Annotated in this window: 48 protein-coding genes, 3 tRNA genes and 1 pseudogene (1 of these 52 only partly in view); 20 read left to right on the top strand and 32 right to left on the bottom strand. The window is 66.2% G+C overall.

Annotation, left to right across the window (positions count from 1 at the left end; translation table 11 throughout):
• Positions 1-10: 10 nt before the first annotated feature.
• The 5 genes from clpX to GOAMR_RS07605 all read right to left on the bottom strand — a co-directional run bounded on the left by clpX (position 11) and on the right by GOAMR_RS07605 (position 4,456).
• Entirely contained in the window at positions 11-1,291 is a 1,281-nt protein-coding gene (clpX, locus tag GOAMR_RS07625) for an ATP-dependent Clp protease ATP-binding subunit ClpX (protein WP_005185025.1), read from the bottom strand.
• 120 nt (positions 1,292-1,411) lie between these two features.
• Positions 1,412-2,101 (bottom strand): ATP-dependent Clp protease proteolytic subunit, encoded by a 690-nt coding sequence (locus GOAMR_RS07620; RefSeq protein WP_005185023.1) that lies wholly within the window; start codon positions 2,099-2,101, stop codon positions 1,412-1,414.
• A 58-nt stretch (positions 2,102-2,159) separates the two neighbouring features.
• Positions 2,160-2,756: an ATP-dependent Clp protease proteolytic subunit gene (locus GOAMR_RS07615; RefSeq protein ID WP_005185020.1), complete on the bottom strand. Its 597-nt coding sequence runs from the start codon at positions 2,754-2,756 to the stop codon at positions 2,160-2,162.
• Positions 2,757-2,927: 171 nt separating this feature from the next.
• Positions 2,928-4,277 (bottom strand): trigger factor, encoded by a 1,350-nt coding sequence (gene tig, locus GOAMR_RS07610; RefSeq protein WP_005185014.1) that lies wholly within the window; start codon positions 4,275-4,277, stop codon positions 2,928-2,930.
• 105 nt (positions 4,278-4,382) lie between these two features.
• Positions 4,383-4,456: transfer RNA gene (locus GOAMR_RS07605), tRNA-Pro, on the bottom strand.
• Between the two features lie 227 nt (positions 4,457-4,683).
• Between GOAMR_RS07605 and GOAMR_RS07600 the strand changes: the two genes are divergently transcribed.
• From GOAMR_RS07600 to GOAMR_RS07590, 3 genes are all read left to right on the top strand, one after another.
• A tRNA-Gly gene (locus GOAMR_RS07600) sits at positions 4,684-4,757 on the top strand.
• 170 nt (positions 4,758-4,927) lie between these two features.
• Entirely contained in the window at positions 4,928-5,110 is a 183-nt protein-coding gene (locus GOAMR_RS07595; protein ID WP_005185012.1) for a hypothetical protein, read from the top strand.
• 330 nt (positions 5,111-5,440) lie between these two features.
• The gene (locus tag GOAMR_RS07590; protein ID WP_005185011.1) at positions 5,441-6,163 is read left to right on the top strand and encodes a L,D-transpeptidase; all 723 of its coding nucleotides are present in this window, start codon (positions 5,441-5,443) and stop codon (positions 6,161-6,163) included.
• Positions 6,164-6,255: 92 nt separating this feature from the next.
• On the opposite strand, the gene sthA is transcribed toward GOAMR_RS07590, so the two are convergent.
• Positions 6,256-7,707 carry a Si-specific NAD(P)(+) transhydrogenase gene (gene sthA / locus GOAMR_RS07585; RefSeq protein WP_005185009.1) on the bottom strand — a complete coding sequence of 484 codons (1,452 nt, stop codon included), beginning with the start codon at positions 7,705-7,707 and terminating at the stop codon, positions 6,256-6,258.
• A gap of 294 nt (positions 7,708-8,001) precedes the next feature.
• On the opposite strand from sthA, the gene GOAMR_RS25740 reads away from it, so the two are divergent.
• Positions 8,002-8,136: a hypothetical protein gene (locus GOAMR_RS25740; protein ID WP_259063101.1), complete on the top strand. Its 135-nt coding sequence runs from the start codon at positions 8,002-8,004 to the stop codon at positions 8,134-8,136.
• Between the two features lie 61 nt (positions 8,137-8,197).
• On the opposite strand, the gene GOAMR_RS07580 is transcribed toward GOAMR_RS25740, so the two are convergent.
• From GOAMR_RS07580 to GOAMR_RS07570, 3 genes are all read right to left on the bottom strand, one after another.
• Entirely contained in the window at positions 8,198-9,016 is an 819-nt protein-coding gene (locus tag GOAMR_RS07580) for an Fpg/Nei family DNA glycosylase (RefSeq protein WP_005185006.1), read from the bottom strand.
• 35 nt (positions 9,017-9,051) lie between these two features.
• A complete protein-coding gene (locus GOAMR_RS07575) occupies positions 9,052-9,525 on the bottom strand; it encodes a ribose-5-phosphate isomerase (RefSeq protein ID WP_005185003.1) in 474 nt (157 codons plus the stop codon).
• 104 nt (positions 9,526-9,629) lie between these two features.
• Positions 9,630-10,238, bottom strand: a complete 609-nt coding sequence (locus GOAMR_RS07570) for a mycothiol-dependent nitroreductase Rv2466c family protein (protein WP_005185000.1) — start codon at positions 10,236-10,238, stop codon at positions 9,630-9,632.
• Positions 10,239-10,367: 129 nt separating this feature from the next.
• Between GOAMR_RS07570 and pepN the strand changes: the two genes are divergently transcribed.
• Positions 10,368-12,941: an aminopeptidase N gene (gene pepN, locus GOAMR_RS07565; RefSeq protein WP_005184997.1), complete on the top strand. Its 2,574-nt coding sequence runs from the start codon at positions 10,368-10,370 to the stop codon at positions 12,939-12,941.
• A gap of 137 nt (positions 12,942-13,078) precedes the next feature.
• Entirely contained in the window at positions 13,079-13,636 is a 558-nt protein-coding gene (locus GOAMR_RS07560; RefSeq protein ID WP_005184994.1) for a mycothiol transferase, read from the top strand.
• A 16-nt stretch (positions 13,637-13,652) separates the two neighbouring features.
• Here GOAMR_RS07560 and GOAMR_RS07555 read toward each other — a convergent pair whose 3' ends face one another.
• Together GOAMR_RS07555 and GOAMR_RS07550 are read right to left on the bottom strand one after the other, a co-directional pair.
• The gene (locus GOAMR_RS07555; protein WP_005184991.1) at positions 13,653-14,345 is read right to left on the bottom strand and encodes a response regulator; all 693 of its coding nucleotides are present in this window, start codon (positions 14,343-14,345) and stop codon (positions 13,653-13,655) included.
• On the bottom strand, positions 14,342-15,889 hold the full coding sequence (locus tag GOAMR_RS07550; RefSeq protein ID WP_050942628.1) for a sensor histidine kinase: 1,548 nt from the start codon (positions 15,887-15,889) through the stop codon (positions 14,342-14,344). The genes GOAMR_RS07555 and GOAMR_RS07550 overlap by 4 nt, the downstream gene beginning before the upstream one ends.
• A 185-nt stretch (positions 15,890-16,074) precedes the next feature.
• On the opposite strand from GOAMR_RS07550, the gene GOAMR_RS07545 reads away from it, so the two are divergent.
• On the top strand, positions 16,075-17,496 hold the full coding sequence (locus tag GOAMR_RS07545) for a cation:dicarboxylate symporter family transporter (protein ID WP_050942625.1): 1,422 nt from the start codon (positions 16,075-16,077) through the stop codon (positions 17,494-17,496).
• A gap of 132 nt (positions 17,497-17,628) precedes the next feature.
• Here GOAMR_RS07545 and GOAMR_RS07540 read toward each other — a convergent pair whose 3' ends face one another.
• The 3 genes from GOAMR_RS07540 to GOAMR_RS07530 all read right to left on the bottom strand — a co-directional run bounded on the left by GOAMR_RS07540 (position 17,629) and on the right by GOAMR_RS07530 (position 19,107).
• A complete protein-coding gene (locus GOAMR_RS07540; protein ID WP_005184981.1) occupies positions 17,629-18,114 on the bottom strand; it encodes a DUF5130 domain-containing protein in 486 nt (161 codons plus the stop codon).
• Positions 18,101-18,349: an aa3-type cytochrome oxidase subunit CtaJ gene (gene ctaJ / locus GOAMR_RS07535; protein ID WP_005184978.1), complete on the bottom strand. Its 249-nt coding sequence runs from the start codon at positions 18,347-18,349 to the stop codon at positions 18,101-18,103. The genes GOAMR_RS07540 and ctaJ overlap by 14 nt, the downstream gene beginning before the upstream one ends.
• Before the next feature lie 122 nt (positions 18,350-18,471).
• Positions 18,472-19,107: an HNH endonuclease gene (locus GOAMR_RS07530; RefSeq protein ID WP_083836886.1), complete on the bottom strand. Its 636-nt coding sequence runs from the start codon at positions 19,105-19,107 to the stop codon at positions 18,472-18,474.
• A 203-nt stretch (positions 19,108-19,310) separates the two neighbouring features.
• On the opposite strand from GOAMR_RS07530, the gene GOAMR_RS07525 reads away from it, so the two are divergent.
• Positions 19,311-19,736: a globin gene (locus tag GOAMR_RS07525; protein ID WP_005184973.1), complete on the top strand. Its 426-nt coding sequence runs from the start codon at positions 19,311-19,313 to the stop codon at positions 19,734-19,736.
• A gap of 188 nt (positions 19,737-19,924) precedes the next feature.
• Positions 19,925-22,165 carry an alpha-amylase family glycosyl hydrolase gene (locus tag GOAMR_RS07520; RefSeq protein ID WP_005184970.1) on the top strand — a complete coding sequence of 747 codons (2,241 nt, stop codon included), beginning with the start codon at positions 19,925-19,927 and terminating at the stop codon, positions 22,163-22,165.
• On the opposite strand, the gene GOAMR_RS07515 is transcribed toward GOAMR_RS07520, so the two are convergent.
• From GOAMR_RS07515 to ettA, 4 genes are all read right to left on the bottom strand, one after another.
• Positions 22,152-22,856: a DUF8185 domain-containing protein gene (locus tag GOAMR_RS07515; RefSeq protein ID WP_005184967.1), complete on the bottom strand. Its 705-nt coding sequence runs from the start codon at positions 22,854-22,856 to the stop codon at positions 22,152-22,154. The two genes, GOAMR_RS07520 and GOAMR_RS07515, sit on opposite strands and share 14 nt — an antisense overlap.
• Complete coding sequence (locus GOAMR_RS07510; protein WP_005184964.1) at positions 22,853-23,299, bottom strand: acyl-CoA thioesterase; 447 nt, start codon at positions 23,297-23,299, stop codon at positions 22,853-22,855. The genes GOAMR_RS07515 and GOAMR_RS07510 overlap by 4 nt, the downstream gene beginning before the upstream one ends.
• A gap of 113 nt (positions 23,300-23,412) precedes the next feature.
• Positions 23,413-28,074: an NAD-glutamate dehydrogenase gene (locus tag GOAMR_RS07505; protein ID WP_005184961.1), complete on the bottom strand. Its 4,662-nt coding sequence runs from the start codon at positions 28,072-28,074 to the stop codon at positions 23,413-23,415.
• A gap of 237 nt (positions 28,075-28,311) precedes the next feature.
• Positions 28,312-29,988, bottom strand: coding sequence for an energy-dependent translational throttle protein EttA (gene ettA, locus GOAMR_RS07500; RefSeq protein WP_005184958.1), 1,677 nt, complete (start codon positions 29,986-29,988; stop codon positions 28,312-28,314).
• Positions 29,989-30,379: 391 nt separating this feature from the next.
• On the opposite strand from ettA, the gene GOAMR_RS07495 reads away from it, so the two are divergent.
• Complete coding sequence (locus tag GOAMR_RS07495) at positions 30,380-31,720, top strand: cation:proton antiporter (protein ID WP_005184955.1); 1,341 nt, start codon at positions 30,380-30,382, stop codon at positions 31,718-31,720.
• Positions 31,721-31,739: 19 nt separating this feature from the next.
• On the opposite strand, the gene GOAMR_RS07490 is transcribed toward GOAMR_RS07495, so the two are convergent.
• Complete coding sequence (locus GOAMR_RS07490) at positions 31,740-33,791, bottom strand: bifunctional copper resistance protein CopD/cytochrome c oxidase assembly protein (RefSeq protein WP_005184954.1); 2,052 nt, start codon at positions 33,789-33,791, stop codon at positions 31,740-31,742.
• A gap of 69 nt (positions 33,792-33,860) precedes the next feature.
• On the opposite strand from GOAMR_RS07490, the gene GOAMR_RS07485 reads away from it, so the two are divergent.
• Positions 33,861-33,934 (top strand) — tRNA-Arg (locus GOAMR_RS07485).
• Positions 33,935-33,971: 37 nt separating this feature from the next.
• On the opposite strand, the gene GOAMR_RS07480 is transcribed toward GOAMR_RS07485, so the two are convergent.
• Complete coding sequence (locus GOAMR_RS07480) at positions 33,972-35,255, bottom strand: uracil-xanthine permease family protein (RefSeq protein ID WP_005184951.1); 1,284 nt, start codon at positions 35,253-35,255, stop codon at positions 33,972-33,974.
• Positions 35,256-35,479: 224 nt separating this feature from the next.
• Here GOAMR_RS07480 and GOAMR_RS07475 point away from each other — a divergent pair, with 224 nt between their 5' ends.
• The 4 genes and pseudogenes from GOAMR_RS07475 to GOAMR_RS24735 all read left to right on the top strand — a co-directional run.
• A complete protein-coding gene (locus GOAMR_RS07475) occupies positions 35,480-36,085 on the top strand; it encodes a TetR/AcrR family transcriptional regulator (RefSeq protein WP_005184948.1) in 606 nt (201 codons plus the stop codon).
• A 46-nt stretch (positions 36,086-36,131) separates the two neighbouring features.
• Positions 36,132-37,334, top strand: coding sequence for a CaiB/BaiF CoA transferase family protein (locus tag GOAMR_RS07470; RefSeq protein ID WP_005184946.1), 1,203 nt, complete (start codon positions 36,132-36,134; stop codon positions 37,332-37,334).
• Positions 37,331-38,245: a hydroxymethylglutaryl-CoA lyase gene (locus GOAMR_RS07465; protein ID WP_005184945.1), complete on the top strand. Its 915-nt coding sequence runs from the start codon at positions 37,331-37,333 to the stop codon at positions 38,243-38,245. Before GOAMR_RS07470 ends, GOAMR_RS07465 begins: the two co-directional genes overlap by 4 nt.
• Positions 38,246-38,279: 34 nt before the next feature.
• Positions 38,280-38,357: pseudogene (locus GOAMR_RS24735) on the top strand (hypothetical protein); the annotation flags it as partial.
• A gap of 103 nt (positions 38,358-38,460) precedes the next feature.
• Here GOAMR_RS24735 and GOAMR_RS07460 read toward each other — a convergent pair.
• The 5 genes from GOAMR_RS07460 to GOAMR_RS07440 form a co-directional block, all read right to left on the bottom strand.
• Positions 38,461-39,183: a nitroreductase gene (locus GOAMR_RS07460; RefSeq protein ID WP_005184944.1), complete on the bottom strand. Its 723-nt coding sequence runs from the start codon at positions 39,181-39,183 to the stop codon at positions 38,461-38,463.
• 31 nt (positions 39,184-39,214) lie between these two features.
• Positions 39,215-39,442 carry a zinc-binding dehydrogenase gene (locus GOAMR_RS07455; protein WP_138943634.1) on the bottom strand — a complete coding sequence of 76 codons (228 nt, stop codon included), beginning with the start codon at positions 39,440-39,442 and terminating at the stop codon, positions 39,215-39,217.
• On the bottom strand, positions 39,439-40,563 hold the full coding sequence (locus GOAMR_RS07450) for a porin PorA family protein (protein WP_005184942.1): 1,125 nt from the start codon (positions 40,561-40,563) through the stop codon (positions 39,439-39,441). The genes GOAMR_RS07455 and GOAMR_RS07450 overlap by 4 nt, the downstream gene beginning before the upstream one ends.
• Positions 40,564-40,698: 135 nt before the next feature.
• Positions 40,699-42,237, bottom strand: a complete 1,539-nt coding sequence (locus GOAMR_RS07445) for an AMP-binding protein (RefSeq protein ID WP_040514654.1) — start codon at positions 42,235-42,237, stop codon at positions 40,699-40,701.
• A 30-nt stretch (positions 42,238-42,267) separates the two neighbouring features.
• Positions 42,268-43,599 carry an oxygenase MpaB family protein gene (locus GOAMR_RS07440; protein ID WP_005184939.1) on the bottom strand — a complete coding sequence of 444 codons (1,332 nt, stop codon included), beginning with the start codon at positions 43,597-43,599 and terminating at the stop codon, positions 42,268-42,270.
• A gap of 161 nt (positions 43,600-43,760) precedes the next feature.
• On the opposite strand from GOAMR_RS07440, the gene GOAMR_RS23555 reads away from it, so the two are divergent.
• Complete coding sequence (locus GOAMR_RS23555; RefSeq protein WP_083836883.1) at positions 43,761-44,381, top strand: TetR/AcrR family transcriptional regulator; 621 nt, start codon at positions 43,761-43,763, stop codon at positions 44,379-44,381.
• Between the two features lie 101 nt (positions 44,382-44,482).
• On the opposite strand, the gene GOAMR_RS07430 is transcribed toward GOAMR_RS23555, so the two are convergent.
• Positions 44,483-45,679 carry a porin PorA family protein gene (locus GOAMR_RS07430; protein ID WP_170319125.1) on the bottom strand — a complete coding sequence of 399 codons (1,197 nt, stop codon included), beginning with the start codon at positions 45,677-45,679 and terminating at the stop codon, positions 44,483-44,485.
• Between the two features lie 325 nt (positions 45,680-46,004).
• Here GOAMR_RS07430 and GOAMR_RS07425 point away from each other — a divergent pair, with 325 nt between their 5' ends.
• The 4 genes from GOAMR_RS07425 to GOAMR_RS07410 all read left to right on the top strand — a co-directional run bounded on the left by GOAMR_RS07425 (position 46,005) and on the right by GOAMR_RS07410 (position 50,321).
• On the top strand, positions 46,005-46,481 hold the full coding sequence (locus tag GOAMR_RS07425; protein WP_005184920.1) for an RrF2 family transcriptional regulator: 477 nt from the start codon (positions 46,005-46,007) through the stop codon (positions 46,479-46,481).
• 77 nt (positions 46,482-46,558) lie between these two features.
• Positions 46,559-47,743, top strand: a complete 1,185-nt coding sequence (locus GOAMR_RS07420; protein WP_005184918.1) for a globin domain-containing protein — start codon at positions 46,559-46,561, stop codon at positions 47,741-47,743.
• Positions 47,743-48,174 carry a hypothetical protein gene (locus GOAMR_RS07415; RefSeq protein ID WP_005184915.1) on the top strand — a complete coding sequence of 144 codons (432 nt, stop codon included), beginning with the start codon at positions 47,743-47,745 and terminating at the stop codon, positions 48,172-48,174. Before GOAMR_RS07420 ends, GOAMR_RS07415 begins: the two co-directional genes overlap by 1 nt.
• Positions 48,175-48,563: 389 nt before the next feature.
• The gene (locus GOAMR_RS07410; protein WP_005184913.1) at positions 48,564-50,321 is read left to right on the top strand and encodes an ABC transporter ATP-binding protein; all 1,758 of its coding nucleotides are present in this window, start codon (positions 48,564-48,566) and stop codon (positions 50,319-50,321) included.
• Here the strand turns inward: GOAMR_RS07410 and GOAMR_RS07405 are convergent.
• From GOAMR_RS07405 to GOAMR_RS07380, 6 genes are all read right to left on the bottom strand, one after another.
• On the bottom strand, positions 50,308-51,711 hold the full coding sequence (locus GOAMR_RS07405; protein ID WP_005184910.1) for a WS/DGAT/MGAT family O-acyltransferase: 1,404 nt from the start codon (positions 51,709-51,711) through the stop codon (positions 50,308-50,310). The two genes, GOAMR_RS07410 and GOAMR_RS07405, sit on opposite strands and share 14 nt — an antisense overlap.
• A 57-nt stretch (positions 51,712-51,768) precedes the next feature.
• Entirely contained in the window at positions 51,769-53,301 is a 1,533-nt protein-coding gene (locus tag GOAMR_RS07400; RefSeq protein WP_005184906.1) for an AMP-binding protein, read from the bottom strand.
• Positions 53,302-53,445: 144 nt separating this feature from the next.
• Positions 53,446-54,426 (bottom strand): phosphotriesterase family protein, encoded by a 981-nt coding sequence (locus GOAMR_RS07395; protein ID WP_005184903.1) that lies wholly within the window; start codon positions 54,424-54,426, stop codon positions 53,446-53,448.
• 116 nt (positions 54,427-54,542) lie between these two features.
• Positions 54,543-55,952 (bottom strand): WS/DGAT/MGAT family O-acyltransferase, encoded by a 1,410-nt coding sequence (locus GOAMR_RS23550; protein ID WP_005184900.1) that lies wholly within the window; start codon positions 55,950-55,952, stop codon positions 54,543-54,545.
• Positions 55,953-56,011: 59 nt separating this feature from the next.
• Positions 56,012-57,544: an AMP-binding protein gene (locus tag GOAMR_RS07385; RefSeq protein ID WP_005184897.1), complete on the bottom strand. Its 1,533-nt coding sequence runs from the start codon at positions 57,542-57,544 to the stop codon at positions 56,012-56,014.
• A 96-nt stretch (positions 57,545-57,640) separates the two neighbouring features.
• Positions 57,641-57,671, bottom strand: the 3' portion of a protein-coding gene (locus tag GOAMR_RS07380; RefSeq protein ID WP_005184894.1) for a hypothetical protein. The gene runs 287 nt beyond the window's last position; only the last 31 of its 318 coding nucleotides appear in the window; the start codon falls outside the window, past its right edge; the stop codon is at positions 57,641-57,643.

Raw genomic sequence — 57,671 nt, 5'->3', positions numbered from 1 at the left:
GGACCTGAGATCAGGCGGTCTTGTCCTGACGCTCCTCCGGGTTGTCCTTGCGCGGGACGATGGTCGGAAGAACGTTGTCGCGCACCGTTTCTCCGGTCACCACAACCTTCTCGACGTCGTCCCGGCTCGGGATGTCGTACATCACCGGCAGCAGGACCTCTTCCATGATGGCGCGCAGGCCACGGGCACCGGTGCCACGGTGGATGGCCTGATCGGCCACCGCTTCGAGGGCGTCCTTGGTGAACTCCAACTGGACGTTGTCCATCTCGAACAGCCGGGTGTACTGCTTGACCAGGGCGTTCTTGGGTTCAGACAGGATGGTGACCAGCGATTCCTTGTCGAGGTTGGTCACCGACGCGACGATCGGCAGACGGCCGATGAACTCGGGGATCAGACCGAACTTGATCAGATCCTCGGGCAGCACCTCCGCGAAGTGATCGGTGGTGTCGATGGCGTCCTTGCTGGTGACCTCGTTGCCGAAACCGATGCCACGCTTGCCGATCCGCTCGGACACCACCTTCTCGAGTCCGGCGAAGGCACCGGCCACGATGAACAGCACGTTGGTGGTGTCGATCTGGATGAACTCCTGGTGCGGGTGCTTGCGACCGCCCTGCGGCGGCACCGACGCCTGCGTGCCCTCCAGGATCTTCAGCAGCGCCTGCTGCACACCCTCGCCCGATACGTCGCGGGTGATCGACGGGTTCTCGCTCTTGCGGGCGATCTTGTCGACCTCGTCGATGTAGATGATGCCGGTCTCGGCCCGCTTGACGTCGTAGTCGGCGGCCTGGATGAGCTTGAGCAGGATGTTCTCGACGTCCTCACCCACGTACCCGGCCTCAGTGAGCGCCGTGGCGTCGGCGATGGCGAAGGGAACGTTGAGCATCTTGGCCAGCGTCTGCGCCAGGTAGGTCTTGCCGCAGCCGGTGGGGCCGAGCATCAGGATGTTCGACTTGGCGATCTCCACGGTCTCACCACCGCGCGCGTCCTTCTTCTCCCCCGCCTGGATGCGCTTGTAGTGGTTGTAGACCGCGACCGCGAGCGTCCGCTTGGCCGTGTCCTGACCGATGACGTAGTTCTCGAGGAAGTCACGGATCTCGGCGGGCTTGGGCAACTCGTCGAGTTTCACGTCACCGTTCTCGGCGAGTTCCTCTTCGATGATCTCGTTGCACAGATCGATGCACTCATCGCAGATGTAGACCCCGGGCCCGGCGATCAGCTTCTTGACCTGCTTCTGACTCTTTCCACAGAAAGAGCACTTGAGCAGGTCCCCACCGTCTCCGATACGCGCCATCTCGTGCTCTACCTACTTCCTGTCGGGTCGGTACCCCGACGGTACCCGTGAACAGCCCGAACTTCGACCGTTACCGGCAAATGTCGCGGGCATTCGTGAATGAGAAAGATCCGGTCCGGCCTACGTCGTGGGGGTCTTCATCGACTTTTTGCGGTACTCGAAGACCTCGTCCACGATGCCGTACTCCTTGGCCTGCGCGGCGGTCAGGATGTTGTCACGGTCGGTGTCGCGGCGGATCTTGTCCGCGGGCTGTCCGGTGTGGCCCGCCAGGATCTCGTCGAGCCGGTTGCGGATGCGCTCGATCTCGGCGGCCTGGATCTCCAGATCCGACACCTGGCCCTGGAAGGCACCGCCGGTGCGCGGCTGGTGGATCAGGATCGTGGCGTTGGGCAGCGCGGCGCGCTTGCCCGGGGTACCGCCGGCGAGCAGGATGGCCGCCGCCGACGCAGCCTCACCGAGGCACACGGTGACGATGTCGCAGTGCACGTACTGCATGGTGTCGTAGATGGCGAGCATGTCGGGCACGCTGCCGCCGGGCGAGTTGATGTACATCGTGATGTCGCGGTCGGGGTCCTGGGACTCCAGCACCAGCAGCTGCGCCATCACGTCGTTGGCGACGGTCTGGTCGATCGGGGTGCCGACGAACACGATGCGCTCTTCGAAGAGCTTGGCGTACGGGTCGTACTGCCGCTGACCGTTGGGGGTGTGCTCGATGAACTGCGGCAGGATGTAGCGGGCCTGGATGCTGCGCACAAAGTCGACTGATGCCGGGATTCCGGCTGCGACCTCTGGCGAGTAGGTGTTGGTCATCTTCTCTGCTCCGTGGATGAGTGGCCGATGTATGGGAAGAATCGAGGGCCCGAGGTGCTCAGGCACGCTCGATGACGCGGTCGACGATGCCGTACTCCTTGGCCTCGGCCGCGGTGAACCACTTGTCGCGGTCGGCGTCGGCCTCGATCTTCTCCAGCGGCTGACCGGTGAACTCGGAGTTGAGCCGGTTCATCTCGCGTTTGGTGGCCGCGAACTGCTCGGCCTGGATGGCGATGTCGGCCGCGGTACCGCCGATGCCCGCCGACGGCTGGTGCATCATGATCCGCGCGTGCGGCAGTGCGTGCCGCTTGCCCTTGGCGCCGGCCGCGAGCAGGAACTGCCCCATCGAGGCGGCCATGCCCATCGCGTAGGTTGCCACGTCGCACTTGGCGAGCTGCATGGTGTCGAAGATGGCCATGCCCGCGGTCACCGATCCGCCCGGCGAGTTGATGTACAGGTTGATGTCGCGCTCCGGATCCTCCGCCGCGAGCAGCAGGATCTGTGCGCACAGCCGGTTGGCGATGTCGTCGTCGACCTGGGTGCCGAGGAAGATGATGCGCTCGCGCAGAAGTCGCTCGAAGACCGAGTCGGTCAGGTTCAGCCCGGCCACGCCCGAGCTCATGCGCGCGGGTGTGTGGATGGTCGGCTCACTCACAGTTCCTACCTTTACCTGTCGTGATGTGACTGTCATGCATGTGTTCCCCAACGACACTAGCCAATTCGGGGGCCTCGTCAGTGCCGCGCGGGCAGTACTTCGCTCAGAGCAGAACAGCCGGTGCCGGGGATGCCCCGGCACCGGCTGTCACAGCTGTGACGACCGTCGCGGTCAGCTCTCGTCCGCCGCGCCCTCGGCGTCGTCGGGGCCGAAGAACTCAGAGGTGTCCACGGCGGCACCGGTGGTGTCGGTGACCGTGACATCGCCGACGATCGCGGCCAGCGCCTTGCCACGGCGCACGTCGGCGTACACGGCGCCGACCTGGTTGGCCTGGGTCAGCTGCTGGATGAAGTCCTGCGGGGCCAGGCCGTAACGCTGCGCCTGGAACACGATCTGCTGGGTGAGCTCGTCCTGGCCGACCTCGGTCTCCTGCTGGTCGGCGATGGCGTCGAGCAGCAGCTGGGTCCGCACCGACTTCTCGGCCGACTCGCGGGCCTCGGCGTCCCACTCCTCGCGGGTGGTGCCCTGCGCCTCGAGGAAGCGGGCGAGCTGCTCGTCGTCGTGCCCGAGCGCGTGGATCACCTGGTGCTGCTGACCCTCGACCTCGTCCTCGACGACCTTCTCCGGAAGCGGGATCTCGACGGTCTCCAGCAGCAGCTCGAGCACCTTGTCGCGGATCTGGGTGGCCTGCTCGGCCTTCTTCGAGTTCTCGACCCGCTCGCGGAGGCTGGTCTTGAGTTCGTCGACGGTGTCGAACTCGCTGGCCAGCTGCGCGAAGTCATCGTCGAGCTCGGGGAGCTCGCGTACCTTGACGGAGTTGACTGTCACGGTGATGTCGGCATCCTCACCGGTGTGGTCGCCGGCCACCAGCTTGCTGGTGAACACCTTGGACTCGCCGGCCTTGAGACCGGTGACGGCCTCGTCGAGGCCGTCGATCAGTTCGCCGGAGCCGACCTCGTGCGACAGGCCCTCGGTCGAGGCCTCCTCGACGGCCTCGCCGTCGATGGTGGCGGACAGGTCGATGGAGATGAAGTCGCCGCTCTCGACACCGCGGTCGACACCGACCAGGGTGCCGAAGCGGGCGCGCAGGCCCTCGAGCTGCTCGTCGACGTCGGAGTCGGCGATTTCGATCGGATCGACCTCGACGGCGAGCGCCGAGTAGTCGGGCAACTCGATCTCGGGGCGCACGTCGACCTCGGCGGTGAAGGTGATGGTCTCGCCGTACACCAGCTCGGCCAGGTCGATCTCGGGCTGGCCGATGGCCTTGGTCTCTGTCTCCGCGACTGCCTCGGAGTACTTGGCCGGCAGCGCGTCGTTGACCACCTGGGCCAGGATCGAGTCACGGCCGACGCGGGCCTCGATCAGCTTCACCGGGGCCTTGCCGGGACGGAAGCCCGGGATGCGGATCTGCGAGGCCAAGGTGCGGTAGGTCCGGTCGAACTCTGCGGACAGCTCGTCGAACGGAACCTCGACGTTGAGCTTCACACGGGTGGGGCTCAACTGCTCGACGGTGCTCTTCACTCGGATGCTCCTTGGTCTGCGCCGGATCTGTTCCGTGCGTCTTGGTGTGAGTGGGTCGTTTACTTGGAGTTTGGGTGGTACTTGAGGTCTGGCTGATGAAATGAGTCGGGATGACAGGATTTGAACCTGCGACCCTCCGCTCCCAAAGCGGATGCGCTACCAAGCTGCGCCACATCCCGATCGCCCCACCGTCCGGCCACGCGTCGAACTCATCCGACACAGGGCATCGTGCAGGGCCAACCGCATATAGTACGGGGCCGCCGTACACCCCCCTACACCGGTGCCCCCAACACGGGACGACCGCGGACACGGGGACCGATTTCAGGTTTGCCGGACCCACCCGGTACAGTCGGCAGCGCACAAGCGGCAGACGGAGATCGACGGATCCCGGCGGCGGCTCGCGCACGCGGGTGTAGCTCAATGGTAGAGCCCTAGTCTTCCAAACTAGCTACGCGGGTTCGATTCCCGTCACCCGCTCCATCGGCGAAATACCCCCGGAAACCGTGACGGCACCGGGGGTATTTCCTTATATCCGACGCTCAACGAACGGCCCATCTCCACGCCGGGTATTAAGGCCCCAATTGCGAGGCACTACGTCACCCCCTCCCCGCGAACTGTGATGTACACCACATCGCGCGTACCCTGGGACCATGTCCACCACGCACACCAAAACCCAGCGTCGCTGCCCCACCTGCGGGGAGCTGCTGTTCCTGCGCCATGACATGACACACGCGCCCGGCGGCCAGGACCGGACCGACGTGATGCTCGTGTGCCGCAACGAGGCCTGCGCCCAGCCGGCCCGGCATCTGAGCACCGAGTACCAGTCGGCCTGACCCTCGCAAGGCAGTCGCCGCCCGGACACCCGGGCGGCGACCCGGTGCGGCCCCGACACGGACACGCGCCAGAAGTATGCGGAATTGCCCCAGATGCTGAATTCACATGCGCCACACCGGCATCACGCATTCCCGACATTCGCCCCATGGTCAAAACTCTGTGACGAGTATCACACATGGGAGTTCACCGCGCCCACCACGCTTTTTTGGTTCGGCGAAGTGCGTTACCGCACAAGCCTTTGGCCGATCGACAACGGTTATGTAACGATGTATTCCGCGCGTCGGGGGATGCGCAACCACTGATACACAAAAGCAAAGGTTTCTATCCCAGTGCTGACAACGAAACGACGTACGCATCACCGCTCCGGTCGCCGGATCACCGGTGTGGCCGTCGGCGCGCTTGCTGTGGTTCTCGCATTCCCGGGTCTGGCCAGTGCCGCACCCGTCACTGTGATCCCCGGGCTGCCCCCCGTCGAGATCCCCGGTCTGACGACGCCGAAGGTCACCCCCAAGACCACGCCGAAGCCGCCGACGCTCACTCAGACGCCGACGCCCACCAAGACCACACCGAAGCCCACCACCCCGCCGCCGGCGCCCAAGCCGTGGGTCCCCGCCATCCCGAATGTGCAGACCTCGACCGGCTACGTGGCGCTTGCGATCGATTCCAAGCATCAGATCTACTGGTGGCACAACGGCAAGCTGGTCAAGCAGATGCCGATCTCGATGGGCTCGAACAAGCACCCCACTCCCAACGGCGTGTACCACACCAAGGAGAAGTACCGGGACATGTACATGGATTCGTCCACGTACGGTGTGCCGATCAACTCCCCTGAGGGCTACCGCACCTACGTCGAGTACGCGACCCGCATGTCGTGGGACGGCATCTTCATCCACGGTGCTCCGTGGTCGGTGGCGCAGCAGGGCAACAGCAATGTGAGCCACGGCTGCATCAACGTCACCAACGCCTACGCCAAGTGGGTGTATGACAACGTCCCCCAGGGCACCCCGATCGTCGTCCGCGGCACCGTCGGCGGCCAGTACACCGGCGACTAGCAGTATCCGCGCCGCCGCATGTCGGCGGTGCCCACACGAGAGCCCGATCCACTCGGACCGGGCTCTCGTCTCTATGTGAGCGGGTGCACGAATCAGGGCAGCGGACTCTCCCCCGCGTCGAGGTCTCCTGTCAGGCCCTTGGTTCGCACACGCTCGATCGCCCGCATCTTGTTCACCGCGTCGAGGGCTGCCACCTTGTACCCCTCGGCGAGGGTCGGATAGTTGAACACCGCGTCGACGAGGTAGTCGATGGTCCCGCCCAGACCCATCACCGTCTGACCGATGTGGACGAGTTCGGCGGCGTTGCTGCCGAAGGCGTGCACCCCGAGCAGAGTCCGTTCCTCCGCGTGCACGAGCAACTTGAGCAGGCCGTACGAGTCGCCTATGATCGCGCCCCGGGCCAGCTCCCGGTAGCGGGCGACCCCGACCTCGAACGGCACGTTGGCCGCGGTGAGCTGGTCCTCTGTCCGTCCGACGAAGCTCAGTTCGGGGATGGCGTAGATGCCGATCGGCTGCAGGTCGTCGTTTACCACGCCCACCGGCTCGCCGAAGGCATGGTAGGTGGCTCGGCGCCCCTGTTCCATGGAGGTGGCGGCCAGCGCCGGGAAGCCGATGATGTCGCCGACCGCGTAGATGTGCTCCACCTCGGTGCGGTAGTTCTCGTCGACCTTCAGCCGGCCGCGTGAGTCGGCGGTCAGACCCGCGGCCTCGACATCGAGTTCGTCGCTCACCCCCTGCCTGCCGGCCGAGTACAACACGGTGTCCGCCGGAATGACTTTCCCGGATTCGAGTATCGTCAGCGTTCCCGACGGATGCCGTTCAACGGTCTTCACGGATTCCCCGAAACGGAAGGTCACCCCGCGGTCTCGGAGCTGATACTGCAGTGATTCCACGATTTCCCGGTCACAGAAATCCAGCATCGTCGGCCGTTTCTCGATCACTGTCACCTTGCTGCCGAGGGCCGCGAACATCGACGCGTATTCGATTCCGATGACACCCGCACCGACCACCACCATCGACGAGGGCACCCGGTCCAGTCCGAGGATCTGATCGGAGTCGACGACGGTCTCGCTGTCGAAGTCGACGCTCGGTGGTCGTGCGGGACGTGTTCCCACGGCGACGACGAAGTAATCACCGCGGACGTGCTTGAGGTCACCGGTCGCGTCCTCGACCGTGATCTCGTTGGGACCGACAAAGCGCGCGCTACCGACGAACATCATCACCGAGTTCCGGGCGAGCTGATGCCGAATCACGTCGATCTCGCGGGAGACGACGTGATTGGTGCGGGCCGCCAGATCGGTAACGGTGATATCGGATTTGAGTCGGTACGAATCCCCGTACAGCTCACGCTGATTGAGGCCGGTCAGGTAAAGCACGGCCTCCCGCAGTGTCTTTGACGGAATGGTGCCGGTGTTGATGCAGACGCCGCCCATCATGTGTTTACGTTCGACGATCGCCGCCCTCTTGCCGAGCTTGGCGGCCGCGATCGCCGCCTTCTGCCCGGCCGGGCCCGATCCGATCACTACCACGTCAAAATGGTCCACTGTGGTTTCTCCGCCTCACCGATGGGACTTTTGTCCCGACGATCCTAGGGTCAGGACGAATGCGTCCGCATGTCGAGAAGGCTAATTTCATTAGACATCCGGTGAACAGATTCATATTTTCTGTCATCCACGGTCACCCGGTAGACAGTGACTCCCGCAACACAATCCGGTGCCGGGGTGTGCTTGGACACGTTCGGGATCATCCGCGCCGGATAGCGCGTTTACACATATGTAACGTTCGGGAAGCCTCGCCCGAAACATATGACGGCCAACAAATCAAAGGAGACACTCGTCATGGCATTCGCACGTCTTCGTGCTCATTTCCAGTCCACCGCTCACCGGAGCCTTTACAGCAAGATCGCGCGCATTCCCAGCCAGTCGCAGCGCGACGAACTGCTGATCATGGCTCAGCGCGCCGAAAGTCGCTGATTCCCCGTCCGATGCCCGGTGAGCCCCGACCCGATCGCCGCCGATCGTGTTACGGCGCGACTCACCGCTGGCATGCGGGACACCAGAACAGATTCCGACCGTCGAGCACCGCATGCGCGACGGTCGTCCCGCAGATCCGGCAGTCCTCGCCGGCCCGCCTGTACACATAGGTGCGCGGCCGGTCCGCCGCATACGACGGCGCTCCGTGGTCATCTGCCGGGCGCACCACATGAATCCGGCCCTTCCGGACACCCACCCGCATCAGCGTCACGAGATCGGCCCACAGGGCCTCGAAATCGTCATGGCTGATGCGGGTGCCTTGTCTGTACGGGTCGATACCGGCCCGGAAGAGAACCTCGGCGCGGTAGACATTCCCGACTCCCGCCATCACCTTCTGGTCCATGAGCAGCGCGCCGATCGGCCGCGTGGATCTGGCGATCGCCGCGAACGCGCGCTCGGGCCGGGCATCGCGCCGCAGCGGATCCGGTCCGAGCCGGGCCACCAGGGCGTCGAGGTCGGCCGGGGTATAGAGCTGACAGGCGCTGGGTCCGCGCAGGTCCACACCGACATCGGTGGCCTCGATCCGGAGGCGAACCTGCCCGACGGGCGGCGCCATCGGCGCGGTCTGCTCGCTGAAGGCACCGTACAGGCCGAGATGAATATGAATGAGCCGTTCACCGGAGCGACGTGCCCCGGCGAACGGCCGGTACCGCTGAATCAGGTGTTTACCCCAGGCCTCCGCGGTGTGGAAGACCATGCCGTCGACGACGGCGGCACCCTCGGCGAACCGTCCCTGCGGGCTGGTCACCGCCACCGTCTTGCCGCCGAGCAGCTTGCGCTGCCTACCGGCGAGACGGTGCAGCGTATGACCTTCGGGCACAGATCGGTCCTACGTCGGGGGCGCTAAGGGCGCGGTCAGGCCTGCGGGACCTCGGGGGCCTCACCGGTGCGCTCGTACTCGGCGAGGATGTCGATGCGCCGCTGGTGGCGCGGTTCCTCCGACCACGGCGTCGCGAGGAACGCGTCGACGATGGCGAAGGCCTCCTCCACCGAGTGCATACGGCCGCCGATGCCGATCAGCTGGGCGTTGTTGTGCTGACGCGCGAGCTGCGCGGTCTCGACGCTCCACGCCAGCGCACAGCGGGCGCCGGGCACCTTGTTGGCCGCGATCTGCTCACCGTTGCCGCTGCCGCCGAGCACAATGCCCAGGCTGCCCGGGTCGGCGACGGTCTTGGCGGCGGCGTCGATGCAGAAGGCGGGATAGTCGTCGAGAGCGTCGTAGACGTGCGCCCCACAGTCGACGACCTCGTGGCCCGTGGCCTTGAGGTGGTCGGCGATCTGGTTCTTGAGTTCGAATCCGGCATGGTCGGCACCGAGGTAGACACGCATGGCGTCGACTATAGAGCGCAACCCTGCCCGGACCGAAAAGCCCCGGACCCCAAACCGCCCCGGCGCTGAGCGGGCGGGGCGGTCGCGGTCGGTCGAGCCCGGGATCAGTCGAATTCGGGTGCCTCGTCGCGGGTCCGCTTGAGCTCATAGAAGTGCGGGTAGGAAGAGAGTGCGACGGCACCGTCCCACACCACACCCGCGGTCTCTCCGCGCGGGATCCGCGAGAGCACCGGCCCGAAGAACGCCACCCCGTTGATGTGGATGGTCGGGGTGCCTACGTCGTCGCCCACCTTGTCCATACCCTCGTGGTGGCTGGTGCGGATCACGTCATCGAACTCGGTGCTGTCGGCGGCGTCGGCGAGCGCCGGGTCGAGTCCGAGCGCGGCGAGCGATTCGGGGATCACCACGTCGAAGTCCTTGTTGCCCTGGTTGTGCAGGCGGGTGCCGAGCTCGGCGTACAGCGGGGCGAGGATCTCGTCGCCGCGCTGTGCGGCGGCAGCGGCCAGTACCCGGACGGGCCGCCACGCGTGTTTGAGGCCTTCGCGGTACTCGTCGGGGATGTCCTTGCCCTCGTTGAGCACGGCCAGGCTCATGATGTGGAAGTTCACGTCGATGGGCCGCACCTTCTCGGCCTCCAGGATCCAGCGCGAGGTGATCCAGCACCAAGGGCAGAGCGGGTCGAACCAGAAATCCACACGGTCTCGTGACGACATAGAAGCTACGGTCCTTTCGGCGTTGCGGTACCAGCACTGCGGTACAACTACGCCGCCTGCGTTCTGATTCCGCCCGTGGCGGAATCTATTGCCCTACCGGCGCCGGGAACGGCCACTAAGCTGGCCAGGGTGACCGCTCCTAATCTGACCAGAGACCAGGCCCGTGCCCGCGCGGCGATCATCGATGTCGCCCATTACGCCATCGACCTCGACCTGACCGACGGCGCCGGCGCGCCGGGTGAGAAGACGTTCGCCTCCACCACCACGGTGCGCTTCTCCGCGACACCGGGTGCGAGCACGTTCATCGACCTGGTGGCCCCGGAGCTGGTGTCGGCAACACTCAACGGCGCGCCGGTCGACGTCAGCGGTTTCGACGAGTCCGTGGGCCTGACACTCGATAACCTGGCCGCGGAGAACGAACTGACCGTGGTCGCCAACTGCGCCTACTCCAACACCGGTGAAGGTCTGCACCGCTTCGTCGACCCCACCGACAACGCGGTGTACCTGTACTCGCAATTCGAGACCGCCGACGCCAAGCGCATGTTCGCCTGCTTCGACCAGCCCGATCTGAAGGCCACGTACTCGGTGACGGTGAATGCCCCCGCCGACTGGAAGGTGATCTCCAACGGCGCCACCGAGGAGGTCACCGACGGTAAGCACGTGTTCGCCGAGACCGCCCCGATGAGCACCTACCTGGTGGCGCTCATCGCCGGCCCGTACGCGCAGTGGTCCGACATCTACTCCGACGAGCACGGCACCATCCCGCTGGGCATCTACTGCCGCGCCTCGCTGGCCGAGTTCATGGACGCCGACCGCCTGTTCACCGAGACCAAGCAGGGATTCGCGTTCTACCACAAGAACTTCGGTATTCCGTACGCCTTCGGCAAGTACGATCAGCTCTTCGTTCCCGAGTTCAACGCGGGCGCGATGGAGAACGCCGGCGCGGTGACCTTCCTGGAGGACTACGTGTTCCGCTCGCGCGTCACCAAGTACCTGTACGAACGTCGCGCCGAGACGGTGCTGCACGAGATGGCGCACATGTGGTTCGGCGACCTGGTGACCATGGACTGGTGGGATGACCTGTGGCTCAACGAGTCCTTCGCCACCTTCGCCTCGGTGCTGTGCCAGGCCGAGGCCACCGAGTACACCAGCGCCTGGACCACCTTCGCCAATGTCGAGAAGTCGTGGGCGTACCGCCAGGATCAGCTCCCGTCCACGCATCCGGTGGCCGCCGACATCCCCGATATCGCGGCCGTGGAGGTCAACTTCGACGGCATCACCTACGCCAAGGGCGCCTCGGTGCTCAAACAGCTCGTCGCCTATGTCGGCCTGGAGCCCTTCCTGGCCGGACTGCGCGACTACTTCGCCGCCCACAAGTTCGGCAACGCCACCTTCTCCGACCTCCTTGCCGCACTGGAACGTTCGTCGGGCCGGGACCTTTCGGACTGGGGCAGCCAGTGGCTCAAGACCACCGGCATCAACGTGATGCGCCCCGATTTCGACGTCGACGCCGACGGTAGATTCACCCGCTTCGTGATCGTGCAGGAGGGCGCTCAGCCCGGCGCCGGTGAGACCCGCGTGCACCGGTTGCGGGTGGGCATCTACGACGACAACGGTTCGGGCAAGCTGGAGCAGACCCACAGCGTCGAACTCGACGTGGAGGGCGCCACCACCGAGGTCCCCGACCTGGTCGGGGTGTCTCGTGGCGCGCTGGTGCTGCTCAACGACGGCGACCTCACCTACGCCTCGGTACGCCTGGATCCCGACTCCCTGGCCACGGCCACCTCCCGGGTCGCCGACATCGCTGATTCGATGCCCCGCACGCTGATCTGGTCGGCCGCCTGGGAGATGACGCGGCAGGCGGAGATGAAGGCCCGCGACTTTGTGGCGCTGGTATCCGCCGGTATCGCCGCGGAGTCGGAAATCGGTGTGGTGCAGCGGGTTCTGCTGCAGACCACCACCGCGCTCGATTCCTATGCCGATCCCGCGTGGGCCGATGCCACCGGCTGGCCGGAGTTCTCGGCCCGGCTGTTCGAGCTCGCCCAGGCGTCGGAGGCCGGTTCCGATCATCAGCTCGCCTTCGTCAACACGCTGCTCGCCGGCCGCCTCAACGACGACCAGATCCCGGTTGTCCGGGGTCTTCTCGACGGCGACGACCCGGCCGCGCACGGCCTGCCCGGGCTGACGGTCGACACCGACCTGCGCTGGAAGCTGGTGCGTGCCCTGGCCACAGCCGGCGCCATCGACACCGATCCGGACTCGACCCCGGTCATCGACGCCGAGGAACAGCGCGACAACACCGCCGCGGGCACCCGTCAGGCGGCCGCGGCCCGGGCTTCGCGTCCGCTGGCAGAGGCCAAGGCGCACACGTGGACTCAGGCCACCGAGAACGACGAGCTGGCCAACATCTACACCCGCACCCTCATCGAGGGCTTCGCCCGCTCGGGTCAGGGCGGTCTGCTCGGCGACTATGTCGCCAAGTATTTCGCCGCGATCCCCGGCATCTGGGAGCGTCGCTCCAGCGAGGTCGCGCAGACCGTGGTGCTCGGCCTGTACCCGAGTTGGGCGATCAACGAGGAAGGCATCGCCGCCGCCGACACCTTCCTCGCCGAGGAGCACCCGTCGGCCCTGCGCCGGCTGATCTCCGAGGGCCGTGACGGTGTCGCCCGCTCACTGCGCAACCAGGTGTTCGACGCGAGCTGATCGCACACCACAATCTCGGTGGCCTGGGTACGCGTGCCCAGGCCACCGAGATCTTTTGCCGAACGCGGACCGGAGGTGTCCGCTATCGCTCGTAGCGTCGGAGAGGTCACAATCCGAACCAGAGAAGCGAGAATCCGATGGGCCTCTACACCGCAGTCACCGTTCCCGATGTCACCGGCGAAAAGCTGGAATTGCTGACCATTCTGGCCGATCAGCGCAACCTGTTCCGTGTCACCGTGCGCAATCTGACCGAGGAACAGGCACGCAGGCGCACCACCGTCAGCGAGCTGACGCTTGGCGGCTTGGTGAAGCACCTCGCCTCCGGCGACCGGAGCACCGCCAAGGTGATCACCGAACGCGATGAGGACGCCGAAGTGGACATGGTGGCGCTGGCGCACAACTACGAACTGCTCCCAGACGAGACGCTCGCCGACTGGCTGACCGAATTCGATGCGGCGACAGAGGCTTTCGACCAGGTGATCGTCCTTGTTGACAGTCTTGACGAGGCCATCCCGCAGCCGACCGCGCCCTGGGCGCCAGAGCGGGAGTGGTCGACGGTCCGCACCATGGTGCTCAACAAGATCCGCGAGTACGCCCACCACAACGGGCACGCCGACATCATCCGGGAGGCGCTCGACGGACAGACCACCATGGCCGCGATCTCCGAGGGCCAGGAGTGGGCGGACCAGTTCTGAAGGGCCGCAACCGGAATCAGCGGCGCCACCGGTAACGGATCTGCGGGCGGCCGGTGGTGCCGTATTCGGTGACCCGCTCCACGGTTCCGTCGTCACCGAGCCGCTCCAGATACCGCCATGCGGTGACCCGCGAACTTCCTACCGCCGCAGCCACTTCCGAAGCCGTCAGACCCGCCTCGGAATCCCGGACGGCGCGGCCGACGGCGTCCTCGGTGGCCGGGGCCGCACCCTTGCGGGCGGTGCTGCGATCGTCCGCGGTGCGCAGGACGGCCAGCGCCCGGTCCACGTCGCGCTGACTCACCGCATCGCCGCCGGCGCCGAGCGCGTCCCGGTAGCGCAGGTACTGGCCGATCTTCTCCTGAAAACCGGCGAACGTGAACGGCTTGAGCAGGTACAGCAGCACCCCGTGCGCCATCGCGCTGCGCACGCTGGCCAGGTCCCGCTGGGCGGTGATCGCGATGATGTCGGGTTCGGGCCGCACCCCCGACAGCGCCGCCGCCAGATCCACACCCCGCGCGTCGGGAAGCCCGAGGTCGAGCAACACCAACCCCACCGGGTTGCCGGCGGCCGCCGCCTCCGATGCCCTGCGCAGCCCCAGCTGTGCCGTCGCCACCGCGTCGACGACCTCGAACCCGCCTATGCGGTCCAGGTATTCGCGGTGTGCGGCGGCGATCAGCGGATCGTCCTCGACGATCAGTACCCGGATCATCGCACTCCGCCGCCGGCCGCCGTGCCCGGTGTCACCGGTGTTCCGGAGACCGGCCCCGCCGGATGGGCGGGGATGTCGGCGGTGACCACCGAACCGTAGGTGTTCTCCGCCCTCAGTTCACCGCCGTGTGCCGCGACAACCTGTGCCACCAGTGCCAGTCCCAATCCGCGGCCCAGGTCGTCACCGCCCGACTTGGTGGAGAATCCCCGTTGCCGCGCCGCCGCGAACGTGTCCGGATCCATACCGGGTCCGCTGTCGGCGACCACGATCCTGACCCCCGAGCTGCCGCCGGACACCGACACCTCCACCCACGGATCGTCGGCGGCGGCGTCGAGGGCATTGTCGACGAGGTTACCCACCACGGTGACCAAGTCACGCGGCGTGAGTACCGCCGTCTCGGCATCGTCGAGCTGCGAATCCTCGGTCAGGGTGAAGGCGATACCGCGTTCGGAGGCCTGTGCGCTCTTACCCAGCAGCAACGCCACCAGCGCGGGTTCGTGCACCGCTTCGGTCATCGTGTCGATCAGGTGCTGGGACAGTTCGAGTTCGGTGGTGGCCATCGCCGCGGCGTCGTCGGCACGGCCCAGCTCGATCATCGCGACGATCGTATGCATCCGGTTGGCCGACTCATGCGCCTGCGACCGCAGCGCCTCGGCGAACCGGGTCATCGAGTCGAGTTCACCCATCGCCTCGGACAGTTCAGTGCGGTCACGCACCGTGACCACCGACGACACCGAGCGACCCGGAACCTCGGCCCGGTTCACCACGAGGACCCTGCCCCGGTAGGCGACGAGTTCGTCCTCGAGCACCGGTCCCGCGTCACGCAGAAAGTCCGGGGCGCCCGAGAGATCGGGTGCCAGGTCTCCGAGGAGCCGGCTCGCCTCGTCGTTGATCAGGACGATGCGCCCGTCCTCGATGACCAGCAAACCTTCTCGCACCGCGTGCAGGACGGCGTCGTGATGTTCGTACATGATCCGCAGATCCCGGGGCGGCAGTCCGCCTGTCGCCCGCAACAGCCTGCGGCGCACCAGCCACAGTCCGACGAATGCCGCGATCAGCGCGGCCAGGGCGATCTCGACGATCAACGGCAGCTGTGAGCGCCAGCCCTGGGCAAGGGTCCGCTGCGTGATACCGACCGCCACCATCCCGACAACCCGCTCATCGTCGACGACCGGGGCGATGGTGCGGATCGACGGCCCGAGAGTTCCCGTGTAGGTCTCGGTGTATACGTGCCCGGCCAGCGCCTGCGCGGTGCTGCCCAGATACTTCTCCCCGATCCGCTCGGGGTTGGTATGGGTGTACCGGGTGCCGTCAGGGCCCATGATGGTGATGAACGCGACGCCGGTCTTGCTCCGGACCCGTTCACTGATGGCCTGCAGCACCTCGCTGGGCCGCTCGGAGGCCAGTGCCCGCGCGGTCGCCGGCATCTCGGCCAGGCTGAGCGCCACCGCGGTCACCTCTTTCCGCGCGGTGGAGTCGGCATCCCGCCGGGCGTCGACCGCGGCCAGCGCCACCGCCCCGACAACGATCACGACAACGACCATCAGTGCGGCCGCGATGGACTGCCCGGCCAAGGTCCGCGGCACCAGCCTACGCACACCACTCCTCCCCCTCGTAGCCCGTCGGTGAACGAAATGAACACAACCGTGACCCGAATCACGTCGTTACCAGACAATTCTTACCGGCACCCACGTCAGGGTGCGCGGCGTCACAGGAGAAAGGCAGAACATTGGGGTTCAGAACAGGCGATGAGGACGCGGCTCCCGCGCCGTCACCGGAACGGTTGGTCCAGAAGCGCGATCGTACGCATTGGCTGTACATCGCCGTGATCGTCGCCGTCGTCAGCGGTGTGATCGTCGGCCTGGTGGCGCCGGGCGTCGGCGAGGACATCGCGTTCCTCGGGTCGATGTTCGTCAGTCTCATCAAAATGATGATCGCCCCGGTCATCTTCTGCACCATCGTCCTCGGCATCGGCTCGGTGCGGAAAGCGGCCACCGTCGGCAAAGTGGGTGGCCTGGCGTTTATCTACTTCCTCTGCATGTCGACGCTCGCACTGGCCATCGGCCTGATCGTCGGCAACATCATCCAGCCCGGCACGGGTCTGGACATCACCGCCACGGCAGGCAAGGGCGACGAACTGGCCGAGAAGGCACATGAGGCGGGCGGGACCATCGAGTTCCTCGAATCCATCATCCCGACGTCGATGTTCTCCTCACTCACCGAGGGCAGCGTGCTGCAGGCCCTGTTCGTCGCGCTGCTCGTCGGCTTCGCGATCCAGGGCATGGGCCGCGTCGGAGAACCGATCCTGACGACCATCGCGTACCTGCAGAAGCTCGTCTTCAAGGTGCTGACGATGATCCTGTGGGTCGCCCCGATCGGTGCGTTCGGCGCGATCGCCGGGGTTGTCGGGCAGACAGGCTGGAAGGCAGTCGGCCAGATGCTCGTACTGATGCTCGCGTTCTACCTGACCTGCCTGATCTTCGTCTTCGGTGTGCTCGGCGTGATCCTGCGGACGGTCACAGGCTTCTCGGTGTTCCGTCTCGTGCGCTACCTGGCCCGCGAATACCTGCTGATCTTCGCCACCTCGTCGTCCGAGTCGGCACTGCCGCGCCTGATCGCCAAGATGGAACACCTCGGGGTGGAGAAGACCACCGTCGGTGTCGTGGTGCCCACCGGCTACTCGTTCAATCTCGACGGCACCGCGATCTACCTGACGATGGCCTCGCTGTTCATCGCCGACGCGATGGGTGATCCGCTGTCGATCGGTGAGCAGATCGGTCTGCTGGCCTTCATGATCATCGCCTCCAAGGGCGCGGCCGGCGTCAGCGGCGCCGGGCTGGCCACCCTGGCCGGTGGTCTGCAGGCGCACCGGCCCGAAATGCTCGACGGTGTCGGGCTGATCGTCGGCATCGACCGGTTCATGTCCGAGGCCCGCGCGGTCACCAACTTCTCCGGCAACGCCGTCGCGACGCTGCTGGTCGGTTCGTGGACCGGCACCGTCGACAAGGCCCGCGTCCACTCGGTCCTGCGCGGCGAGGACCCGTTCAACGAGGACACCATGCTCGACGAGGACCAATTGCATCTGCCCGGCGCCGACGAGGACGGCACCGCCGGCAAGACACCCGCGACGGCGGGGACCGCCACCGCCTAGACCCGCACAGCACAACGACTTCGGCCGCCTCTCCCCGAAAGGGAGGGGCGGCCGAAGTCGTTGAATGATGCCAGGATCAGGACGCGGCAGCGGCGGTAGCCATCACGTGCAGCGCGGCAACCAGTCCGTCTGTCAGGACGCGGCAGCGGCGGTAGCCATCACGTGCAGCGCGGCAACCAGTCCGTCGATCAGGTTGCCCTGCCGGATGCTGGTGATCGCCGCAGACACGCCGAGCTGCGCGACCCGGTCGTTGACGCGGTCTGCGACATCCTTGCCAGAGACGACCACGACGTCCTTGGTGTTGGGCGAGACCGCGATGAGCGCGCCGTTGTACGGCTCGGGCGCCTTGCCGAGGATGGCCTTGGCGTCCGACACCGCGTCGGTGCCCAGGTCACCGATGAACACCGAGAAGCGCACTCGTGCGACCTCGCTCGACTCCTTGAGGGCGTCGTCGAGGGCGATCAGCTCGTCACGGCTGAACGGCGGCGTGGTGGGAGCGTCACCCGGGAAACGGGTGGCCGACACCCGGCCGCTGTTGGTGACGACCGTTCCCATAGGCAATGCGCTCGATGCGGCCGCCAGGTCGCCCGTATTGTGGGCCACGTCACCACTTGCCACTTGCCGTACCTCCGTCTACGTCGTCGGACTCCGCGTGCCGTTCAGCGGACATCGGAGCAATGTCGGTAGCGCTGAACAGCAGCGGCTTATGCGTCCACTTCTGGTCAAGGGTGTAGATCTGCACCTTGGGGTACTTGAGCCCACCCGAGAACGTCATCGACACCACGCACGCCGCAACAGCCAGCAGGACGAGGATTGTGATGGGCACTCCGATTGGGACGATCAGGTCTTCCATGTCACCCTTCCGATCAGTGTGGTGCACCTATTGGTGATCAATTTAGACCACGCGGCGACCGGGCGGGCACTTACCCCTACGCAGTGTCGTAGACCCCGCGCGCGGCGCCGCGGTTGCCCTGCTCAGGCGGCGCCGGCGTCGATGTACTGAACCCAGTCGGGGTCGATGACCTTGACGGTGGCGAGCAGCCGCCAGTGCCTGCCCTTGGGGGCCGCGGGTACCACCCGGAGGGTCCACCCGAGTTCGCTGAGCAGCTTGTCGGCCTTGCGGTGGTTGCAGCTCGCGCAGCACGCCACGCAGTTCTCCCAGCTGTGCCCGCCGCCGCGGCTGCGCGGCACGATGTGGTCGATGGTGGTGGCCTTTGTGCCGCAGTAGCCGCAGCGGAAGTGGTCGCGGTGCATCAGCGCGGCGCGGGTCAGCGGGACCGACGCACGGTACGGCACCCGCACATAGGTGCGCAGCCGGATCACGGTGGGCACGGGGATCGCCATCCCGGCCGAGTGCACACTGTTGCCGGCGGCATCGGCGTGCACGACGTCTGCCCGGTCGCGCAGCACCAGCACGATCGCCCGCCGGATGGTGACGGCGGTGAGCGGTTCGAAGGTGGCGTTGAGCAGCAACACCCTGCGCCTGCCCCAGTACGTGCCACCCCGGTTGCCCTCGTCAGACGCCGAATGGGTGTCACCGGCACCGGGCAGCACTGTCATGTGTGCGCGCTCGACGCCGCCTCGTGGGCTGTGGTGCGCGTGTCGCGTCATACTGCCTCCCAGGTCGACATCGGACGAGACCAGTTGACCACGGTTGTCCGGCAGATGCACGGGAAATAAACCCGTCGACGCTGGTCGATCACGTGAACAACAGATGACCGCCGGTATCGGGGCGGGTGAGGACATGATTCGCCGGAACACGGATCGTCGGCATTGTGCGGCCGTGTTTGATGCCTTGCCCATCACCCGGGACAATGGGCGACGTGAGTTCCGACAGCCCCGGACAGGCCCCCGCCGAACAGACCTTCTACGACGCGGTGGGCGGCTCCCGCACGTTTGCCCGCATCGCCGCCCGCTTCTACGAGGAGGTCGCGCGTGACGAGGTGCTGCGGCCGATGTATCCCGAGGAGGATCTCGGACCCGCGCAGGAGCGCCTGCGGATGTTTCTCGAACAGTACTGGGGTGGCCCACGGACGTACTCCGACCAGCGCGGACATCCACGCCTGCGGATGCGGCACAACCCGTACCGGATCGGCCCGATCGAGAAGGACGCCTGGCTGCGGTGCATGCGCACGGCCATCGCCTCGATCGAGGAGTCGACCCTCGACGCGGCCCACCGGCAGGCCCTGACCGAGTATGTGGAGATGGCCGCGCAGATGATGGTCAACTCGGCGTTCTGATCGGCCCACCCGATCGGCCCCCTGCCGGATGTGTTCCGCTTCGACCGATCCGGCGCGTTCCGGCCCGCGATCGACCTCGTACTGTCCCTCCTGCCACAGTGGGCTGCCCTGATATCCAGGCGACACGTCCGCCACCCAACCTGAGGGATGTTTAGGACAGGCGGCGCGATTAGGGCAAAATTGCGGTCGTGAGCGACCAGACAACCCCTGACGCCCCCGCCGAACCCTTCGGCACCTCCGACGAGACGCCCGCGCCGGCCACCGGCGGTGAGTCCGTGCCGGGCGATACCGGCACCCCTGTACGCGCTGACGCAGAGCAGGAGATCGCCGCCCCGGAAGAGTCGGGTCAGGAGAACGTCGAGCACACCGAACCGGAATCGGCGGGCGGATCAGCCCAGGCCGACGATTCAGCCCAGTCGGACGATACAGCCCAGTCGGGCGAGTCGGGGCAGGCCGACGAGGCGGAACAGCCGAGCACCCCGGAACCGACCGATCTCGACGCCGAGCCCGAGGCCGACGAGCAGGTTCCGACCGACGCACCCGACGAGACCGGGACATCTGATACCGCCGACTCACCCGCTGATGCCGACGAGCACGGCGAGGATGCATCGACAGCACCCACGATCACCCCCGGCCCCGACGCGGCAGCGGTCGATAACCCGGTTGATGCCGATGACCCGGTTGATGCCGATGACGCGGTTGATGCCGATGACGCGGTCGCATCGCCGGAGCAGGTCGCACCCGCCCAGCCCCGGGTTGCCACCCAGCTCAGTACCTCTGACACGACGTGGTGGATGAACGCGATCTTCTACCAGATCTATCCGCGGTCGTTCTCCGACGCCAACGGCGACGGTGTCGGCGACCTCATGGGCGTCATCAGCCGCCTCGGATATCTGGAACTGCTGGGCGTGGACGCGATCTGGCTCAGTCCCATCATGCGCTCCCCCATGGCCGACCACGGGTACGACGTGTCCGATCCCCGCGACATCGACCCCGTCTTCGGCAGCCTCGCCCTGTTCGACAATCTGATCGCCGAAGCCCACGCCCGCAACATCCGGGTGACCATGGATCTGGTCCCCAACCACACCAGCGATCAGCACGAGTGGTTCCAGGCCGCGCTGGCAGCGGCGCCGGGCAGTCCCGAACGCGCCCGGTACATCTTCCGCGACGGGCGCGGCGAGAACGGTGACGAGCCGCCCAACAACTGGCACAGCGTGTTCGGCGGACCGGCCTGGCGCCGGATCACCGAGGCCGACGGCTCGCCGGGTCAGTGGTACATGCACATCTTCGCCCCCGAACAGCCGGACCTGAACTGGGAGAATCCGGAGGTCTTCGAGGATCTGGAGAAGACGCTGCGGTTCTGGCTCGATCGCGGGGTCGACGGCTTCCGCATCGACGTGGCGCATGGCATGGCCAAGCCGGAGGACCTGCCCGACATGGACCTGGACTCCACGCGGCTGCTGGAGAACAGCGACGACGATCCGCGCTTCAACAACTATGCGGTGCACGACATTCACCGCAAGATCCGCACAGTCATGGACGACTACCCGGGTGCGGCCAACGTCGGTGAGATCTGGGTGGAGGACAACGAGCGGTTCGCCGAGTATCTGCGGCCCGACGAGCTGCACCTGGGCTTCAATTTCCGGCTCGCCAAGGCGGACTTCACCGCCGAGTCGGTCCGGTCGGCCATCGAGAACTCGCTGGATGCGGTGCTCAGTGTCAACGGCACACCCACCTGGACCCTGTCCAATCACGACGTCGACCGGGAGGTGAGCCGCTACGCACCCGAGGTCGCCGCCGGCACCGATCCGGAGGTGGCGCTCGCCGACGGCATCCTGGCCGCACGGGCGATGGCTCTTGTCGAACTGGCGCTGCCGGGATCGATCTTCATCTACAACGGCGCCGAACTCGGTCTGCCGAACGTCGATCTGCCCGACGAGGCCCTGCAGGATCCCGTGTGGGAGCGGTCGGGTCACACCGAGCGCGGCCGGGACAACTGCCGGGTGCCGATCCCGTGGGAGGGCACCGAACCCCCGTACGGCTTCAGCAGCGCCGCCGGCACCTGGCTGCCGATGCCTGACTCGTGGGGCCCGTTCACTGCGGAAGCCCAGCTCGAGGATGTGGGCTCGACCCTGTCGCTGTACCGCCAGGCCATCGAATTGCGGTATTCCCGAAAGGAATTCACCGGTTCGACGGTCGAATGGTACGGGGCTCCGGAGGGGTGCCTGGCATTCCGCCGGTCCGAGGGACACCTGATCTGCGCGCTCAATACCACCGCCGAGCCGGTGGAGCTTCCGCCGGGTGAGCTGCTGCTGTCGAGCTACCCGCTCACCGACGGTCTGCTGCCGCCCCGGTCGGCGGCGTGGCTCGCCGAATACACCGACACCGCCGCCGACGCCGGACCCGAGGACACCGCTACAGCGGAGTGACCGTCAGGTCCCGGCTGCGGCGCTGGTAGACCGAGCCGAAGCGGGCGTCGATCCTGATCCAGGCCGCCGACGCCCGCACCCGCACCGGTTCGTCGGCGGCGATCCGGGTCAGGTCGGAGGTGTCGGTGACCTCCCGGCCATCGGCATCGCGGATGAATCCCATGGCGGTCAGCGCGAACACCGATCGCAGGATGATCGTCACCGGCTGCTGTCCGTCGGCAGGCGCCACCTCAAGCACACCCTGGTCGAGCAAACCCGTCGCCGGTCCATGCGCGCTGCCCTCGGTGCGGGCGAGCTTGGCACCGCTGCGCGCGAGTTCGACCACCGACCGGGCGGGAACGTCATCGACGTGGGTGTAGCCACCGGCCGGTGGCAGTGCGCCCTTCCAGGCGCTGCCGAAGGTGAACCCCGGATCGACCCGCGTACCGGCGGCGGCACCCGCCAGGACCCCTCGCAATTGCTCCGCGTCGCAGACGATGTCGTCGGGAGCGGACGCCCCGACGATCGACCGGGTCGCGAGCACGTCGAATCCGGTGTGAGTCCAGAGACCGAGCCGGCCGTCCGGCCGTGCGTGCAGCCGGATCACCGCCGCCTCGCTCATCCGGGCCGCCCGCGCTATGAAGGCGAGGGCGTCGGCCCGGTCGGAATCGGTCGCCGCCCGGACCCACCGTTCGGGGGCCTGCCCGCTCATCTCGCGAACTCGAGCAGGTAGGCCTTCTCCTCCGGGGTGAGGCGGCGCAGGCGCTGGGTGTCGACGTCGAAGGCGACGAGCTGTGTGGACGCCACGATCGCCGGTTTGGAGTCGGGGGCGCCACCCTTGGGCCGCACCTCGTAGCCGACGGTGAAGTCGACGGCCCGGACCCGCTCGGTGAACATCGTCACCTCCAGGGGACCTTCCTCATGCCGAAGCTGCAGTTGGTATTTCACGTGCAGGTCGGCGACGACGCAGCCCGAGCGCAGGCCCACCGTGGGCCGTGCGTCGTAGAACAGCCACGGGATGCGCGCCTCCTCCAGGAGGGTGACCATCCGTGCGTGGTTGATGTGCTGGTAGACGTCCATGTCGGACCAGCGCACAGGCACCTTCACCAGGTAGCCACGCTCCGTCTTGGTGCCTTCGTCTTCCACAACCTGCACGTGCGGTCCTCTCCTCGCGATCGTCGCCTTCGGGGCACGCAGGTGACCGGCACCGGATGCCCCATGTCACCCTACGTGCCGGTGCGGGCAACGGCGCGAGGCACGCGGCCGGTTCAGCGCAGCAGGCTGCGCAACTGCCGGGCGGCCACCGACAGCGTCGCGAGGTCCAGCGTTCCCGAGACCTCGATCTCGGTGAGCATCGATCGCACCCGCGCCAGCCGCGACGACTGCGACTGCTCCCATTCGGCGATCATCTCCGCCGGGGACTCCCCCGGCTCTGCCAGTTCTAGGACCTGTAGGGTGACCGCCCGCAGTGTCGCGTGCATGTCGTCGCGTAATGCCAAGCGCGCCAGTGCATGCCACCGATCACCATGATCGAGGACGCTGACCGCGGTCAGCAGTTGTTCGATGCCGAAGTGCTCCATGATCGCGAAGTAGAGCGCACCCACGTCGGCCGGTTCGTTGTCGGAGATCTCGGCGGCGTCGATGATGTCGAGCAGGCAGAAGCGGTGCAGGCTGATCGCCGCCTGATGTGCGGTGGCGTCGGGTACTCCCGCGCCGCGGTAGGCCGCGGTGCGTTCGTCCACGTCGCGGGCCGAATTGGAGCCGAACCAGCCCGACAGCAATGGTGTGAGCCGGGCGACCTGTCCCGAGTAGCGGATGATCTCGGCGGCGACGGCCAGCGGCTGGGGACGTCCGGCCAGGAACCACCGCGATGCCCGGAACACGAGCCGGCGAGCGTAGTTCATCATCTCGTCGACGGTCTTCACATCCACCGGCGCGGCGGCGATGTCCTCGAACACCTCCCGCATCCCGAACACCTTGTTGACCACGACGAAGGCGCGCACACCGTCCTCGGCACCCACACCGGCCCCCTCGGCCAGCCGGAACAAATGGGTGATCCCGACGTGCGCCATGACCTCGTTGACAAGGCTGGTGGCCACGATCTCCCGCCGCAGCCGGTGCGTGCGCAGCTCGCCGGCGTAGGTCCTGCGCAGCGGCTCCGGGAAGTAGCGGGCCAGCCGGTCGTCGAAGACGTCGTTGTCGACGAGATCGCCGGCGAGGAGGTCGGCTTTGGCGAGCAGTTTGACGTGCGCCATCACCGTGGCCAGCTCGGGCGAGGTCAGCGCACGACCGACTTCTCCGTGCAGGCGTTTGCGCAGTGCCGTCGGCGTGGGCAGGGCCTCCAGTCGCAGGTCGACGCCGCGTTCGGCGAGCGCGGCGAGCAGGCGGGCGTGCACCTCGACCCGGTCGAGGGCGTAGTTGCGCGAGAATCCGAGCTCGGCGTTCTGCTCGATGTTGTCGGCCAGTACGAGTTCGGCCACCTCGTCGGTCATCGAACTGAGCAGCGGATCACGTTGTTCGGCTGCGAGTTTGCCCGAGGTGACGGCGGTGTCGAGGAGTACCTTGATGTTCACCTCGTGGTCGGAGCAGTCCACCCCGGCCGAGTTGTCCATGGCGTCGGTGTTGATGCGTCCACCCGCGAGATCGAACTCGATCCGGCCGAGTTCGGTCACGCCGAGGTTGCCGCCCTCGCCGACAACGGTGGCGCGTACCTGATTTCCGTCGACGCGGATGGCGTCGTTGGCCTTGTCGCCGACGTCGGGGTTCGATTCGGTCGAGGCCTTGATGTAGGTGCCGATGCCGCCGTTCCACAGCAGGTCCACCGGGGCAAGCAGGATCGCCCGCATCAGCTCGGGCGGCGACAGCACATCGACGCCGTCGTCGATGCCGAGCGCGGCGGCCATCTGCGGGCTGACCGCGATGGCCTTCTGGTCGCGCGGCCAGACCCCGCCGCCCTCGCCGATCAATGCCGTGTCGTAGTCGGCCCACGACGACCTGGGCAGGTCGAACAGTCGCTTGCGTTCGGTGAAGGACTGGGACGCATCGGGATTCGGGTCGACGAAGATGTGCCGGTGGTCGAAGGCCGCCACCAGCCGGATGTGCCCGGACAGCAGCATCCCGTTGCCGAACACGTCGCCGCTCATGTCGCCGACACCCACGACGGTGAAATCCTGCGTCTGGGTGTCGATGCCCAGCTCCCGGAAATGCCGCTTCACCGATTCCCAGGCGCCGCGGGCGGTGATGCCCATCGCCTTGTGGTCGTAGCCCGCGGAGCCGCCCGAGGCGAATGCGTCGCCGAGCCAGAAACCGTATTGCGCGGCAACGCCGTTGGCGATGTCGGAGAACGCGGCGGTACCCTTGTCTGCGGCCACCACCAGGTAGGTGTCGTCACCGTCGCGGCGCACCACCGACCTCGCGGGCACCACCGCGCCGGTCGCCTTGTCGATGTTGTCGGTGACGTCGAGCAGCCCGGAGATGAACTGCCGATAGCATTCGATTCCCTCCTCGCGCAGGGCATCCCGGTCGGCACCGGGGTCTCCGGTCGACACCGGGTGCCGTTTGAGCACGAACCCCCCCTTCGCGCCCTGCGGCACGATCACCGCGTTCTTCACCGCTTGCGCCTTGACCAGTCCGAGGATCTCGGTCCGGAAGTCCTCGCGGCGATCCGACCAGCGCAGACCACCGCGCGCCACCGCACCGAAACGCAGGTGCACACCCTCGACGCGGGGCGAGTACACAAAAATCTCGTGCACCGGACGCGGCTCCGGCGCCTGCGGAATGTTCTGAGTGTCGAGCTTGAACGCCATCACCCCACCGGGAAGCAGCCTGTCGGTGACGTACACGTTGGTGCGGACCACCGCCAGCACCATCGCGGCGAAGGCGGAGACGATACGGTCGGCGTCGAGTCCGATGACCGCGCCGATGTCGCGGCGCAGCCCGTCCACCGCCACCGTGCGTCGCTCGGCGTCGGCGATCTCCGGATCGAAGGACGCCTCGAACACCGCCACCAGGCCGAGGGTCACGGCTCGTTCATCTCCGAGAACATCAGCCGAATGGGCTGTGCTGTATCCGAAGCCGATCTGCCGGAGGTACCGGTAGCAGGCGCGCAAGATAGCCACGGACCGCCAGTTCAGACCGCACCGCACGATCAGGGCGTTGAAGGCGTCCACCTCGGCCTCGCCATGCCACAACGCCCCGAATGCGTCGGTGAACCGCCGGGTCAGGTCTGCCTCGTCCCTGTCGGGGTCGGTGCTGATCCCCGGCGCCAGACGCACCCCGAATTCGTATGCCCAGCACGGCACCCCGTCGGCCCGGTCGAGTTCGTAGGGATGCTCGTCGAGCACGGCCACCCCGAGGCTCTGCAGCACCGGCAGCACATCGGTCAGGCTCACCGATTCGCCGCACAGGTAGAGGGTGAACGTCCGGCGGGTGGCGTCCACGTCGGACTGCCGCAGCGTCACCGTCATCTCGCCGGGCGCGAGACCGGCGACATGTGCCAGGTCGACGACGGCGTCCTCGGGGTCGCGGCTGTCCTTGTAGTCCTCCGACAGTCCCGGGACCAGCCGCAGCAATGTGTCGGCTCCACCCTCCTCACCCAGCGTGGCCGAGGGCACGCGCTGCAGTTCGGCCACCGCACCGGGGGCCAGCTCCCGCACCCGGTCGTCCCAGCTACGGATCAGGTCGCTCAGCGCTTCCTGGATCTCGGCGTGGGCGGGTGAACCGGGTTCGAGGGAACCGAGTCCGGCGATCGTCGCGTCGTCGACACGGACCAGCAGCTGCAGCAGCGCCAACGGCAGTTCGCTCACGCGGGCGGTGTATTCGAGGTCGGTGGCGTGAAGCCGGGTGGCGATCTCGTTCTGCAGACTCAGCCGGGATGCGGTTGTGTACCGGTCCCGCGGCAGGTACACCAGCGCCGACGCGGTCTGCGCGCCCGGGGTGGCGCGCACGAACCACCGCAGTGTCCGCGAGTCGACGGCGTCGAGCATCTCCTCGCTGCGCAGGGCCAGGTCCTCGGCGCCGAGCCAGAACAGTTCCACCAGTGGGTAGTTCTGCAGCAGTTCGATGATCGCTTGTCCGGCGTAGGAATCCGCGTCCACGCCGGCGTGACTCAGGACATCGGCCACCTTGGGACCGATCACCGGGATGTCGAGGATCGACTGGTGCCGGCCCCAGCTGGTGAAGTTCCCGAGGAAGCGGTGCTCGCCGGCCGGTGCGCCGTCCGGGGTGAACACCGGAACCTGGAGCAGCACAGGGTATGCCGAACGCTGAATCCCGGTGCGCAGGTACACCCGGGAGATCACGGGCACCTGCAACACCGGCCCGTGGGCGGGTGCGGTGATGCCGTCGGCACGCCCGACACCGAGCTTGTCTCCCGAGGGTTCGCCTGTGGCGGAGATGAATTCGTGTCCGAACAGGGAGAAGCGCGGCCCGGCAAACCATTCCAGCAGTCGCACGTACTCGGCGCGCTCGGTGGTGTCGACGGGAGCGTTCGCGTAGCCGCCCGCGCAGTCGGTCAGCTTCGCCAGCGTCGCGTCGAAGTCCCGGTGGACGTCGGCGACCCGATCGATCACCGTCCGCAGGTCGGTCCGGAATCCGGATGCGTCGACACCCGACTTGGCAGCCGCCGCCCGCACGTAGATCCACGACTCCTCGACGGCGCCGGTCGCCTCGCCCACCGCTGTCAGCGCACCGTCTTTGTCGCGCACGACCGGTAGCACCGGATGGTCGATACCGTCGACGGTCAGCGCATGGGACTCCACGGTTGCCAGGACAGCCTCCACCAGCAGCGGCATGTCGTCGGCGACGACGACGATCTCCACACCCCCGTCCGGGGTCGCGGTGACCTCGACCGTCGTCACGCCCGGTTCCCGCCGGGTCGCGACCTCGATATGTCTGCGCACCCGGTCGACGGCGGCCGGGGATGTCTCCATCGCCGGATCGCCCGTTCGCGCTCCGAGATACCTTGGGGCCACCTGGTCCACGTCGACCGTCGTCTGCGGCACGGATATCACCCTCACCGGCGGGGCGTCGGGACCGGGAACCTCCTGATCCGCACCCTGATTCCCGATGCTATCGCCAGAACGGGCGCCGGGCATCAGGTCGGTGAACACCGCCCGAAATCACGAAGGCCGTGCCCACCCGGTGGACACGGCCTTCGGTCGCGATGATCAGTCGCGGGTCAGCTTGCGGTGGGTGACCCGGTGCGGCCGGGCCGCGTCGGCGCCGAGCCGGTCGACCTTGTTGGCCTCGTACGCCTCGAAGTTACCCTCGAACCAGAACCACTGGCCCTCTTCCACATTGCCCTCCCAGGCAAGGATGTGGGTACAGGTGCGGTCGAGGAACCAGCGGTCGTGGGAGATCACCACGGCGCAGCCGGGGAACGTCTCCAGCGCGTTCTCCAGCGAACCCAGAGTTTCGACGTCAAGGTCGTTGGTGGGCTCGTCGAGCAGGATCAGGTTGCCGCCCTCTTTGAGGGTGAGCGCCAGGTTGAGCCGGTTGCGTTCACCGCCGGAGAGCACCTCGGATCGCTTCTGCTGGTCGGGACCCTTGAAGCCGAACGCGCTCACGTAGGCGCGCGAGGGCATCTCGTTCTGGCCGACCTCGATGTAATCGAGGCCGTCGGAGACGACCTCCCACACCGTCTTCTTCGGGTCGATGTTGGCCCGGCTCTGGTCGACGTAGCTCAGCTTGACGGTCTCGCCGACCTTGACGTTGCCCGAGTCGGGCTCCTCCAGACCGACGATGGTCTTGAACAGCGTGGTCTTGCCGACTCCGTTGGGGCCGATCACACCGACGATTCCGTTGCGCGGCAACGTGAACGACAGGTCCTTGATAAGGATGCGGCCGTCGAAGCCCTTGTCGAGGTGACCGACCTCCACCACCACATCGCCCAGGCGTGGCGGGGTGGGGATCTGGATCTCCTCGAAGTCGAGCTTGCGCGTCTTCTCGGCTTCGGCCGCCATCTCCTCGTAGCGCTGCAGGCGGGCCTTGTTCTTCGTCTGGCGGGCTTTGGCTCCCGAACGCACCCAGGCGAGCTCTTCCTTGAGCCGCTTCTGCAGCTTCTGATCCTTCTTGCCCTGCACCTCGAGCCGCTCGGCCTTCTTCTCCAGGTACGTGGAGTAGTTGCCCTGATACGGGATCAGCTTGCCGCGGTCGACCTCACAGATCCATTCGGCGACGTGATCGAGGAAGTACCTGTCGTGCGTGACGGCCAGCACGGCGCCCGGGTAGCTCGCGAGGAACTGTTCGAGCCACAGCACGCTCTCGGCGTCGAGGTGGTTGGTCGGCTCGTCCAGCAGCAGCAGGTCGGGTTTGCTCAGCAGCAGTTTGCACAGTGCGACGCGGCGGCGTTCACCACCGGACAGGTGGGTGACGGGCGAGTCTGCCGGCGGGCAGCGCAGTGCGTCCATCGCCTGTTCGAGCTGGGAATCGAGGTCCCAGGCGTCGGCGTTGTCGAGATCCTCCTGGAGCTTGCCCATCTCCTCCATGAGTTCGTCGGAGTAGTCGGTGGCCATCAGCTCGGCGACCTCGTTGAAGCGGTCGAGCTTGACCTTGAGCTCACCCATCCCCTCCTCGACGTTCTCCTTGACCGTCTTCTCCTCGTTGAGAGGCGGCTCCTGCATGAGGATGCCGACGGTCGCGTCGGGGTCGAGGAAGGCCTCGCCGTTGGACGGCTGGTCGAGACCGGCCATGATCTTGAGGATCGAGGACTTGCCGGCGCCGTTGGGACCGACGACGCCGATCTTGGCTCCCGGGAAGAACGACATGGTGACGTCATCGAGGATGACCTTGTCGCCGTGCGCCTTGCGCACCTTCTTCATGGTGTAAATGAACTTCTCGGCCACTGGGCTCTCTGACCTGCCTATTCGCTGTTGTTCGTCGTACGCCTTGCCACAACCTTGCCACCGGCGGTCGGTAGCCGGGCCAAGGCCCTGCGGTCATCGGCGAGCGCGCCGCGCCGGATCGGGTGCGTCGCGACGGTGTCGTGATCCCGGTCAAGTCTACGGGCAGCGCCGGGCTACCTCGCGGCACCACCATTCATCGAGGTGGTCCTCCCCGCGCCCGACCCCACCATGTCGGGCGTTTCGCCGAACCGCGCAGGTCGCCGCCCCAGGTTATCCCCGTCATCTCGGAGTTAGGCTAGGCTCTCCTACTAGTTCGGTGGCTTTGCCCGCGGGTCGTCACCGAACCGGACGTAACCCGAGTCCGCACGTCCGCACACAACGAGGAGACCACGTGGGCACCGCCCTGATCGTCGCGTCGTCACCGACACCGTTCATCGCGCCCGGCGCCCTCACCACGTTGTTCACCCAGGTGGCGGTGTTGCTCGGGGCAGCGATCGCGTTCGGGTGGCTGGCCCGGCGCCTCGGACTGCCGGCCGTGACGGGCGAACTCGTGGTGGGCATCGTCCTGGGACCGTCGATCCTCGGTGAGATCTGGCCGGCGCTGCAGCACGGGCTGTTCCCCGCCGACACGCACCAACAGCAGCTGACCGACGCCATCGGCCAGTTGGGCGTGGTCCTGTTGGTCGGTCTGGCCGGGGCCGAGCTCGATCTCGCCTTCGTCCGTAGGCAAACCCGGCTGGTGAGCGGCGTGGGGATAGGAGCATTCGTCTTTCCCCTCGCCGCCGGAGTGGGTGCGGGCATTCTGCTGCCGACGAGTATGCGGGCCGACGGCTCGTCGACGGTCGCGCTGTCGCTTCTCCTCGGCGCGGCCCTGTCGGTCAGCGCGATCCCGATCATCGCCAAGATCCTGTCCGAGATGGGCATGCTGCACCGCAATGTCGGCCAGGTGATCCTGGCCGCCGCCACCACCAACGATGCGGTGGCCTGGATCCTGGTGTCTGTGACGGCCTCGATGGCCACCGTCGGCGTGAATACCGGCGACATCGCGGCCGCGTCGATCGGCACACTCGGCGCCTTCGTGGTCGCGATCGTGATCCTGCGGCCGGCCGTCCAACCGCTGCTCCGCAGACTGGAGGAGTCGTCTGCGGCGGTGTACCTGGCGCCGGTCAGCGCGGTCGTGATCGTCGGATGTGCGGCCGCCACCCAGGCCCTGGGTCTGGAGGCGATCCTCGGCGCGTTCCTCGCCGGGATCGTGATCGGTCCCCGCAAACCGTGGCTGATGGCTCCGCTCAACACCGTGACGCTGACCATCCTGGTGCCCATTTTTCTGGCCACCGCCGGGCTGCGGGTTGATCTGAGTCTGCTCACCGAGCCGGTGGTCGCGCTCGCGACGGTCACCGTGGTCGCCGTCGCCGTCGTCTCCAAGTTCGCCGGCGCCTACCTCGGTGCCCGGATGGTCCGGCAAACACACTGGGAGGCCACCGCGATCGGCGCCGGCCTTAACGCGCGCGGGGCTATCGAGATCGTGATCGCGATGGTGGGCTTGCGCCTGGGTATCTTCTCCCCCAGCATCTTTGCCATCGTGGTGATCGTCGCGATCGTGACCTCGGTGATGGCCCCGCCCGCTCTGAAGTACGCGATGGCACGGGTGACGTCGACCAGTGAGGAGCAGATCCGCCAGGAACTGCGTTCCCACCAGCCCGATCCCGAGGCGGACGGCCGCAGGCACTAGCCGGGGACCGACCGGCCCGCTACCCCGGTCGTTTGTTGAGCGACTTGAGCATCTCGTTGTAGTCGTCGAGGTCGGCGTCCTGGTCGCGGTCGGCCTGACGGTCGTAGCGGCGGGCGGCACGTTCGTCGCTGCGCTGCCACTGCACCAGCAACGCCAACATGATCACCACGAGCGGGATCTCACCGAATGCCCAGGCGATTCCGCCGCCGATGCGCTGGTCGTCGAACAGGTCGTACCGCCACGGCAACAGCAAGCTGCGGTAGTACTGCTCGGCGATCACCGAACTCGTCATCATCAACGCCACACCGAAGAAGGCGTGGAACGGCAGTGAACCCCACACGATGCCGAGTTTGGCCACCGGACTCACCTGCCGGGGCGCCGGATCGATGCCGATCACCAGCCAGTAGAAGACGTACCCACTGACCAGGAAATGCAGGTTCATCAGCAGGTGTGCCGCGTGATACTCGACGACGGTCTCGAACAGTCCGCCCAGGTACAGGACGTAGAAACTGCCCACGAAGATCACGGCGGCGACCAGCGGATGGGTGGCGATCCGTCCCCACGGGCTGTGGATTCCGGTGAGGATCCATTCGCGCGGGCCGGCCGGATTGTCCTTGCCGGCAGGAGCCAGCGCACGCAACGCGAGGGTCACCGGCCCGCCGAGGACCAGCAGCACCGGCACCATCATCGACAGCATCATGTGCGAGATCATGTGGATGCTGAACATCGCCGGCGAGTAGCGGCCGAGCCCCGACGAGGTGGCCACCAGGAGCAGGGCGCAACCGAGTATCCAGGCGATGGTGCGGCCGATCGGCCACTCGTCGCCACGGCGGCGCAGCCGCACCACTCCGCGCAGATACACCGCCGCCAAAATGATCGCGAGGGTGCCGAAGATCAGGTCGAAGCGCCAATCGAACAGCATCCGGGCCACGTTCGGCGGTTCGCTGATCTGATAGCCGATCTTCAGCTCCACCGGCGAGATCGACGCGGTGTCGACCGGTGGTGGCGGGGTGCGCGAAAGGCCCGCGGCCAGGCCGAACGTCGCCGCGAACACCGCGAGCTCGACGGCGCCGAACCGGACGAACAGCGACTTCCACCAGGGCGCGTCGGACTCGTCACCAGCCTGTGCCTCGAGTTCGGCGATCGTCCTGCGGCGGTGCCAGGCGCCCAGCCCCCCGAGGACGACGAATGCGGCGATCTTCCACAGGATCAGCCGCCCGTAGGTGGTGTCGAGCAGGTCGCTGATCGGGACCCGGGTCAGCGCGTTGAGCACGCCGGTGGTACCCACCACCACGACACACCAGAAGGCGACCCGCGAGAATCTGCGGACCGCGAGAACCCGCCAGCGGCCGCGGGCCAGCGCGTAGGCCAGCACGGCGAACAGGCCGCCGGTCCACACCGCGGCGCCGACGATGTGCAGGATGAGGCTGTTGGTGGCCAGGTCGTGGTCGCCGCCGGACGACGAATGCCCGGCCAGCGCCGACGGCATCAGGCTCAGCGTCACCAACATGATCACGCCGATCGACCAGCCCCACCGCCACACCACACGCGCGAGCACCGCCGCCAGTAAGGCGAAGATCGCCGTCCACAACCATGTCTGGGCACCGGCGACCTGACCGTAGGCGCTGGTCAGGTTGCCGGGTTTGATCGACTCGGCGAACGTCTCGCCGCTGACATCGGAGATCGCCAACGGCACCCCGAGCAGACCGCACACCCCCCAGACGAGCGAGGCGACGGCGCTGATCCGCATCGCCCGGTACCCGCCGATGTCGAAGATCCCGTCGGCCTGGGCGGGGACGAAGAAGGCCGCGAACACCGCCGAACCCAACGCGATGGCGGCACTGAGCTGACCGACACCGGTCACCACCGGTAACCCGTACGTGGTGATCGGGCCCGGGTCGGGAACCCCGGCAAGCTTGATCGCCGATGCCGCGCTCGCCGAGGCGACCACGACGGCGACAATGGCGGCAACCCACCCTGCCATCCAGCACAGCCCGGCCACGACACCACGCTCGTCGCGCATCTCGTCCCGGCCGGGCGCGATCGGGGCTGACGATGACGCGCGGTTCATGCGACCACTGTATGTCCGGCTATACTCTGACAGGTTGTCAGCCCGCGTCGCACGTGATCTGACGCACGCGCCTCCGTAGCTCAGCTGGATAGAGCAAGAGCCTTCTAATCTCTAGGTCGCAGGTTCGAGTCCTGCCGGGGGCACTCCTGTCCGGTTTCCGGGATCGATCGCACCGTCGCCTCAGTGCGCCGCTTCGGTTTCCACCGGCTTGTCGGGTTCGACCGTGCCGCGCAGCCCACCGATGAACTTCATCGCGTGGTAGATGACCAGGGCGGCGATGGCGCCGAGGGCGATGCCACCGAACTGCAGGTCGCCGACCTTCCACGAGTAGTCGGCGATGCCGATGATGAGGGCGATCGCGGCGGTGAACTGGTTGATCGGCTTGGAGAAGTCGACCTTGTTGGTCACCCAGATATGGATGCCGAGGATGCCGACGAGACCGTACAGCGCGGTGGTCACGCCGCCGAGCACGCCGGGCGGGATCGCGGCGATGGTCGCACCGATCTTGGGTGAGAGTCCGAGCAGGATCGCGCCGATACCGGCCACCCAATACGCGGCGGTCGAGTACACCTTGGTGGCGGCCATCACACCGATGTTCTCGGCGTAGGTGGTGGTGGCCGAACCGCCACCGCTGCCCGCGAGCATCGTCGACACGCCGTCGGCGAACAGTGCCCGGCCGACGCTGCGGTCGTAGTTGATGCCGGTCATCGCGGTCAGCGACTTGACGTGGCCGATGTTCTCGACGACCAGCACCAGCACCACCGGCAGGAACATCGGCAGCACCGACAGGTGAAAGCTCGGTCCCTGGAAGTCGGGCAGCCCAATCCATTTGGCGTCGCCGATGGCGCTGGTGTCCACCTCGTCACGCCACCACGCGATGAGATAACCGGCCACGACGCTCAGGAAGATCGCGAGTCGGCCGAGCAGGCCCCGGAACAACACCACCGACAACACAAGCAGGACAAGGACGATGGTTGCGGTGACCGCACCCTGCTCGTAGTTGTTCTTGGCCGCCGGTGCCAGGTTGAAACCGATCAGCGCGACGATCGCACCGGTCACAATCGGCGGCATCAGCGCCTCGATCCAGCCGATCCCCGCAAAATGCGCGATCACGCCGATGATCGCGAGCAGAGCACCTGCGACGACGAGCCCACCGAGCGCCGACGCCGGTCCGTCCGATGCGGTCGCCGCCAGCACCGGTGCGATGATCGCGAAACTCGATCCCAGATAGCTGGGCAGCCGGTTGCGGGTGATGATCAGGAACAGCAGCGTGCCGATCCCGCTGAAGAACAGCGTCGTGGCCGGGGAGAACCCGGTGAGCACCGGCACCAGGAATGTGGCGCCGAACATCGCCACGATGTGTTGCAGTCCGATACTGACCGTGCGCGGCCAGCTCAGTCGCTGATCGGGCGCGATGACCGTGCCCTGATCAACCTTTGTCCATGCGAAGAACCCGCCCTGCATCGTCATCGGAACAGTGTTGCAGCACTGGCCCGATCGCGCGCGCGGAACGATGTGACAGCAGATACTCCGGTCGGGACAGCGTCGGCGGCATCTAGATCTCGCATGTGGCACCGCTATCCGACTGCACCTAGATCGAGATTCAGGAAGGCACAGGCGTTGCCGGGCCGACAGATAGGGTGAACTCACACGGCACCAGAATCGACGCACAGGAGACGACGAACATCGTGGCGAACACTCCGAAAGGTCAACGCACGGAAGCGGCGTTCGTCCAGGCCGCCCGAATCTGCTTCGCCGAACTCGGCTACCTGAACACCAAGATCTCCGACATCGCGACGGCTGCGGGCCGGTCGACGGCGTCGTTCTATAACTACTACGACAGTAAGGAGCAACTCCTGGAGGCGTTGCTCAAGGAATTCACCACCGGCGTCGTCGAGGCGGCCCTCGCGACCAGACACAACGACCCACAGGCGGGGGTGCGTGCGGCGGTCACCGCGTACTGGAACATGTTTCGCGAGTACCGGCCGGAGATGATCGGGCTGATCCAGATGTCGATGCTCGACGAGACCTTCCGGCAGCGGTGGCTCGACAACCGGATAGCGGGCATCAAGCAGGTTCTCCTCAGCTTCGACCGGGCCGAGCAGGCCGGTTACGCCATCGGACTCCCCCACGACGCGCTGGCCTCGGCGCTCGTGTCGGCGATGGAGCACACCTGCTACGTCTGGCAGTCGGTGGGCGGTGACCTCGGCGTCAACCGCCCCGACGACGAGTCCGCCATCGACGTGCTCGCGGCGCTCTGGTACCGCACCGTCTATCAGCAACCCACCGACTGACAACCCCATCATGACCCTTCCCCCACGATTACCTACGGAGTAGACAGTGACCACGGGAGCACTCGACGGCATTCGCGTGATCGAGATCGGCACATTGATCTCCGGCCCCTTCGCCGGACGACTTCTCGGCGACATGGGTGCCGAGGTCATCAAGATCGAGCCACCAGGACAGCCCGACCCGATCCGCTCCTGGGGTCAGGCCGAGCTCGACGGCCACCATTTCCTGTGGACCGTGCATGCGCGCAACAAGAAGTCGATCACCCTCAACCTCCGTAAACCGCAAGGGCGTCAGGTCTTTCTGGATCTGGTGAAGCAGTCCGACATCGTGGTGGAGAACTTCCGGCCGGGCACCCTGGAGAAGTGGGACCTCGGCTACGACGTCCTGTCCGAGGCCAATCAGGGCCTGATCCTGGTCCGGGTCTCCGGTTACGGGCAGACCGGCCCCGACGCGCAGAAGCCTGGCTATGCCTCCGTCGCCGAGGCCGCGAGCGGCCTTCGCCACATGAACGGTTTCCCCGGCGGACCGCCACCGCGCCTGGCGATCTCCCTCGGCGACTCGCTGGCCGGCATGTTCGCCGCGCAGGGCGCACTCGCAGCACTGTACCGTCGCACCGTCACCGGCCGTGGCCAGGTTGTCGACACCGCCCTTATTGAGGCGTGCCTGGCGGTCCAGGAGTCCACGATCCCCGACTACGACGCGGGCGGCGTGGTGCGCGGACCGTCCGGCACCCGGCTCGAGGGCCTCGCGCCATCGAACATCTACCAGGCCTCCGACGGCAGCTGGATTGTGATCGCGGCCAATCAGGACACCGTCTTCCGCCGGCTGTGCGGCGCGATGGGGCAACCCGAACTGGCCGATGACCCCGACTACGCCGACCACCTCGCCCGCGGGCGCCATCAGGACCGACTCGACGAGATCATTGGCGCCTGGGCGGCACGGTACTCCCCCACGGATCTCGTCGACACGCTGTCGGCGGCGGGCGTGATCGCAGGCCCGATCAACACCGTCGCCGAGGTCGTCAACGACCCGCAACTGGTGGCCCGCGAGATGATCGTCGACCACTGGGACGAGCGGGTGCACCGGAATATCAAGGGACCGGGCATCATTCCCAAACTCTCCGAATCACCAGGGTCTGTGCGCAATGCCGGACCCGCCCGTGTCGGCCAACACAACGACGACATCTACTCGGATCTCCTCGGATACGCCGCCGAGAAACTGGCACAACTGACCGACGAGGGGATCCTGTGAGCACCACACACGTGACCATCCGGGAGGTCGCCCTCCGCGACGGCCTCCAGATCGAGGACCCGATCTCGACCGAGGCGAAGATCGAGCTGCTCGAGGCCATCGTCGCCACCGGCGTCACCGAGGTCGAGGCAACAGCCTTTGTCTCCCCGAGCAAGGTGCCCGCCCTCGCCGATGCACCCGATTTCGCCAAGGAGCTCAAGCGCTTTCCCGAGGTCGCCTTCTCGGCGCTGGCCGCCAGTCCCAACGGTGCCCGGCGCGCACTGGACGCCGGACTCACGTCCATCGAATACGTTGTCTCCGCTTCAGATTCACACAGCCGGTCCAATGTCGGCCGGGACACCGCCGCCGCGACCGCGGCCATCGCCGAGATCGCGGAGGTCACCCACGACGCGGGCGCGACGGTTGAGGTCATCATCGCCACCGCATGGGATTGCCCGTTCGACGGCCCGACCCCGCCCGAGCGTGTCCTGCGGATCGTGGATGCGGCGGTGACCGCCGGAAGCGACCGGATCGCCATCGCGGACACCATCGGCACCACCACACCCGGCCGGGTGACATCGCTGCTGGCTCAGGTACGTCCGGAGATCGGTGCACTGCCGCTCGGCTGTCACTTCCACAACACCCGCGGCGCTGGTCTGGCCAGTGCCTACGCTGCCGTTCTGGCCGGAGTGAGCAGGCTCGATGCGTCGGTCGGCGGTCTGGGCGGGTGCCCGTTCGCGCCCGGTGCGAGCGGAAACATCGCGACCGAGGACCTCGTGTATCTACTGCGCGACAGCGGTGTCGCGGTCGACCTCGACCTCGACCGAGCCATCGCCGCGGCCGGCGTCGCACAGCGGCTGATCGGGAAGCAGCTCCCCAGCGCACTGCTGCGGGCGGGCGACCGCCTCCATGCTCCCGCGCATCCATCCTGAAGCGAACCCCGAGAAACCCATGACCGTGACCCGGGTCAGCCTCGAATTGGGCGGCAAGTCCGCGGCGGTGATTCTCGACGATGCCGACCTCGTGGCAAATGCCCAGGCGTTCGCGTTGATGTGTGCTTCGCGGTGCTGAATCCTTCTGGAATGCAATGCAGTTGCGGATTGCGTAGGGACTGCAACACCAGCGGTGTGGCCCCCGCGAACACCGACTACGCGTCGATCCAGTCGACCACTTCATCGAGAGGTGCACGAGTCGTCCGGTAGCTATTGGACGCATCGTCGAAGTCGGGGTACCCGAACGAGACTCCGCAGACGATCATCCGATCCTCGCCGAGTCCGAGTTCGGAGCGCAACACCTGTGGGTACATGGCCAGGGCGGCCTGGGCGATACTCCCCACGCCATGTGCGGTCGCGGCGAGAAGGAAACTGCTCAGATAGGCGCCGCAGTCAACAGCTCCGTATGGGCCGAGTGCTTCATCGGTGTGAATGATCGCCACATGCGGTGCGTCGAACAGGGCGAAGTTGCGCAGCGTTTGCTTCAGGCGCCCTTCGACGTCTCCCCGATCGATCCCGAGCGCGTCGTAGAGTTGCAGGCCACTCTGGCGTCTCCGATCGCGGTGCACCCCGCGGTATTCACGCGGGAAAGGCATATCAGTGATCACCGGTTCGTCACTTGTGGCAGCCGCCACCAGTGCGGTCCGGATTCGTTCTGTTCCGGCGCCTCGGGTGATGGACAGCTTCCACGATTGGCTGTTGCACCACGACGGGGTCAGCTGAGCGGTGCGCAGAATCGAGTCGATCACGTCGTCAGGAACCGGACGAGCAGTGAACGCTCGGTAGCTGACCCGCACGGCCAGCAGGTGTTCCAGAGTATCGGCCGCATTGTCGGGCAGGTGGTCGGAACGACGCGTATCGGTGACCTCTGATGTCATCGGTTGAGCCTTTCTGGGGTAACGGTGCAGATCATCGCGATGGAGAGACGTTCAGAACGGTCAAACCCATCTTCTCGCGGCCGGCGACGGCCGCCATCGCCTGCACAGCCTCTTCAAGCGGATACCGGGCTTGAATGGGTGGAACAATCTTTCCGGAGGTGAGCAGCGCCTCCAGATCGTCACGGTTCTGTGCGGCCTCTTCAGGACGACGACGTTCGAAGTCGGCGATTTCGTAGCCGGTGACGAGAGAGCCCTTCAAGAGCACGCCGCGCGGGGCCGCCGGATACTCGGTTCCACGCCGGCCTTTGAGTTGGTCGAATCAGTCGACTCGTTCGAGCTGTCCGGAGCTGCGCCGGAACCTCGGCGCCACAGGACTGCGGCGCCCACAATCAGGATCAGCCCGAGCACTCCCAGCGCGAGAGGAATCCACAGTGTGAGAGCCCGCAGCATGGACTCGGCGTCTTTCAGGGTTGCGATCGTATCGGCCACGGTGTCGTCGTTTGCGGAGACATTCAGGATCTGCAGCGGCATCCGGGTCAGCGGCTTGGTCGAATCACCGATAGCTGCAACGACCTTCACGCCCTGCTCCAGTGCGGTGAACAGACCGAGGTTCTTGTCGGCGTCGATTGTCACATCCGAGGTAGCAACCAGGGACACCGGCAATGACGGTCCGAACTGCTTCAGAATCGCCTCGGGGACACCCATTTTCGCCAGCACTACAGCGGGGATCGACTTTCCGTCGGTACCGAATCGCTGGCCGAGCGCGGCGTAGAGCCGGCCCGCGAGTGCCTGGTCCCCCACCGGACCGGTGTTACTGGCTTTGAAGGTGAGGTTCTCCCGACCCGAGATATCCTTGTTCCCTTCGTAAGTCAACGGTACCGCCTTGGCCAGGGTGGTGTCGTAGAAGGTCTGACCGTCGCGCGCGGGATCCTTCGGGAAGGCAAAGACCGAGGCCCCCTGCTGGTCGGTCACCTCGCCACCACCCGGAGCGTCCGACTGCCCGTACCTCTTGCGATCGATCCCGAAGTTCAGACTCGTCTCCGACAGCGGCTTCTCGGACTCGCTGCGGGGCACCGAGAACGCGCGGGTAGTCACGCTGACCAGTGCGTCGTTCCCAGCAACCTTTTCCGACTTGATCGTCCGTTCCACCTCGACGGGCCGGCTGACCATGGCTGTCGGATTCGTCGGGTCCGGAACCTGCATCGTGCCGCTCAGGACCGCCGTCCGGTCGGTATCGCTCGGCAGCTTCGTGATTGCCGGAGTGACAACGAAACTGACGATGAATACGGCGACCACTAGGAGTACCCCCAGAGCGGTCAGGGCTATTGGCCATTTACGTGTACGCATACTTTTCACTTCCATGTTCAGGTTCGGGGACACCGAAGGGAGACTGGCGGACCGAAGGAGGTACGTGGTGTATCACGGGCGGATGCGACAACCCCGCCCGACGAGCTTCCACAGTTCCAATCGACGATTGATTTCGAAGTACAAATAGCGCCCAATGGCGCCAAAACGCTAGCGCTGGAGGGAAAGTGCGTCAAATTCCTTCCGCAGGTCCCGCTTGAGAATCTTGCCGGCCGGCGAGATCGGCAGACTGTCGACAACCGTCATGCTCCGCGGACACTTATATCCCGCGATTGTCTGGCGACAACTGTTCTGCAGCTCACCCAGTTCCAGTGACATCTCAGGTCTGAGCACCACAATGGCGTGCACACGCTCGCCCCATTTGTCGTCGGGAACACCGATCACAGCAACTTGAGACACCGCAGGGTGCTTCGCGACAGCATTCTCGACTTCGACGGAATAGACATTCTCACCGCCGCTCACGATCATGTCTTTGACCCGGTCCACAATGAACAGGTAGCCGCGTTCATCGAGATAGCCGGCGTCGCCCGTATGAAGCCAGCCACCCCTGATGACGCCGGCCGTTTCCTCGGGGCGCCGCCAGTATTCGGTCATCATGTTCGCACCTTGCACGACCACCTCTCCTACCGAACCTATCGGCAGCTCCCGTCCGCTCCCGGGATCGAGCACACGGATCAGGGCATGAGGCGCGGCCCGGCCGGCCGACTTGGTCAGATCGCCCACATGATCTTCCGGAAGCAGCGTGGTGACCACGGCCGCCATCTCGGTCATGCCGTACACCTGCAAGAAGCCGGCCGCCGGAAGGAACTCGCGCGCATGATCGAGGGTTGCCTGAGCGATCGGGGATCCCCCGTACACGACCGTCTCCAGTGACGACAGATCGAAGTCGCCGGCCTTCGGATGGTTGAGTACGGCGTGCAGCATGGTCGGAACCAGGACGGCCCGGGTGATCCGGTGGTCCTGAATCAGGCGCATCACCGCCACCGGATCGAACGCGGGGAGCACGACCTGAGTGGCGCCGACGAGTGCGGCGGCGACCCACCCGGAGAACTGGGCCAGGTGAAACAGTGGAGCACTCACCATGCACACACTCTCGGTCCCGATCGTGCGCATAGCAGCGAATCCCAGCGCCGAGGTGACGACCGCGTTGTGCGACAACACAACTCCGCGAGAACGACCCGTGGTTCCACCGGTGTAGAAGAGCCCGAGCGGCTGATCGCCGCACCGATGTGCATCGGCAATCACCGGCCCGTCGGTGGCCATCTGATCGATCGAGGGCAATCCATCAACCGATTCACCGGCTCCGGCGTACACCAGCGCCGCGATACCCGGCACATCGGATACCAGCAGGTGACCCAGTTCAACAAAGGCGTCATCCACGATGAGCACACCGACGCCGGCCTCATCGAGCGAATCGGCGATCTCGGCCCTGTTCCACCGCGTGTTGACCGGGACGATCAATGCGTCGGCCCACGCCGTGGCCAGGATGCATTGAAGATACAGATCGGAATTCTGAGCCAGGATCGCCACCTTGTCCTCGGGCTTGACGCCGAGCGCACACAGCCCACCCGCGATCCGGCTGACCCGGTCCAGCGCCTCCTGATGGGTGAAGGTACGGCCCGCACAGATGCTGTACAACTCGTCGGGCTTCTGCTGCGCACTTCGATGCAACGCCTGGGTCAATGACATACCAACCACCTCAATCCTTTAGTGCCGGGCCTACGCCGACGTGCTGTCAGCGGACGAGTAGGTGGATTCGTCAGTGGTGAACTCCGCGTAGCCCATGCGCTCGAGTTCGCGTTCCAGCTTGGCGACGAGCCGGGCGTCGGCCCAATTCTGCGTGGCGGGAATCTTGGTCAGGACGTGATACGTACCGAGCCGCACACCGATCAAAGCGCCCAGGGCGGCCGCACGACCGTAATCGCCGGGGGTCAGCGCCATGCCCATCTCGGCGGCACGCTTGCGATCGCCGTTGACGAACGACTTGACGAAGAACAGCTTGGCCAGACTGCGGCCGTACCTGTCACGCAACCGGCTGGTACGCGAATCATCGGGCTCGAGATCGGCCCCCATCGTCGCGCGCACCAGGTCGCCGCAGATCTTGTCGTCGTAGGCCTTACGCAGGGTCGCATGACGCGTGGCCATGATGTCAACGATCTCCCGCGGCGTATCCGGCAGGAGTTCTTCGGGCAGTCCCAGCAGGAAGCAGCGGTAGCGCACACACTCGACCCAGGCCTGTTCCTCGGGAGTGAAGTAGTCGCGACCCTTGTTGAGAACCGATAGTCCGAGCAGGAAGATCGGCATCATACCGGCAGGCATCTGGTCGACCTGCGGGATCGGAATGCCGTAGACCTCCGAGTCCCATTTTCCCTTGCGCAGAAGATTGAAGCGCACCATCGAGTGCATCAGGCGTACCATCGCCGCCGAATGAAATCCGAGGCCGTAGCGGTCCAGCGCACTCGGCATCACCGAGCTGATGAAGTACGCACCGGTCTCTTTGACCCGCTTGGCAGCGGTTCTTTCGCTGAGCGCCCCAGTCAACGACATTGGAAGGGCCGCATATGTATTCATGAAAGTGCCGACGAATGCACCCCGGATGATGAGCGGAATGACGTGGGCCGAGAAGTTGCGCTCCAGGCGTGCACCCTCTCGCACCTTGTCCATGTCGAGCCAGGCCGGGACCCGCTCCATGTCCTCGATCAGCGCCCGCAATTCCGGCGGTGCGTCCTCGACGGAGTCGACACCCTCGGCACAGGCCTGGGCCAGCATCTGAGTGAGTTTGCGGAAGCCCAGTTCGGGCATCAGCGCCACGTAGGCGTCGGAGACCTCGTCACCGAGCATGGTGAACGCCTCGATGGTGGCGACCTTCTCCTGGTTCGCCAGCAGGCGCGGGCGCTCGGAAACCATCTCGGCGCGCATGAAGCTCTCGACGTTCGGATCCACGGTGAAGCGTTCCGGACGGACCCCGAAATCCACGGCCCCGTACATCTGCGGCAGCTGTACCTTTTGTTGCGCGCTGCGATGGCGCACGGCTTCGATGTCAACGGTCATCTGCGTTATCCCTAACTCATCCGGTCTGTGCGGGCTGATTCCGCTGGATTGGTTTACGCGAAGCCATCAGGCTGATATCCAATGCCTCTCTGACACTCTGTGCCACCTCGCGTTGTGGTGCCACAATAGCACCCGACTGTTATCTGCGCTACAGTCGGCCAATGTCGGCTTCCCCACAGCCCGCGCCGCTCCAACGACGGATCCGCCAGCAGATGCGCGACGAGGTCGCACAGGCAGCACTCCGCTTGTTCATCGAGGACGGATACGACGAGACCACGGTCGACCAGATCTGCACTGCCGCCGGGATTTCCCGGCGGAGCTTCTTCCGGTACTTCAGCACCAAGGAATCCGTTGTCGTCTCGCTCATCGCGGGCCACGCGGAGGACGGCGCCGCCACATTCGCCGAGCAGGCCACCGGCACCGACATCTGGACCGCACTGCGGCGCAGTCTCGACCCCTTCCAGGAATGGGTGGACACCGACCCGACACAGGCACGTGCGCTCATGCGGCTGATCGAGACCACACCGGCGCTGCTCGCCGCCTACCTGGTCAAGCTCGACGACTTCGGCAGGCGGTTCGCCGGCACCATCACCGCACGGGTGGATCCGACCGCCGAGCTGCATCTGGTGGCCAATGTGATCGCATCGGCAGCCATGGGCGCACTCGTCGAGTCCGGTCGCTGCTGGTCCGATTCCGATGACAGGAAACCACTTTCACATTTTCTCGACGTCTCGTTCGATGCCTTGCGCGCCACGGTGCCCGCGGGTGCGCTGACCTTCTGACCACACCCCGCCGCACCCGGCACCTCGATGCGCTCGCCCGCACCTGCGTCACAGGTGGGTGAGTGCATTCGCGCTCACCCACCCGTTACCCCGGACGATCGTCAGTCGGACAGACTCCCGACACGCTCGGCAGCCGATTCGGACGCACCGGCCGATGCGGGCCCGCGATCGCCAGATCCGGCGCCGACCGCACCACCGCGCCGCCACAGCAGCGCACCCACGGCGACAAGGATCAGGCCCAGCAAGCCCAACGCGAGCGGGATCCACAGCCGCACCAGCGACAGCTTCGACTCACCGTCCTCGATGGCGGCGATACCGTCGGCCACCGTCGCCTCCGTGGAGGTCAGATTCAGGATCTGCACCGGCGTTCTGACCAGCGGACGCGACGGGTCACCGATCGCCGCACTGACCGTCATGTTCTGCTCGAGTGAGACGAAGTTGCCACGCTCGGCGTCCACGTCGATCGTCGCGTCCGAGGCGACCACCAGCGACACCGGCACCGACTGCCCGAAGGACTTCAGTGCCGCCGCGGGCATCCCCTGCTTCTCCAGCACGGCAGCCGGGACGGAGGTGCCGTCGGTGCCGAACTTCTTACCCAGAGCCGCCCGCAGCCTCGCAGCCATCGCCTCGTCGCCGACCCGCCCGGCATTGGCCGTCTTGAACGTGAGCATCTTGCGTCCCGAGATCTCTTTGGTCCCTGAGAATTTCAGTGATACAGCCTTTGCAAGGGTGCTGTCGTACAGCGTCGCGTCGTCATGCGAGGGGTGGGGTGCGAATGCGAACACCGACGCACCCTTCTGATCGGTGACCTCGGCACCACCGGGTGGCGATGCCTGGCCGTAGGTCTTGCGGTCGATACCGAACCGCAGGGCTGTTTCCGACAGCGGCTTCTCGCCTTCGCCCCGGGGCACGGTGAAGGTTCTGGTCGTCATACCTACCAGGGCATCATCGCCGACCACCTTGTCCACCTTGACCGTTCGTTCAAGCTCGATGGACTGGCTGACCATGGCGCTCGAGTCGGACGGGTTCGGAGTCTGCATGGTTCCGCTCATCGTCGCCGTGCGGTCGGTGTCGGCCGGCAGCTTGTCGAGCGCCGGCGTGACCATAAAGCTGATGACAAACGCGGCGACGACCAGCAAGACCCCCACGGTCGCCGCGGCAATAGACCATCGACGTGTACGCATGTATTCCCGCTTTCTGTTGAACACAGAGGAAATGCGGCATCGACGGCACGCCGAGCATGCACATATGCGGCGTGTCGTGAAGCCAACAACATGAACCCGGCGGGTTCCCCCCAAATCAGTCCGCATGGTGCACAAAGAAATGCGATATGCGGCACAGCAAGGATACAGAGACGGCCCACGACACACAACGGGCGTACCAATTTTGGGATAGTGAATCCGGCCCACCACTTCTCACGACCGTCACATCCCCTCACCGCCACACCATCTCGTCCAACACGGCCCCGCACCCGATCCCCGCCCGCCGGAACAACCGCTCCGCGACCCCCTGAGCCCTCATGCCCGAACGCCCAGGGACCTTCGCCCCCACTTACACAGACAGCCGGTGACCCGGGTCACGTTTTAATTGACATTAGAGATGCCAATTTAGTTACCTGGGTTTATGCAACTCACCCGCTTCACCGACATCGGACTCCGCGTGGTGATGCGCCTGGTCACCGCCCCGGCGGACACCACGCTCACCTCCCGGGATCTGGCGGCGGAGCTGGCGGTGCCCTACACCCACGTCGCCAAGGTGGTCAGCCGGCTCAGCGAGCTCGGGATCATCCACTCGCGGCGCGGACGTGCGGGCGGCATCGCGATCACCGAACTCGGCCGCAGCGCACAGGTCGGCTGGCTCGCCCGCAGACTCGAAGGCGACGGTGAAGTGGTCGATTGCGAAGGGCCACAACCCTGTCCACTGAAGGGCAACTGCCGGCTGCGGGGCGCGCTCGCCCAAGCGCAGCGGGCCTTCTACGCCTCGCTCGATGAACACACGATCGACGAACTCACCGCGCCGCCCACCCGGGTCACGCTACTGAACCTCGGAAAACCCTCCCGCACAGCTCCTTCCGACGTCACGAACTCCGACGCCGGATAACCCACCACAACGTGTCCCAGGTCGCCCGCCTGGACATCGAAACAGCCGGAAAGCCCCCGGCACAGATTGGAGTAGCAATGCTGTCCGAATCACATCTCAAGGTCATCGAGGCCACCCTGCCCGCCGTGGGTGCCGCGATCCCCGAGATCACGCCGAACTTCTACGGGCGCATGTTCGCCGCGCACCCCGACCTGCTCGACAACCTGTTCAACTGGACCCACCAGAAGACCGGTGCCCAGCCGCAGGCACTGGCCGGTTCCATCGCCGCCTACGCCCAGCTGCAACTGCTCCCGGACCCGGCCCGGCAGAAATTCATCATGGACCGCATCGCCCACAAGCACGTATCGCTGGGCATCACACGCGACCAGTACCAGATCGTCCACAAGTACCTGTTCGAGGCCATCGTCGAGGTCCTCGGCGAAGCGGTGACCGCCGAGGTCGCCGAGGCCTGGGACGCCCTGTACTGGCAGATGGCCGACGCGCTCATCCAGGAGGAGGAGGACCTGTACAAGCAGGCGGGCGTGGCACCCGGCGAGGTGTGGCGCGACGTGGTGGTCACCGAACGACGGTACGAGTCCCCGGACACCGTCTCCCTCACCCTCGCCGCCGCCGACGGCTCCGCGCTGCCGTCCTTCCATGCCGGACAGTACATCTCGGTTCAAGTACCGCTGGCCGACGGCGCCCGGCAGATCCGCCAGTACTCGCTGACCGGGGCGACCGACCGGCCCGACTGGCAGATCAGCATCAAGAACATCGGCGAGGTGTCGGGATTCCTGCACGAGCAGGTCTTCGAAGGTGACACGCTGCACGTGAGCACGCCGTTCGGTGATCTCGTGGTCCCCGACGACGGCACCCCGTTGCTCATCGCCTCCGCGGGCATCGGCTGCACCCCGGCGATCGGTGTGCTGACCGCCCTTGCCGCCCAGCAGGATCCGCGACAGGTTATCGTGCTGCATGCCGACAAGTCACGCGCCCGCCAGCCGCACCGCGGCCAGCTCGCCGCACTTGTCGAACAGCTGCCGAACGCACAGCTCACACAGTGGTACGAAGAAGGCCATGTGCCCGGAGCCTCCGACAGGGTCCGCAGCGGGTTCATGTCACTGGACAATGTTGAGCTGCACGATGATTCGCATGCACTGCTGTGCGGGCCGGCCGAGTTCCTCAGCGCCATCCGCACCCAGCTGATCGAGCGCGGGATCCCGGAGAACAAGATCCACTACGAGACCTTCGGTCCCGAACTGGTTCGCGTCGGGGCGGCATGATGTCCGGCGCCCAGGCACTGGCCATGGCCATCACCTTCGTGTGGCTCGGCATGGTGAGCGCGATCTCGTTCATCGAGGCCCCGCTGAAGTTCCGGGCGCCGGGAATCACCATTCCCCTCGGATTGGGCATCGGCCGACTGGTGTTCCGCGCGCTCAATGCCGTCGAGGCTGTGTGGGCGGTGGTGCTGATCGCCGCGGTCGCCGTCGGTTCGTTCACCGATACCGGCATCGTGATCGCCGTCGCGGTCGCGGTCGCGGCACTGGCCGCCCAGATTCTCGGGGTGCGTCCGGCGCTCACCAAACGCTCGGACGCGGTGCTCGCCGGCGGTGACCATTCGCACCGCAGCCATGCGCACTTCGTCTATGTGGGATTCGAGATCGTCAAGGTAGCCGCGCTGATCACCCTCGGCACCCTGCTCCTCCAGACCTGAACCGGCAACCTTCAATCCGAACACCGCCAGAGTCGCTGCCCGCCAGCCACTCTGGCGGTGTTCGTGTAGCCGGACGAACCGTTCAGCGGGTTGACAGGTTCGGCCAAGGGAGCAGGCAGGTTCGGTTCCTAGAGTCAGTGGTGTCGGTAGGGAAACCGGCGCAACGAAAGGAATCACATGCCGAATCATGCTAGCTCCCATAGGAATCGGTCGCACGGAAACACCCATCGCCGCCGTAGGGTGCGCCGGTGGAATCCGGCACTGCGCCGCTGGGAGTGGATCTGGCAGTGATGCGGATCAACTGACCTCCCCTGCCGTCACGCCCGGGCCCGCCGTGGTTCCGGGCGTGACGTGTGTCTGACCACCGAAAGCACTCACCGAAGGCGAGCATGGCCCACCACGACCCCTCCACCACCGAAGCCCCGTCGCTGCGCACGCTGTGGAAGTACCTGCGTTTCGCCACGGCAGGCGAGGGCTCCCGGTATCTCGGAGCGGGAACCCTGCTGCTGGTGGCGGCCACCGCCGAAACACTGTCCGTGTTCGTCCTGGCAGACATCATCAACGGCACGCTGGCCGCGACGACCTTCGCAGATGTCGCCGTACTCGCCGCCGTCTGGCTCGGGATCACCGTAGCCTCCACGGCCGCCGATTACACCGGCCAGCTGACCGCGCTCGGCGTCTCCGAACGGGTGGTACTCAGGTTGCGCGACAACCTGTTCGCGCACACCCAGCGGCTGTCGGTGGCCGCGCACCGTCGCTATGGTGTGGGTGACCTGGTGACCCGGCATTCCGACGATCTCGACGCCGTCGAGCACCTGCTCGGCTCGGGGCTTCTGCAACTGGCCGTCGCCACGATGAACGTCGTCGGGCTGGCCGTGGTCGCATTCGTCATGAACTGGCAGGTGGCGGTGGTGGCGCTGGCGGCGATCCCGGCCCTGTGGTGGGCGTCGGCGTGGTTCGCGAGGCGGCAGACCTCCGCGACCCGCCATGAACGGTTGGCCAACAGCGACATCGCGGTGGCCGTGACCACGGCGCTCACCGGCCACGAGACCGCCGTCGCCTACAACCAGCAGGCACGCGAGCACCGCGACCTGCACCTGCGTGGCAAGGCCTGGATGGCCGCGCGCCTGGCCCAATCACGGGTCGAGCTCGGCTTCGGATCCGTTCTGGGGGTCGGTGAGGTGCTGGTCACCCTGGCGATCGCGATCACCGGCGCGTGGCAGGTGCGTGCCGGCAATCTCTCCGTCGGTGAGTTACTGGCTCTGACCGGCTATCTCGCGTTGCTGTACCCGAAGATGCAGGAGATCGCCGACACCCGGCTGTCGATGGCGGCCGCCACTGTCAGCGCCGAACGTGTCCTGGCCGTCCTCGCCGAACTGCCCGGCGACACCGACAGGGCGGACGCACAGCCGCTCCGCACCGGCGGCACCGTCGAGATCCGGGATGTCACCGTGCACCGTGACCACGGACCCGTGCTCGACGGGGTGTCACTGACCCTGGAGCCCGGCCGCATCGTCGCGCTGACCGGCCCCAGCGGCGCCGGCAAATCCACGCTCGCCGCACTGCTGACCCGATTCGTCCGCCCGGACAGCGGGACCATCACGGTGGCGGGAACCGACATCGGCGGGGTCACCGCACAATCGCTCCGCGAACATCTCACCCTGCTCCCCCAGCAGGTCACCCTCAAAGCGGGCACCATCGCCGACAACATCGCCTACGGACGGCCACGGGCGACCACGGCCGACGTCATCGACGCGGCGATCGCCGCCGATGCCGACAGGTTCATCCGCGCGCTCCCCGACGGATACGGCACCCGGTTGACCGAGGACGGACTCACCCTGTCCGGCGGCCAGCGCCGGCGCCTGGCCATCGCCCGGGCGATACTGCGCGACAGCCCTGTTCTCATCCTCGACGAACCGACCACCGGTCTCGATGACGCGTCGGCACAACGCATTCTCGAGCCGTTGCGCCGTCTGGCCGCCGGACGCACCACTCTGCTGATCACCCATGACGACGCCGTGGCCGCGATCGCCGACGACGTGGTGCACCTACAAAATGGCCGGCTCTCGCCTGTGGCGAGAGCCGGCCATTCTGATCCGGTTTGTGGTGATCCGGTATGCGCGGGGTCCGGGACTACTTGGCGGTAACGGACGCCAGCAGCGCCTGATGGTCGGCGACGATGGCGTCGGCGATCCCCTTCAGATCCGGCACCGCCGACGGGCACGCCACCAGACCGAAGTCGAGGCTGCCGTGATAGCTGTGCAGGGTGATGTTGAGGGCCTGACCGTCGACGATCATCGACGCCGGGTAGAACTCCAGCAGTTCGGCCCCACACAGATACATTGCCCACGGCGCGCCGGGAACGTTGGAGATGGTGAGGGCCGGCATCACTTCTCCGGCCGTATTGGCCCGCTGCATCGCCCGCGCCGCCATGCTCGACAGACCCGGAGTGGCAAAGTCACCGAACTCGATGATCTGCGACATCGGCATCATGTCGTGCACTTCCTTGGAGAGTTTCATCGCCTCGTGCACCGACTTGAGCCGCTCCATCGGATCGTCGACATCGGTGGGCAGTTCGGTGACGATCATCGACACCTTGTTGCCGAGCGCTCCCTTCTCCGACTCGTCCCGGATCGACACCGGGACGCTGACCGTGAGCGGCTTGTCGGGCAGCTCGTGGTGCTCCTGCAACCAGGCCCGCAGACCGCCGGCGCACTCGGCCATCACCACGTCGTTGACGGTCGCGCCCACCGCCGACTTGATGGTCTTGACCTCGCTGAGCGGAATCCGGAACGGCTCCCAGATCCGGCGATTCGTCGGCTTGACGTTGAAGACGGTGTGCCGGGCGGCACCGGCCCTCGCCGTCGACGCCATCTGCGGCGCCAGCGCCGCGAAGTTCGGCGTCTGCTTGGTGAGCTGGGTGAACATCTCCCACTGCAGCTTGGCCGCCTTGAGCGGACGCAGCGCGTTGGCCGTCATCGCCGAGGTGAGCAGAGCCAGCGGCTCCGGGGTCGGTTCCGGGGTCCACGGCTCCGGTGCCGGATTCTCCTGATCTGCCAGCGGATCACGATCGAGCAGCACGGAGTTGATGTCGTTGCCGGATCCGCCGTCGATCAGCGAATGGTGCACGGTGCTGATCACCGCGGTCTTGCCGTCCTCCAGCCCGTTGATCACCGCGATCTCCCACAGCGGCCGCGACCGGTCCAGCGGGCGGGCGATGATCCGAGAGACCAATTCCTTGAGCTGGTCCCGGCTGCCCGGCGCGGCGATCCCGACATCGTAGATATGCGCCTTGATGTCGAAATCCGGGTCGTCACACCAGTACGGCTGATCCAGGTCCATCGGAACGGGTACCAGCTTGTGCCGGAATACCGGCAGCTTGTGGATCCGTGACATCATCCGTTCCCGGAGCCGGGTGGCGGTGAGCTGTTCCGGTGCGTTGGGCGAATCGTAGATGGCGATGCTGCTGACGTGGCCGTACACCGGCCCGGTCTCAAGATTCAAGAAGGAGGCGTCGAGCCCTGTCAATTGCTTCATGAAAAACCCTTGCCTGTCAAAGATGTACAGAGTTGCGGACGGATGGGGACAAGCCGGTCAGCCCTTGGCCGCGGCCTTGGCGGCCCGGTACTCCTCGACCGCCGCGAGCAGCGGATCCCGGTCGATGGCGCGCTTGAGGATCTTGCCCGACGGACCCTTCGGCAGTTCCTCGACAAAGACGATCGCGCGCGGATACTTGTACGCCGCAAGACGTTCAGTGGACCAGTTGGTCACGTCCTCGGCGGACAGGCCCGAACCCGGCCTCGCCGCGACCACCGCCACGACCTCCTCGCCGTAGTGCTTGTCGGGCACACCCACGACAGCCGCCTCGACGATGTCCGGATGGGCGTACAACGTCTCCTCGATCTCACTCGGGTACACGTTGTACCCGCCACGGATGATCAGGTCCTTGGCCCGGTCCACAATCCGCAGATTGCCCTCGGCGTCGAGCTCACCGATGTCACCGGTCTTGAGCCAGCCGTCGATGATCGTATCCGCCGTGGCGTCCGGACGCTGCCAATATCCACGCATCACGAACGGACCCCGGACGAACACCTCACCGCGCTCACCCGTCGGGACCGAATTGCCCTCGCCGTCACGCACCTCGACCTCGGCGTCGAAGACCGCCACACCGACGGTTCCCTCCGGCGCCGGCACACCCGGACGCGAGAACGTAGCCAGCGCACAGGTTTCGGTCAGACCGTAACCCTCCAGGATGGTGCACCCGAAACGTCTCTGGAAGGCCTGCAGCACCTCCAGCGGCAGCGACGCTCCACCGGACACCGCGAGCCGCAACCGGTCAAACGCACCAGGCTCCACCTCACCGGGCACATGCAGCATCGCATTCCACATCGTCGGAACACCACCGACGATGGTCAGCCTGTCCTCGATCATCATGTCGATGAAGTCCTTCGGATGGAACCGGGCCATCAGGCTCAGCGGGCCACCCGCATCCAGGGTGGGGAGCATCACCGACGCCTGTCCGAAGACGTGGAACAGCGGGAGCGCGGTACCGACCGCATCGTCCTCTTCGTAGCCACCGAGCTGTCGCGAGATCCGCGTCGCCGCCTTCAGGTTGCCGACCGTCAGCTCGGCACCCTTGGGCCGGCCGGTGGTACCCGAGGTGTACAGGATGCACGCGATGTCACCGGGGGCCATGTCGACCGGCTCATCGATCGGCGTCCCTGACGTCGCGGCAGCACCCTGCACAAGGGGGACGAACTCGACACCCGCGGCCTCGGCCGCCTGACGGGCGGCAGCGGAGATCCCGTCCCACGCGATGACGAGCTTGCACCCGGCATCCTCGATGTAGTACCCCAGCTCCGTCGGCGTACACAGCGGGTTGGTGGGAACGGCGATCGCGCCTACCGCATTGACGCCCAGGTAGGCGATGGCGAACTCAGGCACCGTCGGCGCGATGAACAAGATCCGGTCGCCGACCTCGATACCCTTGTCGCGCAGCATGCCCGCATACGCGCGGATGCCGTCGGCGGCCTCCTTGTAGGTGAATACGGTGCCGGAGCCACGCAGCGCGATGGCATCCGGGGTTGCCGCGCCGTGCGCAATGGTCGAGTCGGACAAACTTGGCATGTCGGTTCTTCTTCCTCAGTTGATGGTTGACCCGCCTCGTGACGGATCGGTGTGCAAGATCGGATACCGCCCGTACTGTCAGCGGCACCCGCACCCGTCGGCACTCACCGGTGACAGCCACCGATCCGCCCCGGCTGCGCGGCGCTACGTGCCCGCCAGCACGCGACGCGGCACGTCGACCAGCATCGTGTCGATGTCAGACTGTTCGACACCCCGTTCCAGGGCATACGGGAACACGTCCTCGAAAAGATGGGTGTAGTGCCACTGCGGCATCATCTCCATCACCTCCGGCTGGATCCAGTCGATGTAGCAAGATGCGTCCTGCGACAGCACCATCTGGCCGGCGTATCCGCGCCGCACCATCTCCACCAGGGTGTCCGCACGCGCCTCGAAGGTGGTTTCGGCGTTGATCCCGAACCGGTCCATACCGAGGACGAAGCCCGCGTCGGCCAGGGCCTGCAGGTGATCGCAATCGGTGGTGTCGCCGCTGTGCCCCAGCACGATCCGGCCCGGATCGACACCTTCCTCGTCGACCATCACGCGCTTGACGTGAAGTCCGGCCTCGGTAGCGGGATGGGTGTGCACGGTGATCGGTACGCCCGTCGCAAGGTGCGCCTTGGCCACCGCACGCATCACCCGCTCGACTCCCGGAGTCAGACCCTGATGCTCGATAGCGCACTTGAGCATGCCCGCCTTGACGCCGGTTCCGGCGATGCCGTCGCGGATATCGCCGATGAACATGTCGACCATCGGGTCGGGCACCTCGGTGCCCAGCGCCTCACTCAGGGCGGGACCGCGCAGGTCGAAGAAGAACGGCACGTCGGTGTAGGTGTAGACGCCCGTGGCCACCACGATGTTCAGCGGAGTCTGCTCGGCGATCTGCTGGATGCGCGGGATGTAGCGCCCCAGCCCCACCACCGTCGGATCGATAATGGTCCGCACACCGGCGTCGTAGGCCTTCTGCAGTTTCTCGACGGCGTCGGCGATCCGGGCTTCCTCCGAACCCCACTCAGTCGGGTAATTGGCCTGCACATCGGCCGTCAGCACGAACACGTGCTCGTGTGCCAAGGTGACGCCGAGGTCTGCCGAATCGACCTGACCCCGAACCGTCTGGATCTCGCTCATTGTTGATGAATCTTTCGGTGGAAGGAAGGCGCCGACCGTAGGTGTCGACGCACCACCCACACGGCCCGGCGATGTCCGATCGCCGGGCCAGGTGAGTGATTGCGAACGCCGTGGTGCTAGCCGTTCTGTCTACGGGCCGCCTCCAGCAGCACCTGATGGTCGGCGAGGATCGCGTCGGCGACACCCTTGAGATCAGGAACGGCGGTGGGGCACGACACGATTCCGAAATCCAGATCGCCGTTGTAGCTCAACAGGGTGATGTTGAGGACCTGCCCGTCGACGATCATCGACACCGGATAGTTCTCCAGCAGCTTGGCTCCGCACAGATACATGGCCCACTGCGGCCCCGGCACATTCGAGATCGTGACGCTGGGCATGACCTGACCGGCCATGCTGGTCCGCTGCGAGGCGCGCGCCACCATGCTGGTCATGCCTGGGGTGGCGAAGTCGCCGAACTCGATCATCTGCGCCATCGGAAGTGCGTCGTGCATTTCCTTGGCGGACTTCATCGCATCGTTGACCGTCTTGAGCCGCTGCAGTGGATCGTCGACGTCGGTGGGCAGCTCCGCGACGATCATCGACACCTGGTTGCCGAGCGCGCCCTTCTTGGAGTCGTCGCGGATGGACACCGGGACGCTGGCCGTCAGCGGCTTGTCCGGCAGGCAGTCGTTGGCGAGCATCCAGGAGCGCAGGCCGCCCGCGCAGATGGCCATCACCACGTCGTTGACGGTGGCCCCGGTCGCTTTCCGGATCTCTTTGACCTCCGACAGCGGAACACGGAACGGCTCCCAGATCCGCCGGTTGGTGGGCTTGGCGTTGAACACCGTGTTGTGGGCGGTGCCGGTGACCGCGGAAGAGGTCATCGACGGTGCCAGTGCGGCGATGTTCGGTGACTTCTGCATCAACTCTGAAATCACATCCCACTGCAGCTTCGCGGCCTTGAGTGGCCGCAGCGCGTTGGCGGTCATCGCCGAGGTCAGCAGGGTCATCGGGTCGGGCGTAGGCTCGGGAGTCCACGGCTGCGGCTCCGGGTTGGAACGTGCGGCATCGGGATCACGGTCGAGCAGAACGGAATTGATGTCATTACTCGATCCGCCGTCGATCAGCGAATGATGCACGGTGCTGATGATCGCGGTCGTGCCGTCCTCCAGGCCGTTGACCACCGCGATCTCCCATAGCGGCCGCGTGCGGTCGAGCGGCTTGGCCACGATCCGCGAGACCAGTTCCTTGAGCTGGTCCCGGCTGCCCGGTGCGGTGATCCCGACATCGTAGATATGCGCCTTGATGTCGAAATCCGGATCGTCACACCAGTACGGCTGATCCAGATCCATCGGAACCGTCACCAGTTTGCGCCGGAACACGGGCACGAGGTGGATACGCGACATCATCCGCTCACGCAGCCGGGGGGCGGTGAGCTGCTCGTACGCGTTGGCTGAGTCATAGATCGCGACGCTGCTGGTGTGCCCGTACACGGGGCCGGTCTCGATATTCAGGAAGGAGGCATCCAGCCCGGTCAGTTGCTTCATGAAAACCCTTGTCTTTCAGAGATATACAGAATTCGAAGACGCGTGATCGAGTTCTGGCCTCAGTGCTTGGCCGCGGCCTTGGCGGCGCGGAACTCCTCGACCGCCGCGAGCAGCGGATCCCGGTCGATGGCGCGCTTGAGGATCTTGCCCGAGGGCCCCTTCGGCAGCTCGTCGACGAACACCACCGCGCGCGGATACTTGTATGCCGCAAGACGTTCGGTGGACCAGTTGGTCACGTCCTCGGCAGTCAGGCCCGAACCCGGCTTCGCCGCGACCACCGCCACGACTTCCTCGCCGTAGTGGTTGTCGGGCACACCCACGACGGCCGCTTCGACGATGTCCGGATGGGCGTACAGCGTCTCCTCGATCTCACTCGGGTACACGTTGTACCCACCGCGGATGATCAGATCCTTGGCCCGGTCGACGATCTTCAGATTGCCGTCGGCGTCGAGCTCGCCGATGTCACCGGTCTTGAGCCAGCCGTCGATGATCGTCTCGGCGGTGGCGTCGGGGCGCTGCCAGTAACCACGCATGACGAACGGGCCTTTGATGAAGACCTCACCGCGTTCACCGGTGGGGACCGAATTGCCCTCGCCGTCGCGTACCTCGACCTCGGACTCGTAGACCGCCAGGCCGACGGTGCCCTGGGGTGCCGGCACTCCGGGCCGGGAGAAGGTGGCCATGCCACAGGTTTCCGTCAGGCCGTAGCCTTCGAGGATGGCGCAGCCGAAACGACGCTCAAAGGCCTGCAGCACCTCCAGCGGCAGCGACGCGCCGCCGGACACCGCCAGCCGCAGCCGGTCGAAGGCTCCCTCTTCCACATCTCCGGGGACGTGGAGCATCGCGTTCCACATCGTGGGCACACCACCGACGGCGGTCACACCGTTCTCGATGATCATGTCGATGAATTCCTTGGGGTGGAACCGCGGCATCAGGTTCAGCGGCGCTCCCGCCTCCAGCGTCGCCAGCATCACCGACGCCTGCCCGAAGACGTGGAACAGCGGCAATGCCGTGGCCACCGCATCCTCGTCAGTGTAATCGCCGAGCTTGCCCGAGATCCGGGCCGCCGACTTCAGGTTGCCGACGGTCAGTTCGGCCCCCTTCGGCTTGCCGGTGGTGCCGGAGGTGTAGAGGATGCACGCGATATCGTCGTCGGCCATCTCGACCGGCGCATCGATCGGCGTACCCGAACTCGCGGCGGCGCCTTGTTCCAGCGCGATGAACTCCAGACCCGCGGCCTCGGCCGCCTCACGGGCCGCCGCCGACAAGCCATCCCACGCGATGACGAGTTTGACTCCGGCGTCCTCGATGTAATAGGCGAGCTCGCTGGGGGTGCACAGCGGGTTGGCCGGTAGCACGACCGCACCGAGAGCGTTGATACCGAAGTAGGCGATGGCGAACTCGGGGACCGTCGGCGCAATGTAGAGAACACGATCACCGACGCCGACGCCCTTGTCGCGCAGCATTCCCGCGTACGCGAGGACGGCGTCAGCGGTCTGCTTGTAGGTGAACTCGCTTCCGGCACCCCGCAGCGCGACCGCGTCGGGCTTTGCCACTGAGTGCTTGATGATTGCGTCGGACAGACTTGGCATGTCGGAACTTCTTCCTCGAATTGATGGACAGCCCGCGTGCCGCGGGCCCGGAGGGGAGTTCGGCCGTCGACCCCACCCCAATCGACGGCCTCGGGGTCAGGCGGAACCGGATTCCGCGGCGGTACCT

The organism is Gordonia amarae NBRC 15530 (genome assembly GCF_000241345.1).
In the GTDB taxonomy this organism is placed as follows: Bacteria; Actinomycetota; Actinomycetes; order Mycobacteriales; family Mycobacteriaceae; genus Gordonia; species Gordonia amarae.
The sequence above is the reverse complement of the archived record's forward strand: the minus strand, read 5'-3'. Positions and strand labels throughout refer to the sequence as shown.

What these genes read in the sequence shown, in the direction of transcription:
- GOAMR_RS07530 (WP_083836886.1), bottom strand. Translation starts at nt 19,107, where the DNA reads ATGACGCGACACGCGCACCACAGCCCACGAGGCGGCGTCGAGCGCGCA.
- GOAMR_RS07445 (WP_040514654.1), bottom strand. Translation starts at nt 42,237, where the DNA reads ATGTCATTGACCCAGGCGTTGCATCGAAGTGCGCAGCAGAAGCCCGAC.
- GOAMR_RS07425 (WP_005184920.1), top strand. Translation starts at nt 46,005, where the DNA reads ATGCAACTCACCCGCTTCACCGACATCGGACTCCGCGTGGTGATGCGC.
- GOAMR_RS07575 (WP_005185003.1), bottom strand. Translation starts at nt 9,525, where the DNA reads ATGCGTGTCTACCTCGGTGCCGACCATGCCGGATTCGAACTCAAGAAC.
- GOAMR_RS07460 (WP_005184944.1), bottom strand. Translation starts at nt 39,183, where the DNA reads ATGACATCAGAGGTCACCGATACGCGTCGTTCCGACCACCTGCCCGAC.
- ctaJ (WP_005184978.1), bottom strand. Translation starts at nt 18,349, where the DNA reads ATGGAAGACCTGATCGTCCCAATCGGAGTGCCCATCACAATCCTCGTC.
- GOAMR_RS07385 (WP_005184897.1), bottom strand. Translation starts at nt 57,544, where the DNA reads ATGCCAAGTCTGTCCGACGCAATCATCAAGCACTCAGTGGCAAAGCCC.
- GOAMR_RS07560 (WP_005184994.1), top strand. Translation starts at nt 13,079, where the DNA reads ATGGGCCTCTACACCGCAGTCACCGTTCCCGATGTCACCGGCGAAAAG.
- GOAMR_RS07440 (WP_005184939.1), bottom strand. Translation starts at nt 43,599, where the DNA reads ATGACCGTTGACATCGAAGCCGTGCGCCATCGCAGCGCGCAACAAAAG.
- GOAMR_RS07480 (WP_005184951.1), bottom strand. Translation starts at nt 35,255, where the DNA reads ATGCAGGGCGGGTTCTTCGCATGGACAAAGGTTGATCAGGGCACGGTC.
- GOAMR_RS25740 (WP_259063101.1), top strand. Translation starts at nt 8,002, where the DNA reads ATGGCATTCGCACGTCTTCGTGCTCATTTCCAGTCCACCGCTCACCGG.
- GOAMR_RS07420 (WP_005184918.1), top strand. Translation starts at nt 46,559, where the DNA reads ATGCTGTCCGAATCACATCTCAAGGTCATCGAGGCCACCCTGCCCGCC.
- GOAMR_RS07525 (WP_005184973.1), top strand. Translation starts at nt 19,311, where the DNA reads ATGGGCGACGTGAGTTCCGACAGCCCCGGACAGGCCCCCGCCGAACAG.
- GOAMR_RS07570 (WP_005185000.1), bottom strand. Translation starts at nt 10,238, where the DNA reads ATGTCGTCACGAGACCGTGTGGATTTCTGGTTCGACCCGCTCTGCCCT.
- clpX (WP_005185025.1), bottom strand. Translation starts at nt 1,291, where the DNA reads ATGGCGCGTATCGGAGACGGTGGGGACCTGCTCAAGTGCTCTTTCTGT.
- GOAMR_RS07550 (WP_050942628.1), bottom strand. Translation starts at nt 15,889, where the DNA reads ATGGTCGTTGTCGTGATCGTTGTCGGGGCGGTGGCGCTGGCCGCGGTC.
- GOAMR_RS07400 (WP_005184906.1), bottom strand. Translation starts at nt 53,301, where the DNA reads ATGCCAAGTTTGTCCGACTCGACCATTGCGCACGGCGCGGCAACCCCG.
- GOAMR_RS23555 (WP_083836883.1), top strand. Translation starts at nt 43,761, where the DNA reads ATGTCGGCTTCCCCACAGCCCGCGCCGCTCCAACGACGGATCCGCCAG.
- GOAMR_RS07620 (WP_005185023.1), bottom strand. Translation starts at nt 2,101, where the DNA reads ATGACCAACACCTACTCGCCAGAGGTCGCAGCCGGAATCCCGGCATCA.
- GOAMR_RS07555 (WP_005184991.1), bottom strand. Translation starts at nt 14,345, where the DNA reads ATGATCCGGGTACTGATCGTCGAGGACGATCCGCTGATCGCCGCCGCA.
- GOAMR_RS07490 (WP_005184954.1), bottom strand. Translation starts at nt 33,791, where the DNA reads ATGAACCGCGCGTCATCGTCAGCCCCGATCGCGCCCGGCCGGGACGAG.
- GOAMR_RS07405 (WP_005184910.1), bottom strand. Translation starts at nt 51,711, where the DNA reads ATGAAGCAATTGACAGGGCTCGACGCCTCCTTCTTGAATCTTGAGACC.
- GOAMR_RS23550 (WP_005184900.1), bottom strand. Translation starts at nt 55,952, where the DNA reads ATGAAGCAACTGACCGGGCTGGATGCCTCCTTCCTGAATATCGAGACC.
- GOAMR_RS07410 (WP_005184913.1), top strand. Translation starts at nt 48,564, where the DNA reads ATGGCCCACCACGACCCCTCCACCACCGAAGCCCCGTCGCTGCGCACG.
- GOAMR_RS07395 (WP_005184903.1), bottom strand. Translation starts at nt 54,426, where the DNA reads ATGAGCGAGATCCAGACGGTTCGGGGTCAGGTCGATTCGGCAGACCTC.
- GOAMR_RS07595 (WP_005185012.1), top strand. Translation starts at nt 4,928, where the DNA reads ATGTCCACCACGCACACCAAAACCCAGCGTCGCTGCCCCACCTGCGGG.
- GOAMR_RS07515 (WP_005184967.1), bottom strand. Translation starts at nt 22,856, where the DNA reads ATGAGCGGGCAGGCCCCCGAACGGTGGGTCCGGGCGGCGACCGATTCC.
- GOAMR_RS07505 (WP_005184961.1), bottom strand. Translation starts at nt 28,074, where the DNA reads ATGGAGACATCCCCGGCCGCCGTCGACCGGGTGCGCAGACATATCGAG.
- GOAMR_RS07415 (WP_005184915.1), top strand. Translation starts at nt 47,743, where the DNA reads ATGTCCGGCGCCCAGGCACTGGCCATGGCCATCACCTTCGTGTGGCTC.